General features: G+C 60.5%; 34 protein-coding genes (2 of these 34 only partly in view). 14 read left to right on the forward strand and 20 right to left on the reverse strand.

Annotation, left to right across the window (positions count from 1 at the left end; translation table 11 throughout):
• Positions 1-4,332, forward strand: the 3' portion of a protein-coding gene (locus BT119_RS05425; protein WP_072365033.1) for a membrane-targeted effector domain-containing toxin. The gene continues 1,797 nt to the left of window position 1, outside the view; 4,332 of the gene's 6,129 nt are visible here — the last part of the coding sequence; its start codon lies beyond the left edge, outside the window; the stop codon is at positions 4,330-4,332.
• 128 nt (positions 4,333-4,460) lie between these two features.
• On the opposite strand, the gene BT119_RS05430 is transcribed toward BT119_RS05425, so the two are convergent.
• The 8 genes from BT119_RS05430 to glnE form a co-directional block, all read right to left on the reverse strand.
• The gene (locus BT119_RS05430; RefSeq protein ID WP_072365035.1) at positions 4,461-5,906 is read right to left on the reverse strand and encodes a lipopolysaccharide kinase InaA family protein; all 1,446 of its coding nucleotides are present in this window, start codon (positions 5,904-5,906) and stop codon (positions 4,461-4,463) included.
• Positions 5,906-6,685 carry a lipopolysaccharide kinase InaA family protein gene (locus tag BT119_RS05435; RefSeq protein ID WP_003366220.1) on the reverse strand — a complete coding sequence of 260 codons (780 nt, stop codon included), beginning with the start codon at positions 6,683-6,685 and terminating at the stop codon, positions 5,906-5,908. The genes BT119_RS05430 and BT119_RS05435 overlap by 1 nt, the downstream gene beginning before the upstream one ends.
• Positions 6,682-7,416 carry a lipopolysaccharide kinase InaA family protein gene (locus tag BT119_RS05440; protein WP_072365037.1) on the reverse strand — a complete coding sequence of 245 codons (735 nt, stop codon included), beginning with the start codon at positions 7,414-7,416 and terminating at the stop codon, positions 6,682-6,684. Before BT119_RS05440 ends, BT119_RS05435 begins: the two co-directional genes overlap by 4 nt.
• Positions 7,416-8,222 (reverse strand): lipopolysaccharide core heptose(I) kinase RfaP, encoded by an 807-nt coding sequence (gene rfaP / locus BT119_RS05445; RefSeq protein ID WP_003431990.1) that lies wholly within the window; start codon positions 8,220-8,222, stop codon positions 7,416-7,418. Before rfaP ends, BT119_RS05440 begins: the two co-directional genes overlap by 1 nt.
• Positions 8,222-9,343, reverse strand: a complete 1,122-nt coding sequence (locus BT119_RS05450; RefSeq protein ID WP_003366217.1) for a glycosyltransferase family 4 protein — start codon at positions 9,341-9,343, stop codon at positions 8,222-8,224. Before BT119_RS05450 ends, rfaP begins: the two co-directional genes overlap by 1 nt.
• The gene (gene waaC / locus BT119_RS05455) at positions 9,343-10,407 is read right to left on the reverse strand and encodes a lipopolysaccharide heptosyltransferase I (RefSeq protein ID WP_072365040.1); all 1,065 of its coding nucleotides are present in this window, start codon (positions 10,405-10,407) and stop codon (positions 9,343-9,345) included. The genes BT119_RS05450 and waaC overlap by 1 nt, the downstream gene beginning before the upstream one ends.
• Before the next feature lie 2 nt (positions 10,408-10,409).
• The gene (gene waaF, locus BT119_RS05460) at positions 10,410-11,444 is read right to left on the reverse strand and encodes a lipopolysaccharide heptosyltransferase II (protein WP_003366215.1); all 1,035 of its coding nucleotides are present in this window, start codon (positions 11,442-11,444) and stop codon (positions 10,410-10,412) included.
• 128 nt (positions 11,445-11,572) lie between these two features.
• Complete coding sequence (gene glnE / locus BT119_RS05465) at positions 11,573-14,530, reverse strand: bifunctional [glutamate--ammonia ligase]-adenylyl-L-tyrosine phosphorylase/[glutamate--ammonia-ligase] adenylyltransferase (RefSeq protein WP_003431994.1); 2,958 nt, start codon at positions 14,528-14,530, stop codon at positions 11,573-11,575.
• Between the two features lie 384 nt (positions 14,531-14,914).
• On the opposite strand from glnE, the gene aceE reads away from it, so the two are divergent.
• The 5 genes from aceE (at position 14,915) to yccS (ending at position 24,807) form a co-directional block, all read left to right on the forward strand.
• Complete coding sequence (aceE, locus tag BT119_RS05470) at positions 14,915-17,560, forward strand: pyruvate dehydrogenase (acetyl-transferring), homodimeric type (protein ID WP_003431997.1); 2,646 nt, start codon at positions 14,915-14,917, stop codon at positions 17,558-17,560.
• A gap of 142 nt (positions 17,561-17,702) precedes the next feature.
• Positions 17,703-19,331 carry a dihydrolipoyllysine-residue acetyltransferase gene (aceF, locus tag BT119_RS05475; protein WP_072365042.1) on the forward strand — a complete coding sequence of 543 codons (1,629 nt, stop codon included), beginning with the start codon at positions 17,703-17,705 and terminating at the stop codon, positions 19,329-19,331.
• 300 nt (positions 19,332-19,631) lie between these two features.
• Positions 19,632-21,011, forward strand: a complete 1,380-nt coding sequence (gene dbpA, locus BT119_RS05480) for an ATP-dependent RNA helicase DbpA (protein ID WP_003432003.1) — start codon at positions 19,632-19,634, stop codon at positions 21,009-21,011.
• A gap of 281 nt (positions 21,012-21,292) precedes the next feature.
• Positions 21,293-22,471 (forward strand): BaiN/RdsA family NAD(P)/FAD-dependent oxidoreductase, encoded by a 1,179-nt coding sequence (locus BT119_RS05485; protein ID WP_072365044.1) that lies wholly within the window; start codon positions 21,293-21,295, stop codon positions 22,469-22,471.
• A gap of 137 nt (positions 22,472-22,608) precedes the next feature.
• Positions 22,609-24,807 (forward strand): YccS family putative transporter, encoded by a 2,199-nt coding sequence (gene yccS, locus BT119_RS05490; RefSeq protein WP_032609246.1) that lies wholly within the window; start codon positions 22,609-22,611, stop codon positions 24,805-24,807.
• Here the strand turns inward: yccS and BT119_RS05495 are convergent.
• Entirely contained in the window at positions 24,770-25,525 is a 756-nt protein-coding gene (locus BT119_RS05495) for a substrate-binding periplasmic protein (RefSeq protein ID WP_003432013.1), read from the reverse strand. The genes yccS and BT119_RS05495 overlap by 38 nt on opposite strands.
• 294 nt (positions 25,526-25,819) lie before the next feature.
• On the opposite strand from BT119_RS05495, the gene BT119_RS05500 reads away from it, so the two are divergent.
• Positions 25,820-26,278, forward strand: a complete 459-nt coding sequence (locus tag BT119_RS05500) for a GNAT family N-acetyltransferase (RefSeq protein WP_003366207.1) — start codon at positions 25,820-25,822, stop codon at positions 26,276-26,278.
• A 7-nt stretch (positions 26,279-26,285) separates the two neighbouring features.
• On the opposite strand, the gene BT119_RS05505 is transcribed toward BT119_RS05500, so the two are convergent.
• The 3 genes from BT119_RS05505 to BT119_RS05515 are packed head-to-tail and all read right to left on the reverse strand — an operon-like array spanning position 26,286 to position 29,304.
• Positions 26,286-26,582 carry a winged helix-turn-helix domain-containing protein gene (locus tag BT119_RS05505; protein WP_003432017.1) on the reverse strand — a complete coding sequence of 99 codons (297 nt, stop codon included), beginning with the start codon at positions 26,580-26,582 and terminating at the stop codon, positions 26,286-26,288.
• 26 nt (positions 26,583-26,608) lie between these two features.
• Positions 26,609-27,133 (reverse strand): M48 metallopeptidase family protein, encoded by a 525-nt coding sequence (locus BT119_RS05510; RefSeq protein ID WP_003366203.1) that lies wholly within the window; start codon positions 27,131-27,133, stop codon positions 26,609-26,611.
• 32 nt (positions 27,134-27,165) lie between these two features.
• Positions 27,166-29,304 carry a putative bifunctional diguanylate cyclase/phosphodiesterase gene (locus BT119_RS05515; protein ID WP_003366201.1) on the reverse strand — a complete coding sequence of 713 codons (2,139 nt, stop codon included), beginning with the start codon at positions 29,302-29,304 and terminating at the stop codon, positions 27,166-27,168.
• A gap of 317 nt (positions 29,305-29,621) precedes the next feature.
• Here BT119_RS05515 and BT119_RS05520 point away from each other — a divergent pair, with 317 nt between their 5' ends.
• A complete protein-coding gene (locus BT119_RS05520; protein WP_003366199.1) occupies positions 29,622-30,293 on the forward strand; it encodes a polysaccharide lyase family 7 protein in 672 nt (223 codons plus the stop codon).
• Between the two features lie 83 nt (positions 30,294-30,376).
• Here the strand turns inward: BT119_RS05520 and putP are convergent, their stop codons facing one another.
• Positions 30,377-31,864, reverse strand: a complete 1,488-nt coding sequence (putP, locus tag BT119_RS05525; RefSeq protein ID WP_003366196.1) for a sodium/proline symporter PutP — start codon at positions 31,862-31,864, stop codon at positions 30,377-30,379.
• 448 nt (positions 31,865-32,312) lie between these two features.
• On the opposite strand from putP, the gene putA reads away from it, so the two are divergent.
• Both putA and BT119_RS05535 read left to right on the forward strand, forming a co-directional pair.
• Positions 32,313-36,269 carry a trifunctional transcriptional regulator/proline dehydrogenase/L-glutamate gamma-semialdehyde dehydrogenase gene (putA, locus tag BT119_RS05530; protein ID WP_072365046.1) on the forward strand — a complete coding sequence of 1,319 codons (3,957 nt, stop codon included), beginning with the start codon at positions 32,313-32,315 and terminating at the stop codon, positions 36,267-36,269.
• Between the two features lie 226 nt (positions 36,270-36,495).
• Positions 36,496-38,298, forward strand: coding sequence for an acyl-CoA dehydrogenase (locus BT119_RS05535; protein ID WP_054081286.1), 1,803 nt, complete (start codon positions 36,496-36,498; stop codon positions 38,296-38,298).
• Between the two features lie 22 nt (positions 38,299-38,320).
• Here BT119_RS05535 and BT119_RS05540 read toward each other — a convergent pair whose 3' ends face one another.
• Both BT119_RS05540 and BT119_RS05545 read right to left on the reverse strand, forming a co-directional pair.
• Entirely contained in the window at positions 38,321-40,942 is a 2,622-nt protein-coding gene (locus BT119_RS05540) for a dermonecrotic toxin domain-containing protein (RefSeq protein ID WP_072365048.1), read from the reverse strand.
• Positions 40,943-41,045: 103 nt separating this feature from the next.
• Positions 41,046-44,174 (reverse strand): dermonecrotic toxin domain-containing protein, encoded by a 3,129-nt coding sequence (locus BT119_RS05545; protein ID WP_072365050.1) that lies wholly within the window; start codon positions 44,172-44,174, stop codon positions 41,046-41,048.
• A 250-nt stretch (positions 44,175-44,424) separates the two neighbouring features.
• Between BT119_RS05545 and BT119_RS05550 the strand changes: the two genes are divergently transcribed.
• Positions 44,425-46,167 carry a potassium/proton antiporter gene (locus BT119_RS05550; protein WP_003432036.1) on the forward strand — a complete coding sequence of 581 codons (1,743 nt, stop codon included), beginning with the start codon at positions 44,425-44,427 and terminating at the stop codon, positions 46,165-46,167.
• Positions 46,168-46,205: 38 nt separating this feature from the next.
• Entirely contained in the window at positions 46,206-49,595 is a 3,390-nt protein-coding gene (mscK, locus tag BT119_RS05555; RefSeq protein ID WP_003432039.1) for a mechanosensitive channel MscK, read from the forward strand.
• Positions 49,596-49,645: 50 nt separating this feature from the next.
• Here mscK and BT119_RS05560 read toward each other — a convergent pair whose 3' ends face one another.
• The 5 genes from BT119_RS05560 to BT119_RS05580 are packed head-to-tail and all read right to left on the reverse strand — an operon-like array spanning position 49,646 to position 55,799.
• Positions 49,646-51,379, reverse strand: coding sequence for an acetyl/propionyl/methylcrotonyl-CoA carboxylase subunit alpha (locus BT119_RS05560; protein WP_054081283.1), 1,734 nt, complete (start codon positions 51,377-51,379; stop codon positions 49,646-49,648).
• Complete coding sequence (locus BT119_RS05565) at positions 51,376-52,980, reverse strand: 5-oxoprolinase subunit B/C family protein (protein ID WP_072365054.1); 1,605 nt, start codon at positions 52,978-52,980, stop codon at positions 51,376-51,378. The genes BT119_RS05560 and BT119_RS05565 overlap by 4 nt, the downstream gene beginning before the upstream one ends.
• A gap of 9 nt (positions 52,981-52,989) precedes the next feature.
• Positions 52,990-53,784: a putative hydro-lyase gene (locus BT119_RS05570; RefSeq protein WP_003366165.1), complete on the reverse strand. Its 795-nt coding sequence runs from the start codon at positions 53,782-53,784 to the stop codon at positions 52,990-52,992.
• Positions 53,785-53,786: 2 nt separating this feature from the next.
• The gene (locus tag BT119_RS05575; RefSeq protein ID WP_003366163.1) at positions 53,787-54,551 is read right to left on the reverse strand and encodes a LamB/YcsF family protein; all 765 of its coding nucleotides are present in this window, start codon (positions 54,549-54,551) and stop codon (positions 53,787-53,789) included.
• A gap of 15 nt (positions 54,552-54,566) precedes the next feature.
• On the reverse strand, positions 54,567-55,799 hold the full coding sequence (locus BT119_RS05580; protein WP_002551747.1) for an NRAMP family divalent metal transporter: 1,233 nt from the start codon (positions 55,797-55,799) through the stop codon (positions 54,567-54,569).
• Between the two features lie 253 nt (positions 55,800-56,052).
• On the opposite strand from BT119_RS05580, the gene BT119_RS05585 reads away from it, so the two are divergent.
• Positions 56,053-56,718 carry a GntR family transcriptional regulator gene (locus BT119_RS05585; RefSeq protein WP_005778794.1) on the forward strand — a complete coding sequence of 222 codons (666 nt, stop codon included), beginning with the start codon at positions 56,053-56,055 and terminating at the stop codon, positions 56,716-56,718.
• Positions 56,719-56,856: 138 nt separating this feature from the next.
• On the forward strand, positions 56,857-57,671 hold the 5' portion of the coding sequence (gene selO, locus BT119_RS05590) for a protein adenylyltransferase SelO (protein WP_072365056.1). It continues 649 nt past the right edge of the window; 815 of the gene's 1,464 nt are visible here — the first part of the coding sequence; the start codon lies at positions 56,857-56,859; its stop codon lies off the right edge, out of view.

The raw sequence follows: 57,671 nt of genomic DNA on the forward strand, positions 1-57,671 counted from the left end.
CTGACGGCCCTCAGAGAAAAACCCCAGCCCGCAAAGGACTTTCTGCAATTCATCGAGCACCCCGACTGCGAGACGGCACTGCGCAGTTTTACCGACGAGCAGACCCGCGTATTGCTCTCAGAGCAGGCCCGTCATACCCCGGACTGGTACCTGCGCGCCAGCCGTGCCCAGCGCCGGGAATTACTGGCCCTTGAACACGCCATCGATGGCGCGCTCGGCAACTATCAGGCCCAGCCGCACACCAGGGTTCAGTCGTTCCAGGATTACGTACACCAGCGTGCCAGCCAGCAGATCGGCAAACTGCTGGGCGTCCCTGCAGGTACGGTAGACCCTGACCTGATCGTGATCAACAGCGAGCGCGAAACGCTGACCTACACCGACATGCTGCTCAACGGCTACAACGACAGCATCGACCCCTTGCGCACGTCGGCAGCCACCGACGCCACGTTCAGCGGCCCGCCGGGTATCGACCTGAGCGCACTGTCACCTGCGGCGGTCGCAGGCTCGGTGCGTGGCCAGTGGCTGGCCGACGAGTACATTGCGCTGATCAGAAACACCCTGCTGAACAGCGAAAACGATGGCTACGCCTACCGCCGCCAATGCAGCGTGATGATCACCCAACTGCAGGTGAAGGCCGCTGCATTGCGCAGCCTTCTGAAAGGTCATATCGAGCCCACGCAGTATGTCTGGCTCAAGCAATCACTGGATAACGCGCACCTGAGCGACTCGGCTTCACGCGAGCGATACCCGCTCTATCCCCTGCAAATACATGTGGATAAACCGCTGATCGCCTCGGGCCTGACCGATGTCGATCAACTGGTTATCCCCGGCCCGCTGCTGACCCACATCGAAACCGTTCAGGGCTGCCTGGTCATTTTGCCAACGCAGATCCGACACGCCGCGCTGCTTTATACGCCGCAGGCACCTGACGGTATCGAATTCCGCCTGTTCAGCGACTTCGTGAGCTCGCTGGATAGCGAAGGGATGATCGATTACTACAAGGATCGCTGCCGCATCAAGGCACGCCGCACCCTGTCGTTCTTCCTGCGGGACATGCAGAAGGGCAATGCCAACAAGCCTCCGGTCATCCCCAAGGCATTTATCTCAGACGTTGCCGATACCTGTTTCAACCGGCCGCTGGAGCGCAGGTTGCGTGATGTGGAAGAAACCACCACGGGTCGCAACGACATGCTGGCGAAGCTGATCTGGGTCAGTGTCGAAATCATTGCCACGGCCCTGACCCTGCCCTTTCCGCCGGCAAGCTTTGCGGTGGGCAGCCTGATTTCATTGCATGACAGCGGGCAGGCACTGGTTGCGCTGAGCGCGGGCGACCGGGAGCGCGCCACGAGCTACATGCTGTCGGCACTGCTCAACGGCCTCGGTGCAGGCAGCGATTTGCTGGTGGGCCTGAAAGGACTTGGCGGTGTGTTGCATCAACTTGAGAGCGGTCAGCATTCGACCCCGGTGCTACGTTCGTTCCAGCGCCAGCCTTCTCTGCCGCGTTACGAGGATCTGTACCCGGTAGTGCTGCAAGAGCAGGTATTGCTGCTCGGCACGCCCAACGTCCACGGGCATGCTGCGGTTTTCCAAGCGTCCCCTGTCGCCTCGGCACCCCCGCGGGCAACCGGTCAGTTCGCTGCACGCGAACTCGGTGGCGCCTGGCAGCCACTTCTCCCCCTGCCCCCAGCAGCGCAGCACGCACCATCCGGTTTGCGCCTCGACCTGGCCGTCGACATTTCGCTGGATAACGTGCCACGTATCGCTGATGGTCACGCAAAGGGCGTGCATGCGATCAATGGAAAACACTATATCCAGCTGTCAGACCGGGCCTTTGAGGTTCAATACGACGCACACGGGCGGTACTGGCAGATCATCGACCCCGCCAATCCGTTCGCCTTCTTCGGCAAACAGCCGGTTCGCCTGAATGACCAGGGCCTGTGGCAAGTCGTCCAACGGCAGCGCCTGGGCGGCGGCGGGCTGGACGATCCGGGCACTTATCGCCCGCTGCCTGAGGAAGCCAGCGCAAGCTCAAGCTCCCTGAATATCCTGAGCGACTATCAGATGCCTGGCGGCATGCGCGCGCATCTGGATGTCGTCATCAGCAAGGAAGCCTTCGATCCGACCGGCGCAGGCCTGGAAGTCTATTTCGAAACGTATTTCACCGAGGTGCGTCGGGCCTTCACTGCACGCCGGGAAAAGCTCTATCAGGACGCCCAGGCCTTTTTTGCCCGATTCACGCCTCCACCCAGGCCGCCCCTGCCCACCTATGAACTGCCCGGCAGTGTCGACACACTCATCAAGCACATCTTCAGTCACACTAACGGGCTGGTGTTCAGCGAAGCCCCGAAGTCGGTGGCCAGCAAGCGTCTGCTCCTGCTCAACATGCCCTTGCTCGCAGAGCAGCGTGTCGAGGTGCTGTACATCGAGCACCTGCTGATCGACAAACACCTTCGCAAGCTGGCCAGGTATCGCCAACTGGGTAAAAAGAGTCGCTCCGGCTCTCATGAACTCAAGTATTACCTGCAAGAGACCAATCGCGGCGCCTTGAACAACACAAGCACCGAATTCGATTACTACCACCTGATCAAGGCAGCCCACCGTTACGGGATCGAGGTGCGCCCGTTCAGTTCGTCGATCAGCTATCCGTTTCTCGGCCATACGGTGCTGAGCGCTGCCGATGACCCGGCAGCCGCCATGAAAATGAGCAATTTCTTCGGCCACAAGGTTATCAGCCACGACATCGAGCCGGCCTCTGCCAGACGCTGGGTAGCACTGCTCGACCAGAAGCTTGCCACGACCCACGATCAAGTGCCCGGCATCGCTGAAATGCAAGGGGCCGTCAGCGTGCATGTCCAGGACATACCCGCCGGACGACCGACACGCATCAGGCAAAGCGCGGACCTGCTGCATGAAAACACGCCGACTCACTATGACTTCAGCATAGCGTTTGCCGACCCGACGCTGCCCGCCCAACCGCTTCCGCCTGCCACTGCGCTGGATGACATGCTGATCCGCGAGCTGGGCGACCCGGCCGCGATTGCCGGGGGTGAGCGCTGGACGGGTGATTACGGGTTTGTTCTGGACGAAAACGATACCTGGCTACGCGTGGAGCCCGATGACTGGAGCGTTGACAGGCCGATGACCGCCATCCAGCAATCGCTGACCGATGCCACCTACGAAATGCCGATGGAGACCAGAACAACGCTGCATGGCCTGGCGAACTTCGAAAAGAAGGGCCTTGATATGGAGTATTTTTTTGAAGACATCGAACTCGACACTGTGCGCAATACATTCGACCTGCGGCGCACGACACTACGACAGGACGCCGCCCGGATCAGCGCAGCTCAACTGCCGCCTCGCCCGACGTTACCGGCGATCGAAGCGCAGACAAGCACTGCCGGACTGCTTGAAACCCTGTATCGCCATACCGAAGGCCTGGTTATTGGCGAGTCACACTCTTCGCTCGCCAGCAAAAAGCTGATTATCGACAACCTGCCGCTGCTGTCGCAGCAGAACGTCAAAACGCTGTACATGGAGCACCTGCTGAGCGATCTGCATCAGGCGGATCTGGATCATTTCCTTGAAACGGGGCAGATGAGTAAAACCTTGCTGCATGACCTGAAAACCCTGGACCGCGGGTATCACACCGATCCGGCCGGGATCTACACCTTCGAACGGCTGATCATCAGGGCACGGCAGCAAGGTCTGGAGATTCGCGCCATCGATTGCGCAAGCAGTTACCACCTCAAAGGCATCGCCGATCAAGAGTCCATTACCCGCCAGCAAATGATGAATTACTTTGCCTCGCGCACGATCCGCAGGCATCAGGACGTGATGGGCTCGCATAAATGGATCGCGCTGGTGGGCAACAGCCACTCCAATACCTATCAGGGCGTCGTGCCTGGCATTGCCGAACTGGAAGGCGGGATCGGCCTGCGGGTCGTCGATGTGGCTCCGGGGCATTCGAGGGGAATAACGCTGGATCCGGGGGAGCTCGTCTCGGGTGGCATAGCGGATGAAAAGGTCTACATCAAAGCGGATTATCGCGTGGAGATGGAGGTACTGCGCTCACAGCCGGTCAGGCTGCCAAGCATCGAGAAACGCCTTTCCAGGCCTGGAATGTTTCTGATACAGGAGGGTGAAGACAATCTGCAAACCATCGTCCATCGCGCACGCGACACCTGGATTCACCATACACCGGTGCTGCGCAATGCCGAAGGCAAACTGTACATCGAACGTCTGCGCTGGCCGCGCATCCACCTCAAACCCTTCGACGACATCGATGCACTGGTGGCAGCACTCGAAGCAATGAACCTCACACGAATCACCTGAGGATGCCGATGCTCCGCGTCACACAGAGGACGCGGAGCGTCCGGAACTGCATGCCAACGCCGTAGCATTGGCACGATAATCTGCACCTACCGGTGAGCACTCTGCGCTGGCACGAGAGTCAGCTGGGCTCAGTCTGTCACAAGCTTCGGCAAGCGCTGTTCCAGCACCTGGTGCAGCGCGCTCTGCGTCGGCCAGTTGCGCATGAAGCGAGCCCGGTCTCGGGCGTAGGCCGCGGAGAATGACGATTGCGAGCTGTGCTGCTGCATGGCGTCAAGGTCAATCATTGCCCAGCGATCGATGTGCCAGAACAGGTTATGCCCCTTGAAATCGCCATGGCTGATGCGCGCCTGGATAAGCTGCGCGAAAAGCCGGTCCAGCGCCAACAGTTCGACCTCTGGTGCATCACCACTTTCCACATAGGGAGCGAAGCGTTCGATGATGTCCGGCCCATCGATGAACTCGGTCACCAGCCAGGCCTTGCTGCGTAAGCCGAGAAAGCGCTTTTCCTGCACTGCCAGCGGTTTGGGTGTGGCAATGCCAAGGAACATCAACCGGTTGCCTTCGCGCCATGAATGCCAGGCTCGGCTGGGGCGCCAGAAGCGCTTGAGCCAGTGGCTGAAATTCTTGATGTTGTAGCGCTTGATGACCAGCTGACGACCATTGACCTCAACCCGCCCGACACTCGCCGCGCCACCGGTCTTGTACAGATGCCCCTTGTCGAGCAAGGCATCCGCCTGACTCAGCACCGGCAGCATCGCAGGCTCTTCCTCGCGGCGAATGGCGCGGAACACCGAAGCGCTGTCCTCGACACTGAACAGACTGCAGTCGCGCACGGTCTTGCTCATGAAGTCCTTGAGCCGCCAGCTGCGCACCTTGTCGATCTGCTTTTGCAGCGCTTCCATCGGCAAACCATGCTCGGCATTGCTCAACAGGTAATGCACCAGCAGCTCTTCGGTGAAAGGTTCGAAAGACCTGGGCAACTGGGCAAAAAACACACCGAGGTTTTCCAGCACTTTTTGCCGGGACAACGGCGTGCCAGCCTGTTCAGCACGAATCCCGGCGCCATCGATCAAATACAGCTGCCCGTTGTGGCGCAGCAGGTTGTCCAGGTGCAGGTCTTCCTGCCACAGGCCTTTAGCGTGCTGCCGGGCAATGGCCGACAGCGCGTCGCCGAGCACCGCTTGCTGCTCGTCTGCCAGCGGTGGCAGGTGCTGAACAGCGTTCCAGGCATCGCCCAGGCTCGGTGCCTGTTCCAGAAACTCGAACAACAGCCAGCCACCCTCGCCGTCCTGCAAACCGTCGGCCAGCAGCAGTGGTGTGGTCAGGCCCTGTTCGGCAAGCAGCCGTACCCCGGCCAGCTCACGCTGAAAGTGTCGGGCCGCCTTGTCGCCCACCAGCAATTTTGCCAGCACCGTTCGGCCTCGCCAGACACCGGCCCCGACATAGCGCTGCCCCGGCAATACGCGCAGCAGGGTCAGCAATTGCAGTTCAGCCGGTCCGGCAGCATCGGCCAGCGTCAGGCTCATCGGCAACTCGGGGGTACGTCCAGCGGTCTTGAGTTCAGACAAACGCATCAACGGGTCTCTTTATCATCGCGGTGTTGAATGTCTCGTTTGTGAGCGCCGCGCTTGCCCAGACGCGCACTCCAGGCGTCAACCAGCAGGCTGTTCGGCGTAGCTTGCAGATAAGCCGCCAGCAGCTCGCGCCGATCCGCCTCATTCCACATCGGCGCGCGGCGCAGCAGCGGTTCGAGGTCGCGGGCAAGGTCACGCTTGCCGAAGATCACCGGGCGGGTTTTTTCCAGGTCGATCAATTGCGCCTGATACCCCGTACCGGCTGCCTGAAGAAAAATATGCTTGGGATAGAAGCAGCCATGCACCTGTCCGGCGCCGTGCAGCGTGCGCGCCAGCTGCCCGCAGGCGTGCAGTATTGCCAGACGCTGAGCGGCCTCCATCTGGTTCCACTGCTGCAACAGTTCGTCGAGATCGGTCCAGCCGTCCAGCGCACGCGTCATCAGGATCGCCCGGCGCTCGCCGTCGACCTTGCGCTCGCCATAGAACACCGCTTGCAGTGCCGGAATCCCCAGCTTGCGATAGCGACTGATGTTACGAAACTCGCGCGAGAACGACGGTTCGCCAAACGGATGATGCAACGTGTGAGTCAGGTAATTGCTCTGACGCTTGAGGTAAAAACCCTGACCGTCCAGATCGAGGCGGAACACACTGCTCCAGCCGCCGCGCCCGGTATTGGGCTCATCGACCGCATCGAGTCTGATGTTCCAAAGCGATTCAAAATCAGCCAGGTTGTGACGCGCCAGTAAAGGCTGGTCGGCACTGGCAATAAAAACGCTCATTCACGGCCCTCGAAAAAGCTGACGATATGTCGGATACGTTTTTTGTCGGAGGCGTTCAAACGCGTTCGCTGGCGGTATTGCAGGTAGAAGCGCAGGCGCTGGGTGGCCGACAAGTGATACTTGGCGACCTTGTCCAGGCAGGCCAGATCCTTGGTGATCCGATAGCGCAGCATGAAGCTCCACCAGAATGCGCCGTTGGGGCAATCGATGAAAAACAGCTTGCCGTCGTTATCGACCAACAGGTTGCGCCATTTCAAATCATTATGTGTGAAATGGTTGTCGTGCATGATCCGGGTGAAGGCAGCCAGCTGGCGGCTGATCGCGTCGACCCAGTGGCGGTCGGTCAGTCGCGGATCCTTGCGTTGCGCCAGTGCCGACAAGTCTTCGGTGTTCGGCAAGCCACGCGTGATCAGTGCGCCGCGATCATACGCCGCGCCGTTGCGCTCCAGCCCCCAGGCCACCACCTCTGCAGTCGGAATGCCCCATTTGGCGAAGCGCTTGAGGTTCTGCCATTCGGACTTGACCCTCGGCCTGCCCATATAGCGGCGCAGCCCCTTGCCCGCACCCACGTAGCGCTTGACGTAGTAGTAGACACCGGCGCGCTCGACGCGGATGACGTCGGACAGCGGGTCGCGGGTCAACTGCTGGCCCTGCAGGGCAAACACGGCGTCCAGGCTACCGAATTCCGGCTCCAGGAAAGCGTACTCGGGCTCGAGCTTCCAGCCCGCCATCAGAGTGCATCTCCGTAGCGCACTTTGCGCTGATACAACTTGTCGGCTTTTTTATCCAGCCAGGTCAGCAATGCCGCTTCCTTGAGCAGGATTTCGCGCAACGGCTTCTGGAAATAGCCCTGGAGAAAACGCAGTTTGTCGCGGCGGGTAAGGCCAATGTCCAGCGCCGAAAAGTACAGCGCGGCCAGGTCCTTGTTACGCCAGCGCGGCGTGATCGCACGGCGGGTCTGGGCACGGTGCAGGTCGATGACCGACAGTTTGAAATCGTCAGCGGTCACCGGCTTGTCGGTGTGCAACAGAAAATGGCAGATGTAGCAGTCGCGATGATTGACGCCTGCGCGGTGCATCATGCCGACCATGCGGGCGACTTCGGTAATGAAGGCTCTCTTCAGACGCGGCTCGGGCGGCTCGTTGCGCCAGTTGAGGCTGACATCTTCGAGGCTGGTGGTCGGTGCCAGTTCTTCGGTGACGATGAACGAGTGCTGCGCGGCGGGGTTGCTGCCACGTTCACCATAGGCCACGGCCGTCATGGTCGGGACGCCGACTTCATGCAGACGCTCGATGGCGTCCCACTCCTTGCCCGCGCCAAGTACCGGCAGCTTGGCGGTTGCCAGGTTCTTGGCGATCTCGCCCCAGCCAATGCCGCGGTGGATCTTGACGAAGTAACCGCGCCCGTCGACCTCGGTGCGCAGCGTGCGGCGCCCTTCCAGTTCTCGGTAGACCTCGCCGCTCAGGCCTTCGACCTCGACGAACGCATCGCGCCCCGCCCACAGGCTCTTGAACGGCTCAGCAAGGAACAGCTTCATCAATAGTGCTCCGCCAGAATCACATCCGCAGCGTGTTGCGGCATGCTGTAAAGGTCCGCCGTGTCGGCAAAGGTCAGGCCATTGCGCGACCACGCGCTGCGTGCGGCATCGTCCTCAAGCATGTCCGACAGGTAGCGATTGAGCTGCGCCTGCTCGAACGGCTCGTCCAGCACCCGCCCGCAATCGGCCTCGGCTATATAGTGAGCGTAACCACAGACCGCGCTGACCAGGACCGGCAAACCGGCAACCAGCGCTTCGAGCAGCACGGTCCCGGTGTTTTCGTTGTAGGCCGGATGAATCAGCAGGTCGGCGCCCAGCAGAAAACGCGGAATGTCGCTGCGCCCTTTCATGAAGGTCACCTGATCACCCAGGCCGAGCGCCGCGCTCTGCAATTGGAATACTTTGGGGTCGTCCTGACCGATTACAAACAGCCGCGTGCGTTTCTTGAGCTCGGCGGGCAGAGCCGCGAGTGCCTTCAGGCTGCGATCCACGCCCTTGGTCTTGAAACCAGAGCCGATCTGCACCAATAGCAGGTCATCGTCGGCCAGGCCGAATTCCTTGCGAAAGCCTGCACGAATGTCAGGGGCATCCGGCGGCGCGCGGCGATCCTGGGAAATCCCCGGCGGCAGCAAATGGAAGCGCGACGGCGGGGTGTCGTAATGCTTGATGAACAGCGGCTGCTGCACTTCGGAAATCATCAACACCTGAGTTTTCGAGTCCTTGGCGAACACCGCGCGCTCGTAGTCAGCAAAGTGGCGATAACGGCCCCACTTGCGATACAGCGGGCTGCGAAGGTTCTGCGCCTTGTCCTCGAAGCAGCCGTCGGCGGCGTAATACACATCCAGACCGGGCATCTTGTTGAAACCGATCAGGCGGTCCACCGGGCGTTTGGCCAGGTCCGCCTCCATCCAGGCGCTGAGCTTTTCATTGCGCCGATGATTGAAGAACGCCTTGACCGGCGCCACCAGTACCTCGAAACCGGGTGGCACATCGCCTTCCCAGATCAGGGTATACACACGGATCTGATGGCCGCGCTGCTGGCACTCCAGCGCGATGCGCATGAAGTCGCGTTGCAGGCCGCCGAACGGGAAGTATTTGTAGAGTACAAAAGCCAGTTGCATCAGCCAGGTTCCTTTGCCAGCAACAGCGCGCCCAATTGGCTCGCTACTCGCTCGGGATTCAAGCGAGTGAAGCACATCGGCCACTCGCGCTTAAGGTCGAACCGGCGCTGATCGTCGGCGGTCGGTTGGTACGTGCATTTCTTTTGCAGGCACGGCGTGCAGCCCGGGTAGTCGCTGGCCAGATGCACCTGCGACTTGCCGTAGGCCCCGGTCAGGCCCGGATTGGTCGGGCCGAACAGGGAAATGGTCGGCACATCCAGTGCAGCGGCCAGGTGCCCGATGCCGGTGTCTACCGCGACGCACGCCTGCGCGCTGGCCAGCACCCGCGCAACGCCTGCCAGATTGAGCTTTGGCAGCACGTGAGCACTGCTCAGACCCTCGGCAATGCGCTCGGCGCGGGCCTTCTCTGCCGGGTTGCCCCACGGCAACTGCACTTGCAGGCCGCGTGCTGCCATCAATTCGGCCAGCTGTCGCCAGTACAGCTCAGGCCAGTGCTTGGTGTCCCAGGTCGTGCCATGCAGGAACAGCACGAACGGGGCCTGCAAATTGTCATCCAGAGTCGCCAGGGGCTTGAGACCGTAATCGCCCATGCCGGACGGCTGTGAATAACCCAGTGCCTGAGCGAACAACTGGCGCAACCGTTCGACCGCATGCTGCCCGCGTGCCACTGGAAAAGCGCGATCATAAAAGCGACTGGCGACCGGCTCGCGTGCCGAATCGCGGTCCAGACCGGCCACCGGTGCATCGACATAGCGTGTCAGCCAGGCACTTTTGAACAGGCCCTGCGCATCGATCACCAGATCATAGCGCTGTTCGCGCACCTGCTGTTTGAAGCGCCGCCATTCCCCGGACCTGAAGGTTTGCCAAAGGTGCTTGCGCCAGCGGCGAATCGCCACCGGGATCACCCTGGCGACCGCCGGATGCCAGGCGGGAATCTCCGCGAAGCCCTCCTCGACCACCCAGTCGAAGCGAATGCCGGGCAGCGCACGCGCCGCATCGGTCAGCGCGGGCAAGGCATGAATCACATCACCCAGTGAAGACGTCTTGATCAGCAGTACCCGCAAAATCAGGCAACCTCCACCGGCGTGCTACTCAGGCGGCTCAGCGCCTGAGTCACGGCGTCCGGCTCAAGCAGACGCATGCAGTTGTAATGGCCGAAACGGCAGGTGCGCTCAAAGCACGGGCTGCACTCGATGCCCAGACGCACCACCTCGACTGCGTCGGCCAGCGGCGGCGTGAAGCCCGGCGAGGTCGAACCGTAGACAGCCACCAGCGGACGGTTCAGCGCTGCGGCCACGTGCATCAGGCCGGAATCGTTTGACACCACGGCATCGGCGCACGACAGCAGGTCAATGGCTTCGGCCAGCGAGGTCTCGCCACTGAGGTTGACGGACTCCTCGCGCAGGCCGGGAATAAGCTCCTGACGAATGCTCTCACCGACCGGGTGATCTTTTTTCGAGCCAAACAGCCAGACCTGCCAGCCTTCGCGAATGCTCGCGTCGGCGACCTGTGCGTAATGCTCGGCGGGCCAGCGCTTGGACTCACCGAACTCCGCGCCGGGGCATAGCGCCAATACCGGGCGATCCAGGGTCAGACCGAATTTGCTCAGTGCGGCATCACGCGTGGTCGGGTCGATACGCAGGCTCGGCCGCGGGTAAGGACGCGGCAACTCGGTGCCCTTGTCGAAGGCCAGGGCCATGAAACGTTCGATCATCAGCGGGTAGCGCTGCTTGTCGAGGGTCCGCACGTCGTTGAGCAGGCCGTAGCGAAACTCGCCGCGCCAGCCGGTACGTTTCGGAATGCCGGCGAAAAACGGCACCAGTGCGGATTTCAGCGAATTGGGCAGCAGGATAGCCTGATCGTATTGGCCGGCCAGAGACTTGCCGATCCGGCGACGGGTCGCCAGTTCCAGGGCACCGTGCCCCAGCGGAAAACTCAGCGCAGCGCGAACCTCCGGCATGCGCTCCAGTATCGGACGGCTCCATTCAGGGGCCAGCACGTCGATTTCGCACTCGGGATGACGCTGTTTCAGACACTGGAACAGCGTTTGTGCCATCACCATGTCACCGACCCAGCTAGGCCCAACGATCAGAATTTTCATGTTCTATCCAAAAACGACCAGAAACGATCAGGGAGGCCGATCAGACTGCGTGACATTCCCACACAACCTGTCGCCTCCCTGTCATAGCTTTATAGAGTGTTGCAGTGGAATGTGGCGTGCCGTGAGGCTCAGCTCAACCCCATCTGCGTCCAGATCCGCATCACCTCACGCCGCTGAGCGTGAAACTGATCGCCGCTGACCACGCCCGCCTGCTTCTGCAAGGCCTGGCGATGTGCCGCCGAGCGATACGCCTTATAGGCTTCGCGCAACAGGCCGGCATCCGTATCCGGTAGCAGTCCGGCTTCTTCAAGCCCTTCGAGAATCCGGATGTTGTCGGTGTATTGCAGCAGCGCAGGATGCTCTCTGGACCACGCCAAGGCGGCGTATTGCACCATAAATTCGATATCGACGATACCTCCGGCGTCCTGCTTGAGGTCGAATGGCACCGCCGCCTCGAAGGCATTGGCCGCCCTGCCGGCCGCTGTCACGCGGGTACCGAGGTTGTCACGCATCTTGGCGCGCATTTCGCTGACTTCGGCGCGCAGCTTGTCCAGATCACGTTCGCGCCCCAGCACATCGGCACGGACTTTCTCGAATTGCTCGCCCACATCCCGGCTGCCGGTCATGACCCGCGCACGAACCAGCGCCTGATGCTCCCAGGTCCAGGCTTCATTGGCCTGATAACGGGCGAAAGCCCCCACAGAGCTGACCAGCAGGCCGGATGCCCCCGAAGGCCGCAGGCGCATGTCGACGTCATACAGCTGACCGGAGTTGGTTTGCGTGGTCAGCAAATGGATCACCCGCTGCCCCAGCCGGGTGAAGAACTGCGCGGTGTCGATGGGTTTGGCACCGTCGGTCTCGGCCTCCAGATCGCCATCATGAATGAACACCAGATCCAGATCGGAGCCATGCCCCAGCTCGATGCCGCCGACCTTGCCGTAGCCGACGATCACGAAACCCGGATCGCACAACGTGCCGTCCGGACGTAAAGGCGTACCGTGCCGGGCCACGCTGTAGCGCCAGGCCAGCGCGAGCACCTGATCGAGAATCGCCTCGGCCAGCCAGGTCAGGTAATCACTGACTTTCATCAACGGCAGGCTGCCGGATATCTCGGAGGCCGCAACGCGCAGACTGTGCGCCAGCTTGAAATGCCGCAAGGCTTCCATCTGCTGCTCAAGGTCGTCCTCGGGGATACGAATCAGCCGCTCGCGCAGCTCGGCCGCCAGTTCCGGGGCCAGCGGCGGATTGAACAGGCGTCCCTCATTGAGCAACTCATCGAGCAACAACGGGAAACGCGCGATCTGCTCGGCAATCCACGGGCTCGCGGCGCACAGGGTCAGCAGCTGTCGCAGCGCGTCGGGGTTTTCCGTGAGCAGCACCAGGTACGCCGAGCGCCGGGCGACCGCTTCTACCAGGGGCAGCACGCGCTCGAGTACCAGGTCGGGCTTCTCATGTTCCACCGCCTGAGCCAGCAGACGGGGGATGAACGCGTCCAGCCGCTCACGGCTCAGACGCTGCATCGAACGCAGGTTGGGGCTGCTGCGCAGGCTGGCCAGATTTTTCAGCGCCTTCTCGGCGTCAACAAAGCCGGCCTGCAACAGTTGGCGACCTGCGGCCTCTTCGTCCTGGGACTCTTCCCACAACGGCAGCCATTCGCCTCCCACCACCACTTCACCATCTTCTTCCTGCTCATCATCCGGGTCGGCGTCCGGGTCCGCAATGACCTGGCGGAAGTGCCAGGCCACACGGCCACGCCAGTGCATCAGCCGTTCGTGAAAGGCAGCCCAGTCAGCGAAGCCCATGATCAGCGCAACGCGCGCCTGATCCTGTTCGTTGTCCGGGAGCATCTGCGTCTGACGGTCGGCAATCGCCTGAATGGCGTGCTCGGTATAACGCAGAAACTCGTAGCCCTCGCGCAGCTCTTCGGTCACCGCCGAGGGCAGATAGCCCTGCCCCTCAAGGGTTTTCAGCACCTTGAACAACGGCCGCTGTTGCAGACTCAGGTCGCGGCCGCCGTGAATCAGTTGAAAGGCCTGGGCGATGAACTCCACCTCACGAATGCCGCCGGCACCCAGCTTGATGTTTTCCGCCATGCCCTTGCGCTTCACTTCCTGCTGAATGAGCTGCTTCATGGTGCGCAGCGCTTCGATGGCCGAGAAATCCAGATAGCGGCGGTACACGAACGGACGCAGCATCGCCAGCAATTCGGCACCGGCAGCCTGATCGCCCCCGACCACGCGCGCCTTGATCATCGCGTAACGTTCCCAATCCCGGCCCTGGTCCTGGTAATACTGTTCCAGCGCATTGAAGCTGAGCACCAGGGCGCCGGACGAACCGTAGGGGCGCAGACGCATGTCGACCCGGAATACGAATCCGTCGACGGTCACCGGGTCGAGCGCCTTGATCAGCCGCTGGCCCAGACGAATGAAGAACTCCTGATTGTCCAGCGCACGCTTGGTGCCGACGGTCTCGCCGCCCTCCGGGTAGCCGAAGATCAGGTCAATGTCCGAGGACAGGTTCAGTTCGACCGCACCGAGCTTGCCCATGCCCAGAATGACCATGTGCTGCGGCTGCCCGGAATGACGACCGGTCGGGGTGCCGAACTGCTGGCAGTGCCGGGGGTACAACCACTGGTAAGCCAGATCGATCGACGCATCGGCCATGTCCGACAGGTCACGGCAGGTTTCGATCAGGTTTGCCTGACGGGTCAGGTCGCGCCAGATAATCCGTACTTGCTGGCGTGCGCGCTGTCGACGTAGATTACGCCCCAATTCATCATCGCTGGCAGCGCTCGACAGCGCGTCGGCAATCTGCCCGCGCAATTGGCCGGCAGAGAAGCTACGCTCCAGCTCGCCCGAATCGGCCAGCTGCAGGAGCATCTGCGGATCACGGCAGACTTGTTCGGTTACAAAATCACTGGCAGCGCAGACCCGGTCGAATGCTGCCTGCCGCGCCTCGGGCCAGGCCTTGAATGAGGCCTGCGCGTCCTCGGACAGGACAGTGAGCGCGGCCTGAAACATCTGGCGAGCGCGGGTAATCGATGGCAGCAGAATGGCCGGAAATTCGGCCAGTAAAGGCAGGCTCATGGTCTATCCTTGATCGGCGTGCAGACGCCCGTCCGTCGTTATGGCGAGACGCGTCTGCCAGCACCGCTTGTCGAACAAAGGTTATAAATTGCTGGAAAAATCAAATTAGAAGCATAAAAATCCGCTTTTTCCCTGCAAGATATTCAATAGCGATCAACAGTAACGTTTTAAGCTACACGACAACAGGAGCGATTAAGACGCTTCTCTGTAGTTTTACTACTGGGTCCGATACTCGGAGGGCTGAAATCGTCGTCGATTTGTAGTAAAACTACACGCCGCCGGATCCCACCCTCCGGTAATCCAAGAATTTATGTCGTCTGCCCACAAGGCCAGTCGCAAACTCAGGCAACCGATTCTGGAAGCCTTTCCGCCCTGGAGCAAGCCATGCAAGACCTCGATCCCGTCGAAACCCAGGAATGGCTGGACGCCCTGGAATCGGTTCTCGACAAAGAAGGCGAAGACCGCGCTCACTACCTGATGACCCGTTTGGGCGAGCTGGCCACCCGTAGTGGTTCGCAGCTGCCGTACGCCATCACCACGCCATATCGCAACACCATTCCTGTCACCCACGAAGCACGCATGCCTGGCGACCTGTTCATGGAACGCCGCATTCGCTCGCTGGTGCGCTGGAACGCATTGGCCATGGTCGTCAAAACCAACCTGAACGACCCGGATCTGGGCGGCCACATCTCCAGCTTCGCCTCCAGCGCCACGCTGTACGACATCGGCTTCAACTATTTCTTCCAGGCCCCGACCGACGAACACGGCGGCGACCTGATCTACTTCCAGGGTCACGCATCGCCAGGCGTCTATGCCCGTGCGTTCCTCGAAGGCCGCATTACCGAAGACCAGATGAACAACTTCCGTCAGGAAGTCGACGGCAATGGCCTGTCCTCTTATCCACACCCGTGGCTGATGAAGGATTTCTGGCAGTTCCCGACTGTATCGATGGGCCTTGGCCCGATCCAGGCGATCTACCAGGCGCGCTTTATGAAGTACTTGGAGCACCGCGGTTACATTCCGGAAGGCAAGCAGAAAGTCTGGTGCTTCCTGGGTGACGGCGAGACCGACGAGCCGGAATCGCTGGGCGCCATCGCCCTGGCCGGTCGCGAGAAGCTCGACAACCTGATCTTCGTCGTCAACTGCAACCTGCAGCGCCTCGACGGCCCGGTTCGCGGCAACGCCAAGATCATCCAGGAACTCGAAGGCGTGTTCCGCGGCGCCCAATGGAACGTCACCAAAGTCATCTGGGGCCGTTTCTGGGACCCACTGCTGGCCAAGGACGTCGACGGTATCCTGCAACGTCGCATGGACGAAGTCATCGACGGCGAATACCAGAACTACAAGGCCAAGGACGGCGCGTTCGTCCGCGAGCACTTCTTCAACTCGCCTGAACTCAAGGCGATGGTTGCCGATCTGTCCGACGACGAGATCTGGAAACTCAACCGTGGCGGCCACGACCCGTACAAGGTTTATGCGGCCTACCACGAAGCCGTCAACCACAAGGGTCAACCGACCGTGGTTCTGGCCAAGACCATCAAGGGTTATGGCACCGGCGCAGGCGAAGCAAAAAACACTGCGCACAACACCAAGAAGGTCGATGTCGACAGCCTGCGTCACTTCCGTGACCGTTTCGACATCCCGGTCAAGGACTCCGAACTCGAAGCCCTGCCGTTCTACAAGCCGGAAGAAGGCAGCGCCGAAGCCCGTTACCTGAGCGAGCGTCGTGCTGCGCTGGGTGGCTTCGTGCCTCAGCGTCGCGCGCAGAGCTTCAACCTGCCGACGCCGCCACTCGACACCCTCAAGGCCATCCTTGACGGTTCGGGCGACCGTGAAATTTCCACCACCATGGCTTTCGTGCGCATCCTGGCGCAGTTGGTCAAGGACAAGGAGGTCGGTCAGCGCATCGTGCCGATCATCCCGGACGAAGCGCGTACCTTCGGTATGGAAGGCATGTTCCGCCAGCTGGGCATCTACTCGTCGGTCGGCCAGCTCTACGAGCCAGTCGATAAAGAACAAGTGATGTTCTATCGCGAAGACAAGAAAGGCCAGATCCTCGAAGAAGGCATCAACGAAGCGGGCGCCATGTCCTCCTTCATCGCTGCCGGTACTTCGTACTCCAGCCACAACCAGCCGATGATTCCGTTCTACATCTTCTACTCGATGTTCGGTTTCCAGCGCATCGGCGACCTGGCATGGGCCGCTGGCGACAGCCGCACCCGTGGCTTCCTGATCGGTGGCACCGCCGGCCGTACCACGCTGAACGGCGAAGGCCTGCAGCACGAAGACGGTCACAGCCACATCCTGGCATCGACCATCCCGAACTGCCGCACCTTCGACCCGACTTACGGTTACGAACTGGCAGTGATCATCCAGGACGGCATGCGCCGGATGTTCGAAGAGCAGCAGGACGTTTTCTACTACCTGACCGTGATGAACGAGTCCTACACCCAGCCAGCCATGCCGGCCGGTGTGGAAGAAGGCATCGTCAAGGGCATGTACCTGCTCGAAGAAGACACCAAGGAAGCGGCGCACCACGTCCAGTTGCTGGGCTCGGGCACCATCCTGCGTGAAGTTCGCGAAGCGGCGAAGATTCTCCGTGACGAGTTCAATATCGGCGCCGACGTCTGGAGTGTCACCAGCTTCAACGAGCTGCGTCGCGACGGTCTGGCTGCAGAGCGCAACAACCGCCTGCACCCTGGCCAGAAGCCGCAGCTGAGCTATGTCGAGGAGTGCCTCAACGGCCGCAAAGGTCCGGTCATCGCATCGACGGATTACATGAAGCTGTTCGCTGATCAGATTCGTCAGTGGGTTCCAACCAAGGAATACAAAGTCCTGGGCACCGACGGTTTCGGCCGTAGCGACAGCCGCAAGAAGCTGCGTCACTTCTTTGAAGTCGATCGTCACTTCGTGGTGCTGGCGGCCCTGGAAGCCTTGGCTGATCGTGGCGATATCGAACCCAAGGTCGTGGCTGAAGCCATCGCCAAGTTCGGCATCGATCCTGAAAAACGCAATCCACTGGACTGCTAAGAGTCTGCTTCAAGAGCGCTGATCAGAGCGTGAACAGCCGAGGATGCGGAATTTACTTGCCGTAAATGAGCATCCAACGCTGTTTCGTTGTAACTGAACCAGCGTATTCGTGAGTGAACAGGTTCTCCTAAGGAGAGACATAGTGAGTGAGTTAATTCGTGTACCCGACATCGGCAACGGTGAAGGCGAAGTCATTGAATTGATGGTCAAGGTCGGTGATCGCATCGAGGCCGACCAGAGCATTCTGACGCTTGAGTCGGACAAGGCGAGCATGGAAATCCCTGCCCCCAAGGCTGGCGTCATCAAGACCATGAAGGTCAAGCTGGGCGACCGCCTGAAAGAAGGCGACGAGCTGTTCGAACTGGAAGTGGAAGGCGAAGCGGCTGCGGCCCCGGCACCTGCTGCCGAACCTGCTGCGGCCCCGGCCGCCGCCGAAAAGCCGGCTGAAGCCGCACCCGCAGCCGCTGCGCCTGCTCCGGCAGCCAGCGCCAGCGTTCAGGACATCCACGTGCCGGACATCGGTTCGTCGGGAAAGGCCAAGATCATCGAACTGATGGTCAAGGTCGGTGACAGCATCCAGGCCGATCAGTCGCTGATTACCCTGGAATCCGACAAGGCCAGCATGGAGATCCCTTCTCCGGCCGCAGGCGTTGTCGAGAGCATCGAAGTCAAACTGGACCAGGAAGTCGGTACCGGCGACCTGATCCTGAAACTGAAAGTCGAAGGTGCCGCGCCTGCCGCCAGCGCACCCGCTGCGGCCCCTGCCAAGGCTGAAGCCGCGACTCCTGCCGCCCCTGCTCCCAAGGCAGAGGCGGCACCTGCGCCGGCTGCTCCAGCGGCTCCGGCCAAAGACGGCGCCAAGGTTCATGCAGGCCCGGCCGTTCGTCAGCTGGCCCGCGAATTCGGCGTCGAGCTGAGCGCGGTCAGTTCCACCGGCCCGCACGGCCGTGTGCTGAAAGAAGACGTTCAGGCTTACGTCAAAACCATGATGCAGAAGGCCAAGGAAGCGCCAGCTGGCGGCGCAAGCGGCGGCTCGGGCATCCCGCCAATTCCGGAAGTCGATTTCAGCCGTTTCGGCGAGATCGAAGAAGTGCCGATGACGCGTCTGATGCAACTCGGCGCTTCCGGTCTGCACCGCAGCTGGCTGAACATCCCGCACGTCACGCAATTCGACCAGGCCGACATTACCGACCTGGAAGCTTTCCGTGTGGCGCAGAAAGGCGCTGCCGAGAAAGCTGGCGTCAAGCTGACCGTTCTGCCACTGCTGCTCAAATCCTGCGCCCACCTGCTCAAGGAGCTGCCGGACTTCAACGCTTCGCTGGCACCTAGCGGCAAGGCCGTGATTCGCAAGAAGTACGTGCACATCGGCTTTGCCGTGGACACCCCGGACGGCCTGCTGGTCCCGGTCATCCGCGACGTCGACCAGAAGAGCCTGTTGCAACTGGCTGCCGAAGCCGCCGCACTGGCGGAAAAGGCGCGCAACAAGAAACTGACTGCGAACGACATGCAGGGCGCGTGCTTCACCATCTCCAGCCTTGGCCACATTGGCGGCACCGGCTTCACGCCGATCGTCAACGCGCCGGAAGTGGCGATCCTCGGTGTTTCCAAGGCAACCATCCAGCCCGTCTGGGACGGTAAAGCCTTCCAGCCGAAACTGATGCTGCCGCTGTCGCTGTCCTACGATCACCGCGTGATCAACGGCGCAGCTGCTGCCCGCTTCACCAAGCGCTTGAGCGAATTGCTGGCGGACATCCGCACAATCCTGCTGTAAGCCCTGCAGGCCCGTTCCCGGACGGGCCTTGCTGTACACCTTTGCGAGCTGCCACGCTCGAACCTCAACCCCGCCCTCCAGCGGGGATTTTTTTGTCTGGCTATCGCGCCCATGCTCCGCGCTGATTGCTGGATCCTGTGGGAGTGACCGGGGCGGCGACCCGCATTGCTCACGACCCACCTTCGGGGGTTGTACGGACCCCTTCGCGAGCAAGCTCGCTCCCACGACCTTTATCGCGGTGCCAGGTCTGACTGGCGGGTGATACACTACGCGACATTTTTGTTTTGCAGGTTCACCGTCGTGACTAACACCGCTTTCAATTCTCTGCCCCTGTCTGCTGCCATGCTGGCTAACCTGGAGTCGCTTGGTTATGCCGAAATGACACCGATTCAGGCGCAGAGCCTGCCGGTGATCCTCAAGGGCATGGACCTGATCGCGCAAGCCAAGACCGGCAGCGGCAAGACCGCTGCATTCGGCATCGGCCTGCTCAACCCTATCAACCCGCGTTTCTTCGGTTGCCAGGCATTGGTCATGTGCCCGACCCGCGAACTGGCGGATCAGGTGGCCAAGGAAATTCGCCGTCTGGCGCGTTCCGAGGACAACATCAAGGTCCTGACCCTGTGTGGCGGCGTTTCATTCGGCCCGCAGATCGGCTCGCTGGAACATGGCGCGCACATCATCGTCGGTACTCCGGGTCGCATACAGCAGCACTTGCGCAAGGGCTCGCTGGTCCTGGACGGCCTGAACACGCTGATTCTCGATGAAGCCGACCGCATGCTGGACATGGGTTTTTACGACGCCATCGCCGACATCATCGAGCAGACCCCGCAGCGCCGCCAGACGCTGCTGTTCTCGGCGACCTACCCGGTCGGTATCAAGCAGTTGTCCTCGAAATTCATGCGTGATCCACAGACCGTGAAAGTCGAAGCACTGCACGCCGACAGCCAGATCGAGCAGATTTTCTACGAGATCTCTCCGGAGCAGCGCCTGGAAGCAGTGGTCAAGGTACTCGGCCATTTCCGTCCGACGTCCTGCGTGGCGTTCTGCTTCACCAAGCAGCAGGTGCAGGAAGTGGTCGATCACCTGACCGCCAAGGGCATGTCTGCCGTCGGCCTGCATGGCGATCTCGAACAGCGTGACCGTGATCAGGTACTGGCGATGTTTGCCAACCGCAGCACCTCGGTACTGGTCGCCACTGACGTGGCCGCGCGCGGTCTGGACATCGACGCGCTGGACATGGTGATCAACGTCGAGCTGGCGCGTGATTCGGAAATCCACATTCACCGCGTCGGCCGTACCGGTCGCGCAGGCGAGAAAGGCATCGCGGTCAGCCTGGTGGCTCCGTCGGAAAGCCAACGCGCGCGTGCCATCGAAGAGTTGCAGAAAGCGCCGTTGAACTGGCAGCAATACGACAGACTGAGCATCAAGGAAGGCGGCAAGCTGCTGCCCGCCATGACCACCCTGTGCATCGGTTCGGGCCGCAAGGACAAGCTGCGTCCGGGCGATATCCTCGGCGCACTGACCGGCGAGGCAGGCATTCCGGGCACTCAGGTCGGCAAGATCGCGATTTTCGACTTCCAGGCCTACGTTGCCGTCGAGCGCAGCATGGCCAAACAGGCCCTGGAGCGCTTGAACAACGGCAAGATCAAGGGCAAGTCGCTGCGCGTGCGGATTTTGTAAAGTTTATCGTTGACCCTGGTAGTCCCTACACGCCGCGCCGAGCGTCATATACAGGCCTTGAAGGTCCTGAAAACACGGTTTTCAGGCTTCTGCCCGCAGGGCGTAGGAGCGAACTTGTTCGCGAAGATGGTAGTTCAGACGATAAATCTTCGGAGAACATACCGGCCCTTTCGCGAACAAGTTCGCTCCCACGGCCTTCGGCCAGAATCAAAAACAGGCTTGTGCATAGCTTGGCGCGGAGCATGGGAACGATCGTGACCTGAAGATCGAGGAACCACGCTGTGCCCGTTACTGACGTTGTAATCATTGGCGCCGGCGCTGCCGGTCTGATGTGTGCGTTCACCGCTGCCGCTCGCGGGCGCAAGGTGATGTTGATCGACCACGCCAACAAACCCGGCAAGAAGATCCTGATGTCCGGTGGCGGGCGGTGCAACTTCACCAATATGTACACCGAGCCGGCCAACTTCCTGTCGCAGAACCCGCATTTCTGCAAATCGGCCCTGGCCCGCTACACCCAATGGGATTTCATCGCGATGGTCGCCAAGCATGGCGTGCCTTATCACGAGAAGAAGCTCGGCCAGCTGTTTTGCGACAACAAGTCCAGCGACATTCTGGAAATGCTTCTGGAAGAGTGCCGCGAGGCCGGTGTCAGCCTGCACATGGACACCTCCGTGCAGCAGATCGAAAAGACCGACGCCGGCTACAGCCTGCAGACCACGCTGGGCCCCCTGAACTGCCAGTCGCTGGTGATTGCCACGGGCGGGCTGTCGATTCCGACGCTGGGCGCTACAGGTTTTGGCTATCAGATTGGCAAGCAGTTCGGCCACACGCTGCTGCCGACCCGCGCCGGGCTGGTGCCGTTCACCATCACCGATCAGCTCAAGGAGCTGTGCACCGAGTTGTCAGGCACCTCGGTGGATTGTCTGGTGAGCTGCAACGACACCAGCTTCCGCGAAAACATCCTGTTCACCCACCGCGGCCTCAGTGGCCCGGCGATCCTGCAGATTTCCTCGTTCTGGCAGCCCGGTGACACGGTGGAAATCAACCTGCTGCCCGATCACGACGTGCCCGCCTGGCTCAACCAGCAGCAGGCCGAGCGCCCCAACAGTGAGCTGAAAACCCTGCTGGGCGAGATTTTCACCAAGAAGATGGCCAACCTGATCGCCGAACACTGGTTCGTTTCCAAACCGATGAAGCAGTACACCCACGCCGAGCTGGCCGATATCGCCGAAAAGCTGGCGAGCTGGCAGGTGGTGCCGGCGGGCACCGAGGGTTATCGCACGGCCGAAGTGACGCTGGGCGGTATAGACACCCGCGAAGTGTCGTCCAAGACCATGGAATCGCTGAAATCCCCCGGTCTTTATTTTGTGGGCGAAGTGCTGGACGTGAGCGGTCATCTGGGCGGTTTCAACTTTCAGTGGGCCTGGGCGTCGGCCTATGCTGCCGCACACTACGTGTGACGTAGTCGCTGATACGCAACATCACGACACGACAAACCGGTATAAATTTTGCGAGGCGGATGTACAGCCAGTCATTTGGTCTGTACATATCCTCCTGCACGATCGATCAATTGCGAACAGGGCCGTCAAGCTAACCCATGGCATCGAAATCTCTCCGTCATACATTCCGTCGATTGTGGGCGCTGGATAAATTCAGCTATAGCGTTCGAGTCTTTATCGCACTGACCGGCAGCATGGCGCTGTGCTGGTATCAAAACGAAATGGCATTACTGATCCCGCTGTTTCTGGGGATTATTGCCTGCGCCCTGGCCGAGACTGACGACAGCTGGCAGGGCCGACTCAATGCCCTGGCCGTGACCCTGGTGTGTTTCAGCATCGCCGCCCTCGCCGTCGAATTGCTCTTCCCCTACCCCATCCTGTTTGTCTGCTCGCTGGCGCTGGCCAGCTTCTGCCTGACCATGCTGGGCGCGCTGGGTGAGCGGTATGGCGCAATCGCCTACGGCACGTTGATCCTTTCGGTCTACACCATGATCGGCGTCGATCAACGTGGCGGTGAAGTGCTGGACTTCTGGCATGAACCGATGCTGCTGGTGGCGGGCGCGGCCTGGTACGGACTGCTGTCAGTGCTGTGGCAGATGCTGTTTTCCAACCAGCCGGTGCAACAGGCGCTGGCGCGACTGTTTCGTGAGCTGGGCCAGTACCTGAAACTCAAGTCGACCCTGTTTGAACCGATTCGCACGCTCAACGTGGAGGCACGTCGTCTGGAACTGGCGCAGCAGAACGGCAAAGTGGTTGCTGCGCTGAACTCCACCAAGGAAATCATCCTGCACCGCGTCGGCAGCGGCCGGCCCGGCTCCAAAGTCAGCCGCTACCTGAAGCTGTACTTCATCGCTCAGGACATCCACGAGCGCGCCAGCTCGTCGCATTACCCCTACAACTCACTGGCCGATGCGTTTTTCCACAGCGACGTGCTGTTCCGCTGTCAGCGCCTGCTGCGTCAACAGGGCGTTGCCTGCCAGGCGCTGTCAGAATCCATCCAGCTGCGGCAGCCGTTCGTGTATGACCCCAGCTTCGCCGAAGCCATGGAAGACCTGCACGCATCCCTTGAGCATCTGCGCATCCAGAGCAACCCTGCCTGGCGCGGCCTGCTGCGTTCGCTGCGCGCGCTGGCTGCCAACCTCGGCACCCTGGATCGTCTGATCAGCGACGCCAGCAACCCGGACGCCGTAGCCGATGCCACCGACAGCAGCCTGCTGGACCGCTCGCCGCGCAACCTCAAGGATGTCTGGACACGCCTGCGCCTGCAGATGACCCCGACCTCGCTGCTGTTTCGTCACGCCCTGCGCCTGCCGCTGGCATTAACCATCGGTTACGCGATGGTGCACCTGATTCACCCGTCACAGGGCTACTGGATCATCCTCACCACGGTGTTCGTCTGCCAGCCCAGCTACGGCGCCACCCGGCTCAAGCTCGGCCAACGGATCATCGGCACCGCGATTGGCCTGACTGTCGGCTGGGTGCTGTTCGATCTGGTTACCAGTCCGATTCTGCAATCGATGTGTGCGGTGCTGGCCGGGGTGGTGTTCTTCGTCAACCGGACAACGCGCTACACCCTGTCGACCGCCGCCATCACAGTGATGGTGCTGTTCTGCTTCAATCAGGTCGGCGACGGTTACGGCCTGTTCCTGCCCCGGCTGTTCGATACCCTGCTGGGCAGCCTTATCGCCGGCCTCGCAGTGTTCCTGTTTCTGCCGGACTGGCAGGGGCGGCGCCTGAACAAGGTGCTGGCCAATACCCTGACCTGCAACAGCATCTACCTGCGGCAGATCATGCAACAGTATGCCAAGGGCAAGAGTGACGACCTGGCCTACCGACTGGCGCGGCGCAATGCCCACAACGCCGACGCGGCGCTGTCGACCACGCTGGCGAATATGCTCATGGAGCCCGGCCACTTCCGCAAGGAGGCCGACGTCGGCTTCCGCTTTCTGGTGCTGTCGCACACGCTGCTCAGCTACCTTTCAGGTCTCGGCGCGCACCGTGATACGCAGTTGCCGAGCGATGTCCGCGAACACCTGATCGATAACGTCGGCGCCACGCTGGCCGCCAGCATCGACGAAATCGCCGCAGGGCTGGCCGAGAAGAGGCCGGTTGCGGTACAGAGCGATGTCGAGGAAGGGCTGGCCGCGCAACTGGAGCAACTGCCCGAGGACATGGACGAGAGCCAGCGGCTGGTGCAGGCCCAACTGGCACTGATCTGCCGCCAACTGGCGCCGCTGCGCACCCTCGCCGCGCACCTGATCAAAGCTCCGGAGACTGCTGCAACCCATGCAGTCTGAGCAATTCATCGTAGGTGCCGTCCGCTTTCATGGCGGCAATTTCGCGATCGAAGTCAGCGACGATCTTTTCGTGATGCGGATTTTTCAGACTGACCAGAATATGCAGGCTGTTATCGCTTAACGAACCCGGTAGAAACTCGACCCGGTCACGCACCTCGTCCGGTTCCATCGCCAGGTTGTAGCGAGCGACGTATTCGTCTTCCAGGGTCAGGTCGACACGCTCGGCAGCAAGCATGCGTATGGCGGTGGAGAAGTTTTGCACAGGGACTTTCTGCAACTCGGTGTCGTCGTCAAACGCAGGAGCATAAGCGTAACCGCGCACCACCGCGATCATGTACTTGTGCAATTGCTCATGGGTCAGGGTGCCAATGGGCGACTCCTTGCGCTTGATGAAACGCACCCGATTGAGCAGGTACTCCGCAGAAAACTGGCCAATTTTCGTGCGCTCCTCGCTGAACCAGGCATTGATCAGCACATCATGACGCCCCTGGCTCAAGCCGAGCATCGCCCGCGCCCAAGGCACTTGCTCATACAGTGTGGTGTACCCGGCACGGCGCAGCGCCGTATTGACGATGTCGGTTGCCAACCCGCCGTTGAGCAGCAGCGCGTCGGTAAAAGGCGGCCAGGGGTCAGCGACAAGACGCAACTTTTCAGCTGCATTGGCGGGCGCCATCAGCATGAAGACCAGCAACCCCACCGCTCGAAGCAACTGCGACATGCTCAGGTTCCTGAAAGGGGCGGCGTGCCCGATTTAATCCTATCGGCAGGAAAACGCTCGCGCGTTAGGCTCTGTACGAAAACTCGGCGAGCGAAGGTCAGGCGAGCCTGTTCCACTTTTCGTACAGAGCCTAGAGCACCTGCCGTTTTTAATTGAAGACCTGAAGCAGGCAGTAGACAAGCCGGGGGAGCAACATGCTCACCCGACGTAGCATTCATATCGTTGACGGCGTTTATTGGGAATGTCGCCGGATACGTTTAGACTTCGCTTCTGGTTTCCCTGCGAGTCTGCAACATGTCTATCAAATGGATCTGCAAACATCACACCGAGCTGAGCATCCAGCAGCTCTATGCCGTGCTGCAACTGCGTGCCGAGGTGTTTGTGGTCGAGCAGCAATGCGTGTATCTGGACGTCGACGGACAGGACCTGACGGGCGACACCTGCCACCTGATGGCCTGGCAGGAAGACAAGCTGGTCGCCTACCTGCGTTTGCTCGACCCCATCCAGCAAGGCGGCGACGTGACCATCGGCCGGGTGGTGACCGCGCCGTCGATTCGCAGTCGGGGTATCGGCCATGAACTGATGGAGCAGGCCCTGGAAAACGCCGAACGCAAATGGCCCGACCAGCCCATCTACCTATCGGCCCAGGCCCATTTGCAGGGCTATTACAGCCGCTATGGCTTCAATCCGGTGGGCGAGATCTACCTGGAAGACGACATCCCGCATATCGGCATGCGTCGCGATCTGGACTGAAAACCGCTCAGGGATACTCCAGCACAGCCTTGATGCGTGGCAGATTGTCGGCAATCCAGCCCTTGTCAACGGCGCCCCAGTCACGGATCCGGTAGCTGCCGGCGTGATTGCGGCCACCTTCGAGCTGCTCGAAGTCGCACACAATGTCCAGATCGGCAAGCGCACTGATGGTGTCCTGAGCGGTACGACGAGGCATGCCGGTTGCCGTCATCAGCTCAGGGACACTGCTGGCGACCCGTGAATCGATCAGATACGCCACGTACAGGCGGCGATAGAAACTGCTTTTGGTCTTGCTGACCTGCATCGTCGAATCCTTTTTCAGTGCCTGGTTCAGCATGGCGCATGTGCGGCCTGCAGATCGCGGTACGTCAGGTACACGCGCAAATCGAACTCCAGCTGGTGATAACCAGGCAACATGTGTTCACACAACTGGTAGAACGCCTTGTTATGGTCCGACTCACGAAAGTGGGCCAGCTCGTGCACCACGATCATTTTCAGAAACTCCGGCGGCGCTTCCTTGAACAGCGCTGCTACGCGAATCTCGTTGCTGGCCTTGAGCTTGCCACCCTGCACTCTGGATATCTTGGTGTGCAGGCCCAGTGCGCGATGAGTCAGGTCAAGGCGATTATCGAACAGAACCTTCTTGATGGCTGGCGCGTTGCGCAGGTGATCCTGCTTGAGCGCCAGCGCATAGGCGTAGAGGGCCTTGTCGCTCTGAATCTGATGCCGCGCGGGGTAGCGCTGCTGCAGGTAATCCGCCAGGCGATCGTCGGCAATCAACTGCTGCACCTGGTCCTGCAGGGCCTGCGGATAGGCCTGCAGGTATTTGAGCGGAGCATGGCTGGATGCAGTCATGGGGCCTTTGCATGAGATCGAAAAACGCCATTCTACAACAATCTCTTCTGCCTCAAGCCTGCCACGTCAAAGTGCCCGGGAAAGCGCAACGCCTCTTCCGGGCCCATCGGGTGAGCGATCAAAAAGCCCTGAATGACCTGACAACCGTTGTCGGCCAGCCATTGATATTGCTCAGCCGTCTCGACGCCTTCGGCGATGACCAGCATATCGAGGTTGCGGCTCAGGTCGATGATACTGCTGGCCATTGCCGCTTCGCGCTTTGATCCTGCGATGCTGGCCACAAAACGCCTGTCCAGCTTCAAAGTGTCGAGCTGAAGATTGCGCAAATGCGACAGCGAGCATTCGCCCGTACCAAAGTCGTCGAGCGCAATGCGCACACCGACGTCATGCAACAACTTCAGCTGTTTATGGCTGTGCGTGAGGTTATTCACCAGAGCGGTTTCAGTGATTTCCACTTCGATCTGCCCCGGTTTCAACTCGAAGCGATCCATGGCGCGCTTCAATTCCGAAGCCAGATTGGGCAGACAGAATTGCGTGGGGCTGACGCAGACACTCAGTACCATGTCGGGCGCAAAGATACGGCTCCATGCCTGACGCTGCTCGGCGCCCTGATCAAAGATCCAGCCGCCGAGCCGATTGATCAGCCTGGTCTCTTCCAGCAGCGGAATGAACAGCGCAGGCGGGACCTCTCCGACCGCAGGATGCTGCCAGCGCAGCAATGCCTCGAAACCACGCAGGCGACCATCCGCCATGTGAATCTGAGGCTGGTAAACCACTGAAAAATCCCGGCCATCGATGGCCGTGCGCACGCTTTCCTCAAGCATCAGTCGCGAGCGGGCGCGCCCGTTCATGTTCTGATCATAGAACCGGTATTGCTGCCGCCCGGCACGCTTGGCCTCGTACATGGCAATATCTGCCGCGCGCAGCAGACCGTCCAGATTCGAGCCGCAGTCCGGGAAGGTTGCAATGCCGACACTGGCACCCAGCGTGATCTCGACACCGTCGACCTGACGTCTTCCGGATACCCGCTCGATGAGCTTTTCGGCGATCTTGGCCGCCTGCTCGGGGTAATCGAGCCCGTCGATCACCACAGTGAATTCGTCGCCGCCGATGCGCGCCAGCACATCATAGGGGCGCATGCTGTCCTTGAACTGCTCGGCGACCCAGAGCAGTACCTGATCCCCTGCTTCATGGCCAAGCGCATCATTGATCTGCTTGAAGCCATCCAGATCCATGAACAGCACGACCAGGTATTTATCAGCCCGCTCGTTACGCAACAGCATGCTTTCAACTGCCTGATAAAGCCCGCGGCGATTGAGCAGGCCAGTCAACGCATCGGTGACGGCCTGTTTTTCAAGCTGCTGATAAAGATCACGGACCACCGACATATCGAGAACCGTCAGTACCATTGCCTTCTGTTCGGCAGGCAGCGCCGCGCAGGACAACGCCACGGGCAGTTGTGTGCCTTGCGCAGTGCGCAGAATGGCGTCATGCACCCGATAGGTATCGGACTTGCGATAGTGCTGATAAAAGCCCGAGTCCAGCCAGTGCCCCTCCTTCGGCTCGATGATGTAGTCCAGCACCTGAGTGCCGCGAAGCTGATCGACGGAGGTGTTCAACAACTGACAGATGGCCGGATTGGCAAAGCTGATGGTGCCTGCTTCGTCAACGACCAGAATGCCTTCGGCGACATTGGCCAGCACCGATGCATTGAACGCACGAGCCGATTCCAGTTCCAGCGACAGCTGTTGCAGCGCACGGCGATTGCGCTGCTGTTCAAGCAAAGTCTGTACCTTGGGCTTGAGCACGTTCGGGTCGAACGGTTTGAACAGATAATCCGTCGCACCATTCGCATAACCCTTCTGCACCGCATCCTGAGTCTGCTCATTGGCGGTGAGAAAAATAATCGGCGTAAGGCGGGTACGCTGACTGCCGCGCATCAGTCGCGCGACCTCGAAGCCGTCCATGCCCGGCATTTGCACATCCAGCAAAACCAGGTCGACTTCCTGCTCGAGCAATACGGTCAATGCTTCGATTCCGGAACTTGCAGTCACAATGTGCCAGTCCGTTCTTTGCAGAACAGCACACATCGTCACCAGATTTTCCGGGTAATCGTCTACAACGAGTAAAACTGAAGAGCCATCATCTGGCTGGGTTGGCACGCGTTCCATGCTGCTTCTCTATGTGGGCATGACGCCTGAGACTCAGGACGACCGTCATACTTTGGAATAACTCTAGCCTCGTCTCGCCAAAAGCAGAAGCAAGGCGCCTGTTCCCTACTGTCAAAGTTCGATCTACCCGACTAACGGTCATTCGCTACACCCCTTACAGACTCTGCCCTGCAGAAGAAGTGACAGCACTTTGACGCCATCCGTTCGACATTTTTTTATTAACAAATTGTCCTACGAGCCGTATAAAACCCGCCTGAAGTCTCGCGCCAGAGGCTTTTTCTATGAGCGATATAAAGACATTTACGGACGGAGACAAAATGGTAGATCTTGGATCGTGGAATCTCAGCATCCCTGTGGGGTCGCCCCCCAAGACCATCGAAACCGCTCAGTTAGTAAAAGGCTATGACGGTAAATATTTCAAATCAAAAACCGACTCCATTGTGTTCTGGTCGCCCGTCACCGGAAGTAAAACCGAGAACGCAAAATATGCCCGCAGCGAACTTCGAGAAACGTGGTCCGATGGCTCGTTGCATAATTGGGTATACCCGGATGCCGACAACTATCTGAATGCCAAACTGGAAGTCGACCAAGTACCTTCCACTGGCAAGGTTGTCATCGGACAAATACACGCATACGAGAGCACGGAGCCGCTCCTGAAAGTCGAGTTTCAATACAAGGAAGACACCAAAACTGGCGATATCGTTGCAAAAGTCCGCAATCGCTATGACGACGATGAAAGCAAGGTTTACACCATCGTAGAAGGTGTGAAGCTGAATGAGACATTCAATTACGTCATTCACCTGAGCAAGGGCGGCAAACTGTCGGTCAGCGCCAAGGATCAGGACTGGAGCACGCGCATCAGTGAGACCTGGCGGGACAAGCCTCTGTACTTCAAGGCGGGGGTGTATACCCAGGACAACACCGGGTACACCTCGGAGGGCGGCAAGGCGACGTTCTACAACCTGGATATCGATCACAACCAGAGCTGAGCGGCACGCGCCTTAAGCCCACATACAAAACGGCCCGCGCTTCACGAAGAAGAACGGGCCGTTTCTGTTTCAGTCAGACACTGTCAGCGATTGGCTTTGAAGTCCTGCTCGGCTGCCAGGAAACGGGTCTGCATGGACGCAGAAGCAGGCTTGCCGATCAGGCTGAACACCACGATGGCGAGGCTGGCGAAAATGAACCCGGGGATGATTTCATACAGCCCCATCGTACTGAATTGCTTCCAGAGCACCACGGTGGCCGCACCAACAATGACTCCGGCAAGTGCGCCGTTACGAGTCATGCCCTTCCACAGCACCGAAATCAGCACCACAGGGCCGAAGGCTGCGCCGAAACCGGCCCAGGCGTAACTCACCAGGCCCAGCACGCGGTTTTCAGGATTGGCCGCCAGCAGAATGGCAATGATCGCGATCAGCAGCACCATTGCCCGACCGACCCAGACCAGCTCGATCTGCGAAGCACCCTTGCGCAGATAAGCCTTGTAGAAGTCCTCGGTCAACGCACTGGAGCACACCAGCAACTGGCAGCTCAGCGTACTCATGACCGCAGCCAGAATGGCCGATAGCAGCACACCGGCAATCCAGGGGTTGAACAGCAGCTTGGCCAGCTCGATGAACACCCGCTCCGGGTTTTCAGTCACCGGCCCGGCAACATCCGGATGCGCCGAGAAATAGGCAATGCCGAAGAACCCGACCGCCACGGTGCCGCCCAGGCACAGGATCATCCAGGCCATGGAGATGCGTCGGGCGCTGGCAATCGACTTGACCGAGTCGGCCGCCATGAAGCGCGCCAGGATGTGTGGCTGACCGAAATAACCCAGGCCCCAGCCGAGCAGGGAAATGATGCCGATGAAAGTCGTGTTCTTGAACATGTCGAAGCTGGTCGGATCTTTCGCTTCAATCGCCAGAAAGGTGGTGTCGACGCCGCCCGTTGCCAGCAGGACGATGATCGGCGTGAGGATCAGCGCGAAAATCATCAGCGTGGCCTGCACGGTGTCTGTCCAGCTCACTGCGAGGAAACCACCGACGAAAGTGTAAGCAATGGTCGCCGCAGCACCGGCCCACAAGGCGGTTTCGTAGGACATGCCGAAGGTGCTTTCAAACAGACGCGCCCCCGCAACGATGCCCGAGGCGCAATAGATGGTGAAAAACACCAGAATCACGATGGCCGAGATGATGCGCAGCAGGCCACTGTTGTCTTCGAAACGGCTGCTGAAGTAATCCGGCAGGGTCAGTGCGTCTCCATTGTGCTCTGTCTGCACACGCAGACGGCCGGCCACGAACAGCCAGTTCAGGTAGGCGCCGATGATAAGACCGATGGCGATCCAGCTTTCCGACAGGCCGGACATATAGATGGCACCGGGCAACCCCATCAACAGCCAGCCGCTCATGTCAGAGGCACCCGCTGAAAGAGCGGTCACCACGCTGCCCAGGCTGCGTCCGCCGAGGATGTAATCCGAAAGGTTGTTGGTAGAGCGATAGGCCATCAGGCCGATCAATACCATTGCCGCTATATAGATCACGAACGTGATCAAGGTAGGGTTGCTGACACTCATGAGTTCTGCCTTGGCATTGTTTTTATGTTGGCACCCGATGCCAAAGGGAATAGCGACCGATATTCGGCACATCCCTGCTTTTGCACCCGACACCGCGTTGACTGATCGCTCCGCAAGGATCGGCAATCAATGACTGGCGGTTGCACCGCGGGAACGAATCCTATTAAACAAACCAAACAAGGTGCAACCCATTTCATCGCGCAAGTTGCACCTGTTACAAAAAACCTGATGCAGGTGCATTTACGCGCCATTTTAGGGCGTTTTAAATACTATTTACAAAAAATCGCGCACCAGCATTGCGCATAGCGCTGTTTTTATGAGCCGCTCGCCGGGCACATCACAAAATATTCTCCAAATCGGGTTGCACCCGGTTGCACCTCACCCCGTCCCGACGCTAATCTGCGCCAAAGCCGATGCCACTTCTGCGTGGCTATAAAGAGGACAACACATGGCCACCACCACTCTTGGCGTCAAACTTGACGACCCTACCCGCGAGCGATTGAAAGCCGCAGCCCACTCCATCGACCGCACGCCGCACTGGTTGATCAAGCAGGCGATTTTCAATTACCTGGAAAAGCTCGAGAGTGGTGCAACCCTGTTGGAACTCAACAGTGCCGCCGGCGCAAAGGACAACGAAGACCGCGGTGAGCTGGCAGAAGATGCCGGGCTGCAATGCTTTCTGGATTTTGCCGAAAGCATCCAGCCGCAGTCTGTATTACGAGCGGCCATCACCTCCGCCTACCGCCGCCCCGAGCAGGAAGTGGTGCCGATGCTGCTCGAGCAGGCCCGCCTGAGCGCCCCGGTTGCCGAAGCCACCAACAAGATGGCCGCGTCGATCGCGGAAAAACTACGTAACCAGAAAAGCGCTGGCGGTCGCGCGGGCATCGTTCAAGGCCTGTTGCAGGAGTTTTCACTGTCCTCTCAGGAGGGCGTTGCGCTGATGTGCCTGGCCGAAGCACTGCTGCGTATTCCCGACAAGGGCACCCGCGATGCGTTGATTCGCGACAAGATCAGCAACGGCAACTGGCAGCCGCACCTGGGCAACAGCCCATCGCTGTTCGTCAACGCCGCCACCTGGGGCCTGCTGCTCACCGGCAGGCTGGTTGCCACTCACAATGAGGCGGGCCTCACGTCCTCGTTGAGCCGCATTATCGGCAAAAGTGGCGAACCGATGATCCGCAAGGGCGTCGACATGGCCATGCGCCTGATGGGCGAGCAGTTCGTGACCGGCGAAACCATCGGTGAAGCCCTCGCCAATGCCAGCCGCTTCGAAGCCAAGGGCTTCCGCTATTCCTACGACATGCTGGGTGAAGCGGCGCTGACCGAACATGACGCGCAGAAGTACCTCGCGTCCTACGAGCAAGCCATCCACTCCATCGGCAAAGCCTCCCACGGCCGCGGCATCTACGAAGGTCCGGGGATTTCCATCAAGCTGTCGGCACTGCATCCACGCTATAGCCGCGCCCAGTACGAGCGGGTGATGGATGAGCTGTACCCGCGCCTGCTGTCGCTGACCCTGCTGGCCAAGCAATACGACATCGGCCTGAACATCGACGCCGAAGAAGCCGATCGCCTGGAGCTGTCGCTGGATCTGCTCGAGCGCCTGTGTTTCGAACCACAGCTCACCGGTTGGAACGGTATCGGTTTCGTGATTCAGGCATACCAGAAGCGCTGCCCTTATGTGATCGATTACGTGATCGATCTGGCGCGCCGCAGCCGCCATCGCCTGATGATCCGTCTGGTCAAGGGCGCTTACTGGGACAGCGAGATCAAGCGCGCCCAGGTCGAAGGGCTGGAAGGCTATCCGGTGTACACGCGCAAGGTGTACACCGACGTGTCCTACATCGCCTGCGCGCGCAAGCTGCTCGCGGCACCGGAAGTCATCTATCCGCAATTCGCCACGCACAACGCCCATACCCTGGCGGCCATCTACCAGATCGCCGGTCAGAATTATTACCCCGGCCAGTATGAGTTCCAGTGCCTTCACGGCATGGGCGAGCCGTTGTATGAACAGGTTGTAGGCAAAGTCGCCGACGGCAAACTGAATCGTCCTTGCCGCGTGTACGCCCCGGTTGGCACTCATGAAACACTGCTGGCCTATCTGGTGCGTCGTCTGCTGGAAAACGGCGCCAATACGTCGTTTGTCAACCGGATTGCCGACCACTCGATCTCCATACAGGAACTGGTCGCCGATCCGGTCAGCCAGATCGAACGCATGGCCACCCAGGAAGGCGGTTTCGGCCTGCCGCATCCACGCATTCCGCTGCCGCGAGACCTCTACGGAACCGAACGCGCCAATTCCAGCGGCATCGACATGGCCAACGAGCATCGTCTGGCGTCGCTGTCTTCGGCCCTGCTGGCTACCGCGCACAACGACTGGAAAGCTGCCCCGATGCTGGGCTGTCCGGCCAGCGCAGGCACGTTGAGTGCTGCATTGAATCCATCGGATCTGCGTGACGTGGTCGGTCATGTGCAGGAAGCGTCCCTGCAAGATGTCGATAACGCCATCCAGTGCGCCTTGAGCGCCGGTCCTATCTGGCAGGCCACTCCGCCTGTCGAGCGCGCCGCGATTCTGGAGCGTGCCGCTGACTTGATGGAGGCTGAAATCCAGCCGTTGATGGGCCTGTTGGTCCGTGAAGCGGGCAAGACCTTCGCCAACGCCATCGCCGAAGTGCGCGAAGCCGTGGACTTCCTGCGTTACTACGCCGTGCAGGCGCGCAACGACTTCACCAACGACGGTCACCGTCCGCTGGGGCCGGTGGTCTGTATCAGCCCGTGGAACTTCCCGCTGGCGATTTTCAGTGGTCAGGTGGCGGCTGCATTGGCCGCAGGTAACCCGGTGCTGGCCAAACCTGCCGAGCAGACACCACTGATCGCCGCGCAGGCCGTACGTCTGCTGCTTGAAGCGGGCATCCCGGAAGGCGTGGTGCAATTGCTGCCCGGTCGTGGCGAAACCGTAGGCGCCGGGCTGGTCGGCGACGAACGCGTCAAAGGTGTCATGTTCACCGGCTCGACCGAGGTCGCCCGCCTGCTGCAGCGCAACGTGGCAGGTCGCCTCGACTCGCAGGGTCGCCCCATTCCGCTGATCGCCGAAACCGGTGGCCAGAACGCAATGATTGTCGACTCTTCGGCGCTGACCGAACAGGTGGTGATCGACGTGGTGTCTTCGGCATTCGACAGCGCCGGTCAACGCTGCTCGGCACTGCGCGTGCTGTGCCTGCAGGAAGACTCTGCCGACCGCGTCATTGAAATGCTCAAGGGCGCGATGGCCGAGAACCGCCTCGGTAATCCGGAGCGCCTGTCCGTGGACATCGGCCCGGTCATCGACGCAGAGGCCAAGGCAGGTATCGAAAAACACATCCAGGCCATGCGCGACAAGGGCCGCACGGTTTACCAGGTGGCCATCGCCGACAGCGCCGAACTCAAGCGCGGCACTTATGTGATGCCGACCCTGATCGAGCTGGAAAGCTTCGATGAGCTGCAACGTGAAATCTTCGGTCCGGTGCTGCACGTGGTGCGCTACAAGCGCAAAGAGCTTGGCCTGCTGATCGATCAGATCAACGCCTCCGGTTATGGCCTGACCCTGGGCGTGCACACCCGTATCGACGAAACCATTGCCAAGGTCATCGACAACGTCAATGCCGGCAACGTCTATGTCAACCGCAACATCGTCGGCGCAGTGGTGGGTGTTCAGCCATTCGGCGGCGAAGGTCTGTCCGGCACCGGTCCCAAAGCAGGCGGCCCGTTGTACCTGTATCGCCTGCTGTCGACGCGCCCGCAGGATGCTATCGAGAAATCGTTCATCCGTAGCGACGCGCTGTCTGCACCGGATACCCGTCTGCGTGAAGTCTTCGGCAAGCCGTTGCAGGCACTGAAAGCCTGGGCTGCCAGCAACCAGCAAAGCGATCTGGATACCCTGTGCAGTCAATACGCCGAGCAATCGCAAAGCGGCATCACTCGCCAGTTGGCTGGCCCGACCGGCGAACGCAACAGCTACGCGATCCTGCCGCGTGAGCACGTGCTTTGCCTGGCTGACGACGAGAACGACCTGCTGATTCAACTGGCGGCCGTACTGGCGGTCGGCAGCTCTGCCGTGTGGCCGGAGACCGACATCAGCAAGTCACTACGCGCTCGCCTGCCGAAGGACGTTCAGGCGCGCATCAAACTGGTACCTGACTGGGCCAAGGACGACGTCAACTTCGACGCCGTCCTGCACCACGGCGACTCCGACCAGCTACGTGCCGTCTGCCAGCAGATCGCACAACGCAGTGGTGCCATCGTAGGCGTCAATGGCCTGTCCCACGGCGAAACCAACGTGCCGCTGGAACGTCTGGTGATCGAGCGGGCATTGAGCGTCAACACCGCGGCGGCGGGTGGCAATGCGAGCCTGATGACGATCGGCTGATGCCGCTCGGTAACAGATGACGCAGCGCGTCAAGAACGGCATTCCCACGCCGGAGCGTGCGGAACGTGAGGTGTCGGAAAGACACCGACCGTTCCCATGCTCTGGACGCTCCGCGTCCGCTCTCGATACCCCCTGCACACGCTCGACCATCACCCGAATCAATCTTGCTACCCTCCCCCCTCAACCCGACCTAGACTTGAGCCATTCCAAGAACAGGTACGTCATCATGTCCGAGTCGCTGCTCAGTTCCCGAAATCTGGCTTTCGAGCTGTATGAAGTGCTGGACGCCGAAGGTCTGACGCGTCGCGAGCGCTTTGCCGAGCACTCGCGGGAAACCTTTGATGCGGCGCTGGGAACGGCGCGCGCCATTGCAGAAAAATACTTTGCACCGCACAACCGCAAGGCTGACGAAAACGAGCCGCGCTATGAAAATGGCGAAGCGATCCTGATTCCTGAGGTCAAGCCCGCGATAAACGCGTTTCTCGAGGCCGGCTTTCTCAATGCATCACGCGATTTCGACGCAGGCGGCATGCAGTTGCCTACCCTGCTGTCGCAAGCCTGTTTTGCCCACTTTCAGGCGGCCAATGTCGGCACCACGTCGTATCCGTTTCTGACGATGGGCGCCGCCAATCTGATCGAGAGTTTTGCCGACGACGAGCAGAAGCAGCGTTTTCTGCAACCGATGATCGAAGGACGCTTCTTCGGCACCATGGCGCTCACCGAGCCACATGCCGGCTCGTCGCTGTCAGATATCCGCACACGCGCCGAGCCGGCAGGCGACGGCACTTATCGGCTGCGTGGCAACAAGATATTCATTTCCTGCGGGGATCATTCGCTGTCGGAGAACATTGTGCACATGGTCCTGGCGAAACTGCCGGACGCGCCGGGCGGGGTCAAAGGTATCTCGCTGTTCATCGTGCCCAAGTTTCTGGTCAACGATGACGGCAGCCTCGGCAAGCGCAACGATGTGCTGCTGGCGGGCCTGTTTCACAAGATGGGCTGGAAAGGTACTACCTCCACCGCGCTGAATTTCGGCGATAACGGTGAGTGTGTCGGCTATCTGGTGGGCAAACCTCATCATGGCCTGAATTACATGTTCCAGATGATGAACGAAGCGCGTATTGGCGTCGGGCTCGGTGCGGCAATGCTGGGTTATTCCGGCTACCTGTACTCACTGGAGTATGCCCGCGAGCGGCCGCAAGGACGCTTGCCGGACAGTAAAAGCCCGGACAGCAAGCCAGTATCCATCATTGAACATGCAGACGTGCGGCGCATGCTGCTGACCCAGAAAGCCTACGTGGAAGGCGCGTTTGACCTGTGCCTCTACGCCTCGCGACTGTTCGATGACACGCAGACCGGCGAAACCGAAGACGATCGCAAGCACGCGCACGAACTGCTGGACCTGCTGACCCCGGTGGTCAAGTCGTGGCCGTCGGAGTTCTGTCTGAAGGCCAACGAACTGGCGATTCAAGTCCTGGGCGGCCACGGCTACACCCGCGAGTACCCGGTCGAGCAGTATTACCGGGATAACCGCCTCAATGCGATCCATGAAGGCACTCACGGCATCCAGTCGCTCGACCTGCTTGGCCGCAAGCTGGCGCAGAATGGCGGCACCGGCCTCAAGCAACTGCTGCGCCTTATCTCGGCGACCTGCGAACGTGCCCAGACCCATCAAGCACTCGACGAATTGCGCCAGCCCCTGCAGCAACTGGTCGCACGCGTGCAGGCCGTCACCCTCGGGCTGTTGACCGATCTGGCCCAGGGCAGAATCACCAGCACACTGGCCAATTCGGCGCTGTACCTCAAGGCATTCGGCCACACGGTAGTAGGTTGGCGATGGCTCGAACAGGCGATCCGTGCAGAAGAAGGCTTGATTAGCGGCAATCAGGCCGACAACGACTTTTACCGAGGCAAGCTGCAAGCCGCCCGATACTTCCTGACGTGGGAAGTACCGGGCTGCCATCATGAATTGGCCATTCTGGAAAACCGCGATGACACTTGCCTGGCAATGCGCGACGACTGGTTTTAAATAAACCCGGGCGCACGCTTGATCAATGAAGGCTAAACAGGTCAGTCAGCGGGTTTTGCGGAAAAAAACGGTCGACCAGTACCCTGGCGTCTGCGCCCAGCTTGCGCGCGTACTGCTCCCGACTGAAGGGCTCGCCCGTGCGCATGTCGTAAAGCCCGCGCCCCGGATGAGCGCGATCGACCTCCTGCATCTGGATTTTCATAATGCTGTAAAACTCGCCGCTCACCTCTTCGATGCTGTCGATCTGAAAGTAGCAGCCGGGCAAAAAGATCGATTCGGCCTCTTCGGGAGAGGCTGAAAACGGCGCAATCGGTGTCGCCCGCAGGTATCGGCCCTTGGGCAAAACGAAGACCACCGAGGTGTCATCGAAGGTTACCGGCCCGATCATGGCGTTAGCGGGTGCACCGGCCCGACTGCTGGCGAAGGCGCTGACCACGTAGGGATTTTCGCTGAACGAGGTGACATCAGTATTCACCAGCACATCACCGACCTTGATCTGACCGCTACGGAACACGGCACCCGAAGTCCCGCGATCACCGCTGCCGCCTCGGTACAACTCGACATCATTGTTGTACCCCACCACCTGAATGTCCTCGGCCAGTCGTTCGATGAGTCGCACCTGATTGGCCTTATTGCTCTCGCCCGTACGCAGGAACCGATTGAATTCAGAATCGTCCTGGGTATAAAGCATGATATTTCTGCCGCAGTAGTCGTCCTCACCAAGCTTGAAAACCCGATGTTTGCCATGCCAAGGGTCCTTGTACACCTCATCGCCTTCGGGTGAAGAATCCGACATGGCCGTATCTTCAGGGCCTGGCTCCCAAATCGTCATCACATCTTTCTGCCGGGCCAAGGCCATTTCGGCATAGTGTTGCTCATTGAACAGGTCCGTTTGCAGGTACGTGTCCCAAAACGCCGAATGCACGGTCACATAAGGCTTGCCCGTCGCGGCGGATGTACTGCTTGACGGCACCTGCACATCCATCGGGGCACCGCCCTGCAGACCAGGCGAGTCAAGTAACGTCCACTCCCCGCTGGTACTCAGGCGCACCGGCTTGCTGCCTGCGAACGCAAAAGGATTGTCCGGGTTGACGATAAACCAGCACTGCTGCAATTCGTTGAACATCACGCGATAAGGCAGTTGTGCAAGCTTGATCCAGGTTTCGCCATTACCCAGCGTGTAGATGCCACGAAACCGGCCCTCTGCGACTGAAGGCGTAAGGCTGTCGAGCAGCAGGTTACCCTCCATATTGTCCAGCGCATGGGCCGACGCGCTGCCGCCTTCAATTACCTCGCTGGAGACCGGCTGGCCTTCGGTTGCGGCCACCGGCACAGGCTGGGGGACCGCACGTATGGACATTAAAAGCGGCAGATTGAACAGCAGATAAATGATGTTGATGATCGCGCCCAGCACGCCCGCCTTGCGCTGTGCTACGGTTTTGCCATTGAGCGCCTGATCGATGTTCAAACCGGTATTGGCGAGGCTTGCGCCAACCAGCGTCAAGGCGATCGGCCAACCCAGCGGCGCGAGCCCGCCAAACGCCTGCATGAAAGCACCCAGGTAGCCGATCCACATCTGCTTGCGCAGATCAGCATTGGAGGTCAGCAGTTCACGCGCATCGGCGGCCATTCCCTGACGGGCGACGTCTCGCAGATACACGAAGGGGTCGCCCGCAATAGGCGCCTGCACCAGATTGACGAGTCGAACGTTGGCACGCCAATCGTGCGTGAGCAACTGGCTCACCGCACGAAAGAACCGCTCACCGTCCTTTGTCCGCGACGCCTCCCCACGCAGAAACTGGCGGGTTATCGCCTTGTCTGCGTGCTCGTCCATAAACCGGGTCTTGAGCCAGCGGTACACCGCACGCTCACTGTCGAACGCCATGAAAGGCTGCTCGGCATCAGGCCAGTAGATGATCTCTCGGCCAGCGGCGGTGACAATACGCAACATGTCATGGGCCTTGATGCCATCGATATCCAGCGTGTGTACCGCGACACCGGGGGTTGAGGGAAGCGGGCTCTGCAACGCCTTAAGCGTAGGGGTCTGCAAAGGGTCTGCGGTGATAACGCACGTAACGTGCTTGAAATCGTCGGCTGAAAGATGGCCCTTGCGCAGACAGTGACTGGCGGCAACCAGATAGCGTGCCTTGACCAGGGTGCAAAAGTTCTCGCTGTGCAGGCTCCAGAAACGCTCCATACGGCGGGTGTACTGCGCGCTGAAATCAAGCGTCCACATGTCTTTGAGCACGTCCTGAGGGAGCATGGGCACCTCATTGCGCTCGTCGAAAACCCCGTGATCCGGGCCATCGGTATAGAAACCGCCATACAAGGAAAGCTCGTCGCTGGCTTCCTGATCGTGGGCGCTGAAGTGCCGCATGAGCAGCTCGATAAAGGTCATCGACTGCTCCGGCGTTCCGGAATGCTGCCAGCCGGTAAACGTGCGCGGACTGCTGCTGGCACTGCTGAAACGATGCCAATACACCTGCTCCGGGGCGAACACGCGCTGGGTGTGCTGAAGAATGATCCTGCTGGCGGCGGTATGGGCCAGATCGTAAAGATCGGGATAATCGAGAACGAACTGCTGCGCACGTGCACGCAGCAGTTGCTGGTCGGTTTTGGATGTTTCCAGGGGGGTAGGTGCCATGACGTCTTCCTGTAAGAGAGAAGTCATGCACGTAATCATTCATAAGCGTGTTGGTGGCGCTAACTATCTATCACCCTCACCTGACGCTGCAAACACTGAAGCCTTACCAACCATTCTCGGAGCCCGGGGAAATTTTCGCCCTGCCCTTGAATGGAAAATAAAAGTCCACGGCCTCGTTCAGGTGTTCGATGTACAACACGGACAAGACCTCATCGACCGGCAAATAGGAACGCTCCAGCAGATCAAAATAGTCAGGTCGCAGCTTTCTCAAGACGTCTGACATGAGTTTGGGACCGGTCAGGTCGGAAATGCGCGTCATGTACGGTGTCATTCGGTCTCTAGAGGCGCTACGCAAGGCTTCGCTGCTGTGGTCGATGAAGGGTCTGCGTGTACTGAAGAACGCCTTGTTGGTCTGTTTTTCATTCTGGAAACGCGTATTTATTTCTTTCAGAATCCTCTTCAGGACCGGGTTGTCCGGGTGGCTGGCGAAATGGCTGTTACCCGGCCCGTTGTAACTTAATTGCGGCGCATCCAGACGCCTGCCCAGCAATACATCATTGGGCCCGGCCTTCAACGGAATGCCTGCAAAAGGGACATCAATGGTGTCATCGCAATCAAGATAAATGCCGCCGTATTCGTTGATCAGTCGATAACGCAGAATGTCCGAAGCGGCCGCATAATTACGATTATCCGAGTGCATGAAATAGTTGAAGGCTTCGCCATTTTCACCACTCAGGAACGTGGGAAAGAACGCTTCTTCCTTGAGCCTGGAAATCCGCATCTGTGGATGTGCGCTGAAGTAATCCAGCAATTGCTGATGCGCCGTCGGGTGGTTGATATCGATATGCAGTTCGAAGCGCAAGTCCGGGCTGGTGCGCATGTTGTCGAGCATCCGTTCCAGCAGGTTATCGCCCGGCATGCGTTCGCCCAGCCATATATGATGAATCACACGGCTGATGGGCTCGGCATCTGCAGGCAACCTGGGCACGCGGGGGAAAGAAAAGATCTCGAAGCGGCGGCTCTGTGGCAGTTTTGCCTCCACCTTCCTGAATGCATCCTCCGACCCGCTGTTCCAGACTCCGTTGCGGTCCAGCCAGACCAGGCCGTTTGAAGACGGATCAGTGCGCCAGCATGGAATATCGGCATCGTAATACACGTTCTTCCTGATCCCTCCGATCTGAATGAAGTACTTCTCTACGACCGTCCCTTTTGCCTGGCTCAGTACTTCCTCGACCATGATCTGATCCAGTGGCACCTCGACCTGCACCTTGGGGCCCCAGCGCTGAATCTCGACGGCTGGCTCTTCAGGCACGACCGCCACCACGGCGCTCTCTGCCTCACTGGCCGGCGGCAATCGCGAGCCGTCAAAGCTTTCCCCGCCACGCAACCCGAGCTTGAGGTCAAGATCCCAATAGCCGGTGTCAATAGTCTTCACGTAGGGTCCCCAGACACGCGGATCAGAATCAGAGCGAATCCGGTACTGTTTTTCCTGTGGCACCCACTCGACCCGAAAAGCCTGATCATGCAGTTCGATGTAACTTTTGCCTTGCAGCGGATACATACCTGCCACTTCGCCCGACGCCAGTCCCGGCAGGTCTTGAGTCACTTCCAGCGCGCGCAACAGGCGGCGCATTTTGGCATTGAGCGAACGCAAGGCAGGCGGCTCTTCCCTGAATACCGGAAGCGGCCCGACTTCTATAGCCGGGTCGGTTGTTGAGGGGTCGAAAACCTCATAATCGCCTCGCGCCTCATCAATCAGTCCGGTTTCAGCGCCAGCCTCGACCGCAGTGCCCTCCTCGGCAAGGATCGGCAACGCGTTCAAAACGCCAAAGGCAATCCGCCCAAGCCCGGCCTGGCGCTCTTCGAGCGTGCGACCATTGACTGCCGCATCGACGCCAAGCCCCACCAGCGCGAGAGACAGTCCCGCAATCACGGGCATAAGCTCGGGAAAGACGATGGCGACGCCGCCGAGAACAGACACACACTCGCTCAAGCCACTGCTGACTTCCTCTTTCCAGTAGTCGTCGTGGTTGCGGATTTTTTGCAGCACATCGGTTTCGGACTTTGCCTTGACCCGATCCTTGAAGTGCGAGAACGGCCAGGGCTGCAGCGGTTCGCCAAACTGCACCAGTCTGCGCGGGTTCCACGCACCGGTCGCGGCGTCCAGCAGCTTCGGGTAGACAGCGAAGCCTCGGAGGGCGGTAGCAACACCACTGTAGAAAAAGCCATCGACGTCATCCGTGGCACTGAAATGCCCCTCTAAAGACCGGCGCTTGCCTGGATCCTTGCACATCAGCGCGACCCAGTCCTTGAGCGCATCGGCGTTGGCGAAGGTATGAATGGGTGACGAGTTGCCGGGGATGTAGAGCAGCACGGTTGGCGAATCGGCACTGCGGATGACCATGATGTCCACGGCGCTGTAGCCATGCACCTGCAATTCGGAAATCGTCACGCGAGTGGAAATCGGCGCGGCGACAAAAGCGTCGAAGCTCAGCTCTTTCCAACCCTGATCGGCGGGCAGCCCGAGCGCCTCCAGCACCATGTCCTTGTGCTCGGCCTTGAGCGTGTTTTCCTCAGCTTGCAGCCAGGCCGCCCTGAACAGACCGGCCTTGAGCATCAGGTTGTAGTCTTTGGCATGCGCCTGCCAGAACTGATTCAGGTAGGCGAGATAACCGGCTTGCAGGTTGTGATCCCAGATGTACTGCTTGAACGCCTCGGCAGTCAGGCGAAGTTGCGTCGTCGAATCGTAATGCTGCGGATCGGATTTGCGGTACACCGCTTCATAAGCGACGCAGTCATAGGGCGGCAGTTTTTTATCCACTATCTGACAGTCGAGACCGTCATCATGATGGGGCTGCAAATGCCCGAGGTGATCAAACCAGTCGCCATTGCCCTTTTGCTGCCAGTTGCGCAGCAGCGCCTCGGTCAGCGTCATCGAGTGAGCGACATTGGCGCGATGAGGGGCGGGATAGAGCTTAGGGTCTTCGATATACAGCGTGACGATCAGGGTGTCGTCCGGATCGATCTCGACACCCCATCTCGACTGGCATGCCTGGGCCACATCCCGCGCAGCAAGGGCGGCAGGTGACTGCAGGGCGATCGGGTTGAGGCGGAAGTAATCGCTGACCGAATAGTCATCGCGCACCCGCGCCCAGAACTCTGCGTCAGGGTCATCACCGCCATCCCTATTGTCATCGTCGAAGTCGTAATGTGCTGCAAACTCATCGTCCATGATGAAAAACCTGCTTGATGGTTGGAGCGCCTACAGTAGGGAGCAAGAAGGCCTGGTCTGCGGTATATAGGTATATGTCAGCCGCTGGACTGCAACCAATCGTGAGCCCGGGAATGCCGGTCTGGGTCAATCGCTCGAAATTGCTCTTTGACAGCCAAGCAATTCAACAGGTTAAATCCCTTGGCACGCGGACTGCATGGTCAGTTTTCGCCCCTCTCGCTTCAATTCAGTTTTCTACGGAGTACCGCCCTTGGACGCCACCACCATCAACAGCCTGTTCCTGATCGGCGCGTTGCTGGTAGCCGCAAGCATCCTGGTCAGTTCTCTTTCGTCGCGCCTCGGCATTCCTATTCTGGTCATCATCCTCGCGGTGGGCATGGTGGCAGGCGTCGATGGCGGCGGGATCATCTTCGACAACTACGCGACCGCTTACCTGGTCGGCAACCTTGCGCTGGCGGTGATCCTGCTCGATGGCGGGCTGCGAACGCGGGTGGCCAGTTTCCGGGTTGCGCTGTGGCCTGCCTTGTCGCTGGCAACGGTGGGCGTGCTGATCACCACCGTACTGACCGGCATGGTGGCTGCCTGGCTGTTCAATCTCAGCGTCATTCAGGGCCTGTTGATCGGCGCGATCGTCGGCTCCACAGACGCCGCGGCGGTGTTCTCCCTGCTGGGCGGCAAAGGCTTGAACGAGCGCGTTACCGCCAGCCTCGAGATCGAGTCGGGCAGCAACGACCCCATGGCGGTGTTCCTGACCGTTACCCTGATCGGCATGCTCGCCAGCGGGCAGACCGGGTTGCACTGGGGGCTGCTGGGGCACCTGATCCAGGAATTCGGTATCGGCAGCTTCATCGGCCTGGGCGGCGGCTGGATCCTGCTGCAACTGGTCAACCGCATCAATCTGGCGGCCGGCCTCTACCCAATTCTGGTGATTGCCGGCGGCCTGGCGATCTTCGCCCTGACCAACGCTATCCACGGCAGCGGTTTTCTCGCGGTCTACCTGTGCGGTCTGGTGCTCGGCAACCGGCCGATTCGCAGCCGCCACGGCATCCTGCATATGCTCGATGGCATGGCCTGGCTGGCGCAGATCGGCATGTTTCTGGTGCTGGGCCTGCTGGTCACGCCACACGATCTGCTACCGATTGCGATTCCGGCGCTGGGCCTGGCGCTGTGGATGATTCTGGTGGCACGCCCGCTGTCGGTGATGGTCGGCCTGCTGCCGTTCAAGGCCTTCCATGGCCGCGAAAAAGCCTTTATCGCCTGGGTCGGCCTGCGCGGCGCGGTACCGATCATCCTCGCGGTGTTCCCGCTGATGGCCGGCCTGCCCAATGCGCAGCTGTACTTCAACCTGGCGTTCTTTATCGTACTGGTTTCGCTGTTGCTGCAAGGCACCAGCCTGCCGTGGATGGCCAAATTGCTGAAAGTGACGGTTCCGCCTGATCCCGCACCGATTTCCCGAGCCGCGCTGGAGGTACACGTCACCAGCGAATGGGAGCTGTTCGTCTACCGCCTGGGCGCCGAAAAGTGGTGCATCGGTGCAGCACTGCGCGAACTGAAGATGCCGGAAGGCACGCGTATCGCGGCACTGTTCCGCGGCCAGCAACTGCTCCATCCGTCCGGCAGTACGACACTGGAAGTGGGTGATCTGCTGTGTGTGATCGGCCACGAACACGACCTTCCGGCGCTGGGCAAATTGTTCAGCCAGGCACCGCAGCGTGGGCTGGACCTGCGTTTCTTCGGCGACTTCGTGCTCGAAGGCGACGCAAGGCTGGGTGAAGTGGCGGCCCTTTATGGCCTGAAACTCGACGGCATCGACCCAGGAATGCCACTCAGCCAGTTCATCGTGCAGAAGAACCGTGGCGAGCCGGTGGTGGGCGACCAGGTTGAATGGAATGGAACTATTTGGACCGTTGCCGTCATGGACGGGAACAAGATCCAGAAAGTGGGCGTCAAATTCCCCGAAGGAACCCGCCCGGGCCCCGGACTGTTCCTTTAAACTGCCAACCCACACGTATCATCATGCGACCGGTGTCTATGTTTTCCCTGCGTTCCTTTTGTGCTGCCGCACTGTTTGCGCTCTGCCTGTCTTCTTTCCCGGCGCTCGCCGCCGACCCGCCCAGCAGCGACGCTGTTCAGCAAAGCCTCGACAAGATTGCCGACCGCAAGCTGCCTGACGCCGAGCAAAAGGCACTGCAGCAGGTCCTTGAGCAGACACTGGCGTTTCTGAACAGCAAGCAGGACAGCGAGCAGAAGCTCGAAGCGCTCAAACAGCAGCTCGCCCAGGCGCCAAAACAGACTTCGGAAAACCAGCGTGAACTGGCCCGCCTGAAAGAAAGCAAAGTGGTGCCCGTGGCCCAGCGCTATGGCGGCCTCGACGTGCCGCAGCTGGAGCAACTGCTCAGTCAGCGCAGCACCCAGCAGAGTGATCTGCAGAGCGAACTCAACGACGCCAACAGTCTGGCCATTACCGCGCAGACCCGGCCTGAGCGCGCCCAGACTGAAATCAGCGCCAATCAGACGCGCATTCAGCAGATCAACGCCATCCTCAAGAATGGCAAGGACAACGGCAAGACCCTGAGCGCCGACCAGCGCAACCTGCTCAATGCAGAACTGGCCTCGATCAACGCCCTCAACCTGCTGCGCCGTCAGGAACTGGCCGGCAACAGCCAGTTGCAGGACCTGGGCAACAGCCAGCACGACTTGCTGACCGAGAAGGTGGCGCGTCAGGAGCAGGAAATTCAGGACCTGCAGACCCTGATCAACGACAAGCGTCGTGCCCAGTCGCAAAAAACGGTCGCCGATCTGTCTCTGGAAGCGCAAAAGTCCGGTGGCAGCAGCCTGCTGGCGACCGAAAGCGCCGCCAACCTCAAGCTGTCGGACTACCTGTTGCGCGGCACCGATCGCCTCAACGAGCTGACCCAGCAGAACCTCAAGACCAAGCAGCAACTGGACAACCTGACCCAGACCGATCAAGCCCTCAGCGAGCAGATCAACGTGCTGAGCGGCAGCCTGCTGCTGTCCAAGATTCTCTACAAGCAGAAGCAGGCGTTGCCGCATCTGGAGCTGGACAAGGGGCTGGCCGACGAAATCGCCAACATCCGTCTGTATCAGTTCGACATCAACCAGCAACGCGAACAGATGAGCACGCCGACCGCTTACGTCGAAAAGCTCCTGGCTACCCAGCCGCCTGAAAACGTCACCCCGCAACTGCGCCGGACGCTGCTGGACCTGGCCATCACTCGCAGTGACTTGCTTGAGCGCCTCAATCGCGAGCTGAGCGCGTTGCTCAACGAGTCCATCACGCTACAGCTGAACCAGAAGCAGCTGACCAGTACCGCTCAGGGGCTGCGCGCCACACTCGACGAGCAGATGTTCTGGATCCCCAGCAACAAGCCGCTGGACGTGGAATGGTTTCAGAATATCTGGCCGCGCCTGCAAAAGCAGGTCGCCACCCTGCCGTGGACGTCCAGCCTCAGCGAACTGTCAGACGGCCTGACCCAGCGACCGCTGCTGTTCCTCCCCTTGCTGCTGTTGATCGGCATACTGACCTGGAGGCGCAAGGCGCTGTACCAGAAGCTCAATCGCCTGCACGCCGACATCGGTCACTTCAAACGTGACAGTCAATGGAAGACGCCGCTGGCACTGCTGATCAACGTGCTGCTGGCCATGCCCGTCGCGCTGGGGCTGGCGCTGTGCGGCTACGCGCTGCAGATCGACGCCCGCGGTCAAAACGCCAACCTCGGCGAGGCCTTGCTGCAGATTGCCCTTGCCTGGCTGGTGTTCTATACCGCCTACCGCGTGCTCGCCCCGTCAGGTGTTGCGCAACTGCACTTCCGCTGGGAAACAGCGCAGGTCGAATTCCTGCGTGGCTGGGTGCGACGCCTGGGGCTGGTCGTTCTGGCCCTGGTGGCGGTGGTGGCCGTTGCTGAACACCAGCCTGCCGCACTGGCCGACGACGTGCTGGGGATCGGCGTGGTGCTGACCTGTTACGCCCTGATGACCTGGCTGCTCGGTCGCCTGCTGATCTCAAGCCCCACGCATCACAATGCCTCACTGTTCCGCAAAACCGTCGGCGTGGTGTTCACGGCATTGCCGGTCGCGCTCTTCCTGGCGGTTTGCTTTGGCTACTACTACACCGCGCTCAAGCTCAGCGACCGTCTGATCGACACTCTGTACCTGATGATGATCTGGCTGATGGTCGAGGCGACGTTCGTCCGCGGCCTGAGCGTGGCCGCCCGGCGTCTGGCCTATCAGCGCGCGCTGGCCAAGCGTCAGGCAGCCAGAGAAAACGGCGACAGCGACATTCCGGTCGAAGAACCCAAGCTGGACATCGAACAGGTCAACCAGCAGTCGCTGCGCCTGATTCGCCTGGCCCTGCTGGCCGGATTCGTCGGCGCGCTGTACCTGGTCTGGGCCGAGCTGATCACTGTGTTCGCCTATCTCGATAACATCATTCTCTACGAATACACCAGCGGCACCGGTGCCAACATGAGCATGGTGCCGATCAGCCTGAGCGACTTCCTCGGCGCTGGGGTGATCATCGTCATCACCTTCGTGCTCGCCGGCAACCTGCCCGGCCTGCTGGAAGTGCTGGTGCTGTCACGCATGAACCTCGCGCAGGGCAGTGCCTACGCGACGACCACGCTGCTGTCGTACACCATCGCCGGTGTCGGCTTCGTCACCACGCTGTCGACGCTGGGCGTGAGCTGGGACAAATTGCAGTGGCTGGTCGCAGCGCTGTCGGTGGGTCTAGGCTTCGGCATGCAGGAAATCTTCGCCAACTTCATCTCCGGCATCATGATCCTCTTCGAACGTCCGGTGCGGATCGGCGACACCATCACCATCGGCGCCCTGTCGGGGACGGTCAGCAAGATCCGCATCCGTGCCACGACCATCACCGACTTCGACCGCAAGGACATCATCGTCCCGAACAAGACTTTCATCACCGGCCAGCTCATCAACTGGTCGCTGACCGACACCGTTACCCGCGTAACCCTCAAGCTGGGCGTGGATTACGGCTCGGACCTGGACCTGGTGCGCTCCCTGCTGCTGCAAGCCGCCCGGGAAAACCCTCGGGTGCTCAAGGAACCAGAGCCGATCGTCTACTTCCTGAACTTCGGCGAAAGTACCCTCGACCACGAACTGCGCATGCACGTACGCGACCTGGGCGACCGCAACCCGGTACTCGACGAGATCAACCGCTTCATCAATCGCGAGTTCAAGAAGCAGCACATCAACATCTCGTTCCGCCAGATGGAGATCTACCTCAAGAACACCCAAGGCCTGGAATACAAACTGGTGCCCGCAGAGCCAAGCGACAAGGGCAATGCGCCGACCGGAAAAACCACCCTGCAGCCGGTGAACACCACCGTAACCCCGGCGACCAAGGATGCGCCCGAGCCGCCGGAGTTGCGGCTGGATTGAGAAGACTGACAGTGGGTGTCGACCGCGGTCGACACCCACCAGCAATCAAATCAGGCCTCAACCCGCCCAATCACCACCTTCGCTTCCAGATACCCCCCAGGCTCCTTGCTGATCTGCACGGTTCCGGCACACGGTGCCAGTATCGATGTTTCCATCTTCATCGCCTCCATGATGGCGATCACCTGTCCCTTCTCTACCGTCGCACCGTCTTCAACCGCCCAGGCATGCAGGTTGCCCGCGACCGGCGTCAGTACTGCGTGCGGGTCCGGGGCTTCGGCAGTTGGCTGGCTGGCATCAGCCGGTGCGGCAGCGTTCAGGCTCATGCCGGCCAGCAGCGCAGCAGGCAGGCCCAGTTCGTGGCGTTTGCCGTCGATTTCAACGAAGGTGCGCAGCACGCCCGGGTCGGCCGGTTCTGCATTGCGCGGGGCGATGGTGACGTGCTCGGCGAAGTCGGTTTCGATCCAGCGGGTGTGGACGGCAAAGGTATTGGCCGCAGTGAAGTCGTCATGGTCCATGACCGCCCGATGGAACGGCAACACGGTGGCCACGCCTTCCACCTTGAACTCGGCCAACGCACGGCGAGCGCGGCTGATGGCCTGTTCGCGGGTTGCGCCGGTGACAATCAGTTTGGCGATCATCGAGTCGAAGTTCGGTGAGACCCGTGAGCCTTCCGTCACGCCGGTGTCCAGGCGCACGCCCGGGCCGGATGGCGGCTGGAATACCGCGATAGACCCCGGCGTCGGCAGAAAGCCGTTGCCCGCGTCTTCGGCATTGATGCGGAATTCAAAGCTGTGGCCGCGCGGCACAGGTGTACCGTCGAACGACAGCGGCAGGCCGTCGGCGACGCGAAGTTGTTCGATGACCAGATCCACACCGCTGGTTTCTTCCGTCACCGGGTGTTCGACCTGCAAGCGCGTGTTGACCTCCAGGAACGACAGGGTGCCATCGCCGCTGAGCAGGAACTCCACTGTACCGGCACCGACATAGCCCGCTTCGGCGCAGACCGCGCGGGCCGACTCGTGAATGCGCTGGCGCAGCTCGTCGGTCAGGTAAGGGGCCGGGGCTTCCTCGATCAGCTTCTGGTTGCGACGCTGCAACGAGCAATCCCGGGTGCCGACCACAACCACCCGGCCATGCCGGTCGGCGATGATCTGCGCTTCAATGTGCCGTGGGCGATCCAGAAAGCGTTCGACGAAGCACTCGCCACGACCGAACGCGGTCACCGCTTCACGCACCGCAGACTCGTACAACTCGCTGACTTCATCGAGCTTCCAGGCGACTTTCAGGCCGCGACCACCGCCGCCAAAGGCTGCCTTGATGGCAATCGGCAGGCCGTGCTGCTCGGCAAACGCGACCACCTCGGAGGCATCGTTCACCGGGTCTTCAGTACCGGCCACCAGCGGTGCGCCGACTTTCAGGGCTATACGCCGGGCCTGGACCTTGTCACCCAGTGCGTCGATGGTCGCAGGATCGGGGCCGATCCAGATCAGACCGGCATCGATCACAGCGCGGGCGAATTCGGCGCGCTCCGAGAGAAAGCCGTAGCCGGGGTGAACCGCGTCGGCACCGGCACGAGCGGCAACCGCCAGCAGCTTTTCGATATTCAGGTAGGTGTCGGTCGGGCGCTCGCCCTGCAACCCATAGGCTTCATCGGCCTGACGCACGTGCAGCGCGTCGATATCGGCATCGGCGTACACCGCCACAGAGGCGACTCCATAGTCACGGCAGGCACGGGCAATACGAACGGCAATTTCGCCACGATTGGCAATCAGAACCTTTTTCATCTGTTCTTGGTCTCGTCTGAAGTGGCGGGGCGCACTGGCTCGAAGGCGCTCAGCGGATTGAAGCGAATGCGGGCATTGACCGGAATCTGCCCGGCCTTGTCGAGGTGGTAAGTGGCGACTGCGCCGATGACCGGGTAACCGCCGGTCAACGGGTGATCGGCCAGAAACAGCACCGGCTGGCCACTGGGCGGCACCTGAATGGCGCCGACCGTGGTGCCCTCACTGGGCAACTCGCCATCGACGGCACGTTGCAGCGATTGCTCGCCCGCCAGGCGAATACCGATACGGTTGGATTGCGGCGTGACCCGCCAGGTCTGTTGCGCCAGCAGTTGCTGGGCTTCGGCGCTGAACCAGTCACTGCGCGGGCCCATGACCACATCCAGGGTGATGACGTCATCGCTACGCGGCATCTCGAAGGCCGGTTGTTCGGCAGTCGATACTGAAAGGCCGCCAGTTCTGCGCGTGAAGCCCAGCCGGTCACCCGCTGCCAGCGCGGCGGGCCCAACCTGGGCCAGCGTGTCAGTGGACAGGCTGCCAAGCACCGGCTCATGAATGAAACCGCCACGAACCGCCAGATAATTGCGCAGACCGGCGCTGGGCGAACCGATGCTCACCTGATCGCCGCTCTGCAAAGCCAGCGGTGCATACAACGGCGCCTGCAGCTTTTGTCCTTCGGCGGTCAGCACCTCGACGCTGACCTGGGCCCCGGTAATCGCCACAACAGTCTGCCCCTGACAGGTGAAGGTCAGCCCGCCCATGAGAATTTCCAGGCACGCCGTCGCCGGATCGTTGCCCACCGCGCGGTTGGCAGCACGCAAGGCGCCGCGATCCAGCGCGCCCGATGCGGACACACCCTGCCCTGCCCGACCTGGACGACCCAGGTCCTGAAACAGGGTCTGCAGACCTGGCGTTACGATCTGCAGATAGTCCTCGTTGACCGTCGTCGCCTGCGGCCGGACAGGTGCGGCAACCTGCACACGGGTCTCCGGGAGCGGACCGGCATCCTGGAAACGCACGCGGTAGCCGGGCTGAAGCAAGGCGGGCTCGTCGCGGCCCAGATCCCACATGGTTGAGGGGGTCACCCCGATGATCTGCCAGCCGCCGGGGCTGGCCTGTGGATAAATGCCACTGAAACCACCGGCCAGCGCCACTGCGCCAGCCGGAATACGCGTGCGCGGCGTGCTGCGTCGTGGGACCACGAAGCCGGCGCCGCCGCTGAGGTAGGCAAAACCGGGCGCAAAGCCGCAGAACGCAACGTTGTAGTCGCTGCCGGTGTGGCGCTTGATCACTTCCTCGACGCTGATGCCCAGCTCTCGGGCGACATCGGCCAGGTCTTCGCCGTTGTAATGCACAGGTATTTCGATCAGTTTGCCCGCCTCGCGTGCCTTGCCACGAATGTCCCGCGAGGCGATCTGTGTGGCGAGGGCTTCGAAGCCGATGGCGGCTGGTCGAAAATGCACCAGCAACGTCCGGGCAGCCGGAACGATTTCCTCCACGCCAGCGATGGGCATCTGCTGTAACGATTCGAACAGGGCCAGGGTCTCGTCCAGATTCGACAGTTCAACCAGGAGTGCATCCAGGTTGGCCGGGTAGAAACGCATGAGCCTCTCCTATACGTGGTAGTAGCTGTCCGGAATATCGGTAATGAACATGTGGCCCGGCGCATGAGAAATCGCAAACGGCACACGGGACGCCATGACCACCGCCTGCGGGGTCACACCGCAGGCCCAGAACACCGGAATCTCGCCGGGCCTGATCGTCACCGCATCACCAAAGTCAGGGTTCGCCAGGTCGTCGATGCCGAGCAGTCCAGGCTCGCCGACGTGTACCGGCGCGCCGTGCACACCGGGATAGCGCCCGGTGATGCGCGCCGCTTCGGCCACCCGGTCCGCCGCGATCGGGCGCATCGACACCACCATGTTGCCCTGCAGGCGGCCGGCCGGGCGGCAGATCCGGTTGCTGCGGTACATCGGCACATTGCAGCCTTCGCTGATGTGGCGCACATCGATGCCGGCGTGCATCAGGTCGGTTTCGAAGGTGAAACTGCAGCCGATCAGAAAGCTGACCAGATCAGTGTGCTGCGCCCAGATGTGGCTCACATCACTCAGCTCTTCGGCCAGTTGCCCATCGCGCCAGACCCGGTACAGCGGCAGGTCGGTGCGCAGATCAGCCTGTTCGGCCAACAGCGTGGTGTGGCTGCCGGGCTCGGTCACATCCAGCACCGGGCAGGCTTGCGGGTTGCGCTGCGCGAACAGCAGAAAGTCATACGCCCATTCACGCGGCAGCGTGATCATGTTGCACTGGGTCAGACCGGGCGCTTCGCCGGCGGTCGGCGCGACGAATCCCTGGCGATAACGGGCACGGGCGGCGCTGGCTGCCTCGCGGGCGAGTTGCAGTGAATTCATGATCAACCTCGATTGAATGCGCGGACAGTGACGCCTGCATCGTGCAAACGGTTTTTCAGGATGCGGGCGATGTTCACCGCGCCCGGGCTGTCGCCATGCACGCAGATCGAATCGGCCTGCAGGCTGATTTCGCGGCCATCTTCAGCCTCGATGATGCCTTCGCGCACCAGGCGCAGCATGCGTTCGGCGATCAGTTCGGCGTCGTGCAGCACGGCACCGGGCCGCGAGCGCGAGACCAGCGTGCCTTCAGCGGTATAGGCGCGGTCGGCGAACGCTTCGGCGACGCAGGAAAGCCCGGCGTCGCGTGCCCAGTCGAGCAGCGGGGAATTAGCCAGGCACACCAGCTTCAACGCGGGGTCAATGCGCAGCAGCGCCTGAATGACTGCCGCGGCCTGACGCTGATCACCGGCAATGGTGTTGTACAGCGCGCCGTGAGGCTTGACGTAGCTCACGCGGGTCCCGGCGCTGCGGGCAAGGCCCTGAAGCGCGCCGATCTGATAAATGACGTCGGCGGTCAGTTGGTCGCTCGGGATGTCCATGTTGCGGCGGCCAAACCCTACCAGGTCCGGGTAGGCCACATGTGCGCCGATGGCAACGCCCCGGGCCGCAGCGGCCTCAAGGGTGCGCAGGATCCCGGCCGGGTCACCGGCATGGAAGCCGCAGGCCACATTGGCGCTGCTGACCACATCGAGAATCGCCTCGTCGTCGCCCATGCTCCAGGCGCCGAAGCTTTCACCGAGATCACTGTTGAGGTCTATTGCAGGCATTTTTATTCTCCGAAATCAGGCTGCATTGATGAAGGCAAAGATGGCTCCCGCCGATTTGAACGCCATGTACCACGACAGCAGACAGGTCAGCACGCCCAGCACCAATAGCCAGCGCGGGTAGTGGTAGCCGTCCATCATGTCGGACCGGCGCCAGCCGACGTACATGAAAATGCTCAGGCCCAGTGGCAGGATCAAACCGTTGAAGCCCCCGGCAAAGACCAGCAGCGCGGCCGGTGGTTTGCCCCACATGACGTATACGACCACGGTGATCAGGATAAAGCCGACAGTTGCCAGGTTGCGCACGCGCTCGGTGATGCGTTTGGAAAATACCGTGATGAACGACATCGAAGTATAGGACGCGCCGATCACGCTGCTGATGCCGGCCGCCCAGAGCACCAGGCCGAACATGATCAGGCCGAAGTTGCCAGCGGCAGCGGTGAATGCCTGGGCCGCAGGGTTTGCGCCCTGGCCGGATACATCGATGACGACGCCGCTGGCGACCACGCCGAGGATCGCCAGAAACAGTATGTAACGGACAACCCCGGTGACCAGAATACCGGTCAGCGCCGCCTTGGACACGACATCGATGTTTTCGACCCCGACGGTGCCGCGATCCAGCAAGCGGTGAGCACCGGCGTAAGTGATATAGCCACCGACCGTGCCGCCGACAATGGTGGTGATGGCCGCGAAATCGACCATGTCCGGCAGGATCGTCTGGCGCAGAGCCTCGCCCAGCGGCGGATGCGAGGCAAAGGCGGCGAAGAGGATCAGGCAGACCTTCAGGGTGCCCAGCACCATCATGATGCGGTCCATGGCAATGCCGGCGCGGTGCGATGAGAAAATCGCGATGGCGATCAGCGCGCTCAAGGCGCCCCCCCATTTGGGGTCAAGACCGGTCAACGCATTCAAGCCCAGGCCCGCACCGGCGATGTTGCCCAGACTGAACACCAGGCCGCCGAAGATGACCAGTACCGCGAGCAGATAACCGCTGCCCGGGATCGCTGCGTTGGCCAGATCGGCCGCGCGCATTCTGGTCAGCGTCACGATGCGCCAGACATTCAACTGCACCACGAAGTCGATCAGGATCGAGGCCAGAATGCCGAAGGCGAACGCCGCTCCCAGAGTCGCGGTGAACGTGGCTGTCTGGGTCAGAAAACCAGGACCGATGGCAGACGTCGCCATCATGAAGATCGCGGCGATCAAAGAGGCGCGGCGCGCCTTGGTGAACTCATTGGCAGTCTGTGTCACGGCGGCATTCCTGAGATGAGGGGTATTCTGCCAGAGCAATGACCATGCCAAAGGTCATTCAAACGCGCCAAGTTGTAGATCCATAAAGATAATATTGTTGAACAATGTAGGTGATATGAATCAACCATGTGCACCATGTTGTTACGCGAGGACTCAGATGTGCTACCTGATGAAGCATCTGCTGACCTTCGTCCTTGCCAGCCAATGAGCTGTCGTGGAATATCGACCTGGCTTTTCTTTCTCTGGACCCTTTATGAACGACGCTGCTTCTGCCCTCCCTCGCACCCTCGGAGAATCGATCACCACTGAGCTTCGCAGAATGCTGGTCGAGGGCGAGCTGGTACCCGGTCAGCGCCTCTCGGAAGCCGCGCTGGCCGAGAGTCTGGATATTTCCCGTAACACCCTCAGAGAAGCCTTCAGAGTGCTGACCCGCGAAGGACTGCTGACCCACGAACCCAATCGAGGGGTCACCGTGGCCAAGCCTGATATGGCTTCAATCATCGATATCTACCGAATTCGGCGCTTCATCGAATGCGGGGCGATTGCCCAGGCTTATCCACAGCATCCCGGTGTGCTGCACATGCGCAATGCGGTCGAGGCCGGCGTGCAGGCGCGTGAGGCCAAGGACTGGATTGCCGTGGGCACCGCCAACATGATGTTTCACAAGGCCATCGTCGAGCTGTCCGACAGCCCGCGACTGGCGGCGTTTTATGCGCAGATATCAGCAGAGTTGCGCCTGGCCTTCGGGCTGCTCAACGACCCGGAGCTGCTGCATTCGCCCTATCTGGACATGAATGCAGCGGTACTCGGGCGCCTTGACGCGGGCAAGACCGATGAGGCGACGCGCATGCTCGAGGATTATCTGGTGCAATCGGAACGAACGATTCTGGCCGCCTTCGAGCGAAGCCGGAACCGGTAGTCCGGGCGCAGGCCCGATCACCAGAACTACCACCCAGGGACCCGGTCTACGGGTTCTGACCGTTGCAACACGCCCGACGAGCCAGGCAGGCCGCCGCTTCGTTGAAAGCCTGAAATTCCCCTCTGGAGGCGATACGCTTTGAAAGCACTCGACGAACTCACTTTCGACAACCGCTTTGCCCGTCTGGGCGATGCGTTCTCCACTTCCGTGCTGCCTGAACCCATCGATGCGCCGCAGCTTGTGGTTGCCAGCCAGTCAGCGCTGGCACTGCTGGACCTGGCGCCTGAACAGGCCGATCTGCCGCTGTTCGCGGAAATCTTCAGCGGCCACAAGCTGTGGTCCGAGGCAGAGCCGCGGGCAATGGTGTATTCCGGGCATCAGTTTGGCTCCTACAACCCGCGCCTGGGCGACGGTCGCGGGCTGTTGCTAGGCGAGGTGTACAACGACGCCGGCGAGCACTGGGACCTGCACCTCAAGGGCGCAGGCCGCACACCGTATTCACGGATGGGTGACGGGCGCGCCGTACTGCGCTCGTCGATCCGCGAGTTTCTGGCCTCCGAAGCCCTGCACGCGCTGGGCATCCCCAGCAGCCGCGCGGGGTGTGTGGTCAGCTCCAGCACGCCGGTGTGGCGCGAAACCCAGGAACATGCAGCCATGGTGCTGCGTCTGGCGCAGAGCCATGTGCGCTTCGGCAGTCTGGAATACTTTTTCTACACCAAACAGCCAGAGCAATTGAAGACCCTCGCCGAGCATGTGCTGACGATGCATTACCCGCTCTGCCAGGAGCAGCCTGAGCCGTATCTGGCGATGTTCCGGGAAATCGTCGAGCGTAACGCAGAGCTGATTGCCAAGTGGCAGGCCTACGGCTTCTGTCATGGCGTGATGAACACCGACAACATGTCGATTCTGGGCATTACCTTCGATTTCGGACCGTTCGCGTTTCTGGACGATTT

Source organism: Pseudomonas sp. NFACC10-1, from assembly GCF_900119195.1.
Taxonomy (GTDB): Bacteria; Pseudomonadota; Gammaproteobacteria; order Pseudomonadales; family Pseudomonadaceae; genus Aquipseudomonas; species Aquipseudomonas cerasi.

Bases quoted from the DNA above. Each gene is read 5' to 3' on its own strand.
- BT119_RS05430 (WP_072365035.1), bottom strand. From the start codon at position 5,906: ATGCGTTTGTCTGAACTCAAGACCGCTGGACGTACCCCCGAGTTGCCG.
- BT119_RS05435 (WP_003366220.1), bottom strand. From the start codon at position 6,685: ATGAGCGTTTTTATTGCCAGTGCCGACCAGCCTTTACTGGCGCGTCAC.
- BT119_RS05440 (WP_072365037.1), bottom strand. From the start codon at position 7,416: ATGGCGGGCTGGAAGCTCGAGCCCGAGTACGCTTTCCTGGAGCCGGAA.
- rfaP (WP_003431990.1), bottom strand. From the start codon at position 8,222: ATGAAGCTGTTCCTTGCTGAGCCGTTCAAGAGCCTGTGGGCGGGGCGC.
- BT119_RS05450 (WP_003366217.1), bottom strand. From the start codon at position 9,343: ATGCAACTGGCTTTTGTACTCTACAAATACTTCCCGTTCGGCGGCCTG.
- waaF (WP_003366215.1), bottom strand. From the start codon at position 11,444: ATGAAAATTCTGATCGTTGGGCCTAGCTGGGTCGGTGACATGGTGATG.
- glnE (WP_003431994.1), bottom strand. From the start codon at position 14,530: ATGAGCCTGCCTTTACTGGCCGAATTTCCGGCCATTCTGCTGCCATCG.
- aceE (WP_003431997.1), top strand. From the start codon at position 14,915: ATGCAAGACCTCGATCCCGTCGAAACCCAGGAATGGCTGGACGCCCTG.
- yccS (WP_032609246.1), top strand. From the start codon at position 22,609: ATGGCATCGAAATCTCTCCGTCATACATTCCGTCGATTGTGGGCGCTG.
- BT119_RS05495 (WP_003432013.1), bottom strand. From the start codon at position 25,525: ATGTCGCAGTTGCTTCGAGCGGTGGGGTTGCTGGTCTTCATGCTGATG.
- BT119_RS05500 (WP_003366207.1), top strand. From the start codon at position 25,820: ATGTCTATCAAATGGATCTGCAAACATCACACCGAGCTGAGCATCCAG.
- BT119_RS05505 (WP_003432017.1), bottom strand. From the start codon at position 26,582: ATGCAGGTCAGCAAGACCAAAAGCAGTTTCTATCGCCGCCTGTACGTG.
- BT119_RS05510 (WP_003366203.1), bottom strand. From the start codon at position 27,133: ATGACTGCATCCAGCCATGCTCCGCTCAAATACCTGCAGGCCTATCCG.
- BT119_RS05515 (WP_003366201.1), bottom strand. From the start codon at position 29,304: ATGGAACGCGTGCCAACCCAGCCAGATGATGGCTCTTCAGTTTTACTC.
- BT119_RS05520 (WP_003366199.1), top strand. From the start codon at position 29,622: ATGGTAGATCTTGGATCGTGGAATCTCAGCATCCCTGTGGGGTCGCCC.
- putP (WP_003366196.1), bottom strand. From the start codon at position 31,864: ATGAGTGTCAGCAACCCTACCTTGATCACGTTCGTGATCTATATAGCG.
- putA (WP_072365046.1), top strand. From the start codon at position 32,313: ATGGCCACCACCACTCTTGGCGTCAAACTTGACGACCCTACCCGCGAG.
- BT119_RS05535 (WP_054081286.1), top strand. From the start codon at position 36,496: ATGTCCGAGTCGCTGCTCAGTTCCCGAAATCTGGCTTTCGAGCTGTAT.
- BT119_RS05540 (WP_072365048.1), bottom strand. From the start codon at position 40,942: ATGGCACCTACCCCCCTGGAAACATCCAAAACCGACCAGCAACTGCTG.
- BT119_RS05545 (WP_072365050.1), bottom strand. From the start codon at position 44,174: ATGGACGATGAGTTTGCAGCACATTACGACTTCGACGATGACAATAGG.
- mscK (WP_003432039.1), top strand. From the start codon at position 46,206: ATGTTTTCCCTGCGTTCCTTTTGTGCTGCCGCACTGTTTGCGCTCTGC.
- BT119_RS05560 (WP_054081283.1), bottom strand. From the start codon at position 51,379: ATGAAAAAGGTTCTGATTGCCAATCGTGGCGAAATTGCCGTTCGTATT.
- BT119_RS05565 (WP_072365054.1), bottom strand. From the start codon at position 52,980: ATGCGTTTCTACCCGGCCAACCTGGATGCACTCCTGGTTGAACTGTCG.
- BT119_RS05570 (WP_003366165.1), bottom strand. From the start codon at position 53,784: ATGAATTCACTGCAACTCGCCCGCGAGGCAGCCAGCGCCGCCCGTGCC.
- BT119_RS05575 (WP_003366163.1), bottom strand. From the start codon at position 54,551: ATGCCTGCAATAGACCTCAACAGTGATCTCGGTGAAAGCTTCGGCGCC.
- BT119_RS05585 (WP_005778794.1), top strand. From the start codon at position 56,053: ATGAACGACGCTGCTTCTGCCCTCCCTCGCACCCTCGGAGAATCGATC.